This is a genomic window from Citrifermentans bremense R1 (assembly GCF_000426865.1).
GTDB classification, from domain to species: Bacteria; Desulfobacterota; Desulfuromonadia; order Geobacterales; family Geobacteraceae; genus Geomonas; species Geomonas bremensis.
Genome location: NZ_AUGE01000022.1, coordinates 1 through 57,671 on the forward strand (window position 1 = coordinate 1; position 57,671 = coordinate 57,671).

Consider the following 57,671-nt stretch of genomic DNA (forward strand, 5'->3'; position numbering starts at 1 on the left):
GGATCTGCTCAACAAGTTGTCGGTTGCTGCGGATCGAGTAGAGGATCATCAGCAGTTGAGCCTTGAGCAGCTTTTCCGGCGGGATGGACGGCCTACCAGCAGAGGCATAAATGCTGTCAAAGAGCTTGTCCATTCCAGCCAAGGCGTCATCAGCCATCTTCCTGATGGACCGGAGGGGATGATCCTTGGGAACGAAGGATTCGGGGGTCACATATGTGAAAAGAGCTTCTGTCTTATTGTCCTCGCCGCGCATAACATTCCTTTGTGATTGCAATGTGTTACGCGCCGTAGTGTACCATAAAACTGCTCTTTTCTGTACTTAGTTTTTCAACAACCTGTTAGTCTTAATCTTAATCTGCCTCTCAGACTTGATTTATCCCCGACAGGCGCCAGGGGTTGTTTCCTACCGGCCTCGCGAAGGTCCAGAGCTCCTCGAATTTAACCGGCTCGGTCTTGCTTCCGGTTATTACCTGCCCGTTTTCGTCGGTGGTGTAGTCGAGGAGATTGGCGTAGATGCGGGCGGTGACGTAATCCTGCCCCGCTTCCTGCCAGACTTCGGTGATCTCCACGTTCCTCACTGCTATGTTCTCCAGCCTGTTCACCTGCCTGTCGCGCAAAAGCCGGTCGATGTCGTCGCGGAAGATCCCCTTCATCTCCTCGGTCACCAACGGGGCGAGGACAGCAAGGTCACGGTTCATCCATCCACCCTGGATCTTGAAGAAGTTGTCCATGACCTGATCGTTGAAGCGCCCCTCGTCGAAGCCGGGGTCCATCTGACGCAAGTGCGAAAGGCCGGTGGCGACGTCGTTATAGGACGGCTCAATCACCCGATACGGGGCGGCAATGGTGGCGCCCTGCTGCTCGTAACCGCCATAGGAGTAGCTGCCTGCGCCCTGCAGCGCCGCCTCGCTTCTGCGCTTTTTCACCATGCGGTAGATGAGGTAGCCGATGCCGGCCAGGAGCAGGATCTCGAAGATGCCGATGCCGCCTCCAACTCCGCCGACGCCGCCCGCGCCTGCCATGCCGCGAAAGAGCATCCCGCCCAGAAGGCCGCCGGCGATACCGCCAGCCATGGAGCGGAGGAAAGAACCGCCCTGCGGTTGCATCGGGCCTGCTGTCGGGGGGACCTGCCGCCGGTAGGCGCTCCCCTGCGGCTGCGCGTAGGACGGAGCCGCCTGACCGGAATAGCTGCGCGTGCCGCGGCTCCCCATGGAGCGGCCGCCGCCGACCCGTGCCTCGGCGCCCATCTCCAGCACGGTCACGCTCAGGAACAGGACTGCTGCGGCTAGGGTGAATGCTCTTGCTAGATGTCGTTTCATGTTGTTGTGTCTCCTTGTGTGTCTAGTTGTATTAGGGATTGGTCTGCAGGGTGTGCCTGAAGGTCTTGGCCGCGCGCTGCCCCTGGCGCTTGGCGAGCCAGAAGCCGATAGCCTCCCGCACCAGGTCGGATACGTTCTGCGAGGTGGACGCGGTGAGCCGCTCCAGCAGGTCTTTCTCCTGGTCGCTTACCCGGAGCGACACCACGTTTTTCAGAACCTGGTTCACTTTCTTGCGCGGCGATTTTCTTTTGGCGCCAGGCATTTTTCTTTCTGCTGTTTCAGCGTATTTGCTTGATTCGTTGTGCATTTATCCTCCTTTTTGCAACGATGCAATACCCGCATCGGGGCGCGCCGTTAAGGCGCTTGGGAAAGGCCGGGGTAAAAAAAAAGACCTTTATCCACGGCGAATGTCTTCGCTTGGGTAAAGGTCTTGCTGTTAGATGAAATCCGTATCCCTTGGTCCGGGTGTTGCCACCGTCTTGACGAACCAAGGGTCGGCCATTTCTCCGGCCGATAGCTACTCCCCTTTACAGGTGGCCATAATATTAACTGTCCGAAGCTATGTCAACCTTTTCTTCGAAAAAAAGTATACGAACTGGCCATCCCAGTAAAGTGGGCTATTGCGCCGTGGTTGGGTCGATGACGGTGCGGACCTCGGCGACGCTGTTGGCGGGAAAGCCTCCCTGCCGGGCGTGCTCCAGGATCAGTTCCTTATTGGGCGCGAGGTAGATGCAGTAGATCTTGTCGTCGGTCACGTAGCTGTGCAGCCACTGTATCCCCGACCCGAGTCCATCGAGGACCGCACAGGACTTCTGCGAAATGGCCTGCAGGGTGTCGGGGGTGAGGCTCCCTGCGCCGGGGAGTTCGCGTTCGATTACGTATTTGGGCATGTGCTTCTCCTTTGATTCGATGCTGTTGTTGCGGCCGTTATCCCGTGGGAGCACGCGGCCTTGACCAGCCGGCGCTCCTGTCGACCTACCAGTAGATAAAGGTGCCGACTGCGCCGATGTTCGCGTCCTGGGTGGCGCCGTTATACCAGCGGTCCTGGGCCCAGGTGTACTCGCCGATCACCTGTACGAACGGGTTGATGTTGTAGGTGACGGCAACCACTGCCGCCTGCTGTTTCTGGATGTTCAGCTCGGTGTCGTTTCCCGCCAACTCCGCCCTGCTCTGGCCGTAGTTGAGGCCGAGCTTGACCACCGGGGTGACCTGATAGGTGGCCTGATTCAGGAAGCCCCAGTTGATCCTCTCCTTGCCGTCCGCCGAGAGCGCGTCCGCTCCCTGCATCCCCAGCATCCCCAGCGCCTTGCCGCCATAGCACGAAGTGAGCAACTGCACGCCGGCTACGTCCAGTTGCACCCCGCCCGCGCCGCCCAACGAGGTGACTGTGCCGCCGGGACGCACCGCGGGGACCGTGTGCTCGGGAGTGATGCTGCCGTCCGGGTTGAGCGTGACAGGAACGGTGACGGTCTGCGCCGAGGAGAAGCTCGCCTGCTGGTACAGGCCCGAGACCCAGGCCTGGAATTTGCCGCCGGTAAAGGACGCGGCATAGGAGAGTTCGGTCTCCAGCCGGGGGACGTTGCGGATCGGCGCGGCCCCTATGTTGTTGGTGTCGTTGACGCTGAAGGCCGCCTTGAAGCCGCGCAGTTCCGGCGTGGTGTACCTGAACTGCGCGCCGAAGTTGGGGTAGAGGTAGCCGTAGCCGATGTGCCCCATGGTCGGCCCGTTGTCGACCGGCCCGATCACGCCTGCCCCGAAGAGGGTCATGTCGGAGAGGATGTTCTTGGCCTGGTACAGGTTGATGGCGCGGCCGGCGAGGACCTGTCCGAAGTCGCCGGTTGCCGTCATGTAGATCTCGCGGAAATCTATGTTGGGTGCGAGGTCGGTGCGGCTGCCGCCGTTATTCTGGACCTGCGGGAACATGCCCAGGCGCACCGCGTAATCGACCCCGTTGGTGGTGGGGGCCTTGATGTTCAGCCCGAATCCAACTGGCAGCAATCCGGTACGCACCCTGAACTGCTCTTGGCCCTCCCCGGTTCCGGTCTGGTCGCCGCCGATGGAGCCGCCTGTTACCCCCACCGGCCGCTGCCCCACCGATTCATAGGTGGCGAAGACGTTCAGGAAGCCGTCGGTGGAAAACTTCCAGCCGTTGGCTCCGCCGATCTCGAAGGCGTGGGCCGAGGAGGCTGCGGTCGCGACAGCCAAGGCCGCCAGCATGACGATGTTCTTTTTCTGCATGATTCCTCCTGATTGATTGATTCACGTGACGCATTGAAACTTTTCTAAACTCGACATTCGCCTCTGAGTTGTTTCACTGAAGCAAATATCGTTCTTTCAATCATTGATCACGCTGCTATGGGTCCACCGCAACAGTCATCCCTGGGCGACGCTATAGCACAGCTTCTTTCGCTGAATGTTTGCATACAGTGAAATAAAATGCCTTTATAGCAACTGTCGTTCCAAATCCATCTGGAGCTTCGTATTTTACAAAGAGACTGCCGTTACTATCTGTAAACAGAAAGGAGTTGATTGGAAGTGATATTAGAGGTGGGGCGGAATGGCTGTTGTTGTGACATAAAACGGAACAGTGAGTGCGGTACAAGTTGGAACTAATAATGGTTTTGGAACAATGACTGTGTTCCACCTTGGCGCACGGCAATCGTCCGCTGCGGTACTGAAGCAAAATAGAACAAATGGTTAGTGCATATTAACAATTTCCGGCGATGCTATACAATTGTCCGCGGGAATAAGAAGAGGCCTGCGCCTGTGGCTGTCGGGGAAGGCCTCGGAGGAGGCGAGAGATGATCATCAAGCCTGCGACCAGCATCATTCGCTATACCAGATTTTTCCGGCTGACACGGGCGAACCGGGTGCTCGACTACGGCACCGGGTCGCTCAGGAACGCTCTCTATCTGACAGAACAGGGATTCACCGTCTATGCTGCCGACGTCCCCGAGCAGGTGAAGGTCCTGAAGGCTCATACAAGGGCGAAGGCCCTGGAGCGATTGCTTGACGTCTCGGAACTTGCGCAAAGCGATCTGAATGTAGATCTTGTGCTCTCGACCTACGTCTTCAACATCATCGAGACCCGGGCGCAACGTAAGCAATACCTTGAGAACGTGGTGGCGAACCTGCATAAAGGGGGATACTTCCTCATCGAAGTCAACAGCAGGCCCGATGACGTGAGTTGCGGATCCCCCTTGCATCATTACATGAGCTGTGACGATAAAGCCCGCAGTTACACACACGACGATCTTGACCGCTTTCTGGTTCCTTACAATTTCGAGCGCATCTGTCATTACTACAGCACGCATGCATTAGCTGCAGTTTATCGGTTGACAGAGAGGAAATTTTAAGACATAAAACCTGTCGACTTGGTAAATGTGTAGAAGGTAGGGTAGAAGGCGTGTCCAGGTGAGCTGCGGTTTTCCGTGTGGAGGCAGGCATGGCTTTAAAAGATGTAAGGATTCTGGTAGTAGATGACGAGATATTTTTCCGGAAGGTTTTGCGTGATCTGCTGGAGAAGATTGGGTTCACCGTAGTAGGCGAGGCGGCGGATGGCGCAGAAGCGGTAGAGAAGTTCAAGGCCCTGCGCCCCCACATCGTCATCATGGACATCTACATGCCCGACAAGAACGGGATAGATGCGACGAGAGACATGGTGGCCCATGACAAGAATGCGAGGGTGCTGGTTGCCAGCGCCTCCGATTTCGACAGTGACACCCAGGCCGCGCTGGATGCCGGCGCCAAGGCGATACTTATGAAACCGTTCGTTCCCAAGGAAGTCTACGAGACCATAAGGAAGCTCTTGACCGGCAAGTAGTTGATCTGATGAAGTAGCAGGAGAAAACCGTGAGGAAAAAAAGGCTCGAAGCATTCGGGCCTTTTTATTGTCTCGGAATTTTTTCGACATTGATAGCAGCTTTTGTGTTGACTGCCGGAAATCGATTTGCTATAAGACAGGACTCGTTGAGCGGGAATAACTCAGTGGTAGAGTGCAACCTTGCCAAGGTTGAAGTCGCGGGTTCGAATCCCGTTTCCCGCTCCAAAAATTTCAGAAGGGCCACAGTGAAAACTGTGGCCCTTTTTTTTTGCCTGAGGACTATTCTCACTGTTTTGTGTGAAAAAGCGTCAAAGGTATTTCCTCGTGAAAGGGTGTATGAAACTGCGACAGTAGTTTCTCTTTTACCATCAGCTTCTTCCCCCTGCACTGGCCCGTAATCCCGCCGTATTCTTCCCCAAATCACCTACCTTTATTCGCACCCCTTGTATATCTGTCACTGGTGTAACTGACTGCTTTTATTTGCTATAACTGGAGCAGCAACACTGGCATAGGCAGTGCACAACTGTGTCACGAACCAGGTCTGCGCCTACTATAACTAAAGCTTCGAGTCACTACACCCAAAGGAGGAAGAGATGATTTCAAAACTCGTACTGGCGACGCTGTCTCTTATGTTGGTAGCAGCACCGGTAGCTGCGGTGGAACTTTCCCCGCTGGAGAGCCTGGGCAAGAATCTCTTTTTCGACAAGTCTCTTTCCAATCCTCCAGGGCAGTCATGTGCGGATTGCCATAGCCCTGAAACGGGGTGGACCGGGTCGGATTCGGAGGTCAACGCCGCAGGTGCGGCTATTCCGGGAGCGGTGCACACGAGGGCGGGCAACCGCAAACCTCCTACCGCGGCCTATGCCGGATATAACCCGGTCCTGCACAAAGCCGGTTCCATGGGCGGTGGCATGGGCGGCAACATGCAGGATGTTTTCGTGGGTGGGATGTTCTGGGATGGCCGGGCGTCGGGATGGGTGATGGGGGATCCGCTCGCCGAACAGGCGATGGGCCCTTTCCTGAACCCGCTCGAACAGAACAACCCCAACGCGAAGCATGTCTGTCTGAACGTTCTGAGGACCGGCTATGCGACGCAGTTCGAAGAGGTTTGGGGAGCAGGTTCCCTGGACTGCGTGAAGGACGTGGACGGCACCTACCAGAGGATTGGCCGCTCTATCGCGGCCTATGAGCGCTCCGCGGAGGTGAGCGCCTTCAACTCCAAGTTCGATGCCTTCTGGAAGAACTCCGAGGGGAAGATGCCGCCGGTTCCCATGATCAACATGACGAACTGGACCCGGTTCAAAAACCGCGGGCTGACCGACATGGAACTGCAGGGTTTGATGATCTTCAACACCAAGGGGAAGTGCTCCACCTGTCATTTCTTGCAGCCGATGAACGGAAGCCGCTTTCCGCTTTTCACCGATTTCAGATACCACAACCTGGGCGTGCCTGCCAATCCTGAGAACCCATACTACGACATGCCGCGCCAGTGGAACCCGAAAGGGGAGAAGTGGGTCGATCAGGGGCTGGGCGGATTCTTGGCCAAGACGGCGGGGATGACGGCCAGCGCCGGAGCGTCGATGGACTACAGCGCGCTGGCAGACAAGAACATGGGCAAACAGAAGACCCCGACGCTGCGCAACGTGGACAAGCGTCCGAGCCCTGAGTTCGTCAAGGCTTTCGGCCACAACGGCCACTTCAAAAGTCTGCAGGAGGTCGTGCACTTCTATAACTTAAGGGACGTTCTGCCGATTTGCGACACCCCGAACCCGCCCAAGGACGCCATGGGTGGTGCAACCTGCTTCCCTGCACCGGAAGTGGCGGAAAACATCAACAGGACCGACATGGGTAATCTCGGCCTTACCCCCCAGGAGGGAATGGCGCTGATACAGTTCCTGAAGACCCTGACGGACCTGTAACCGCCGACCAGAATGCATAAAGGGGACCGGGCTCCCTGCCCGGTCCTCCCCCTGTCTTTTCCTCATACCACCCTCGGCTGCTCTCACCGGCAACAGTCATGAGTGCAATCAACGGAAACATTCAGCTTCTTACTTTTCACCGTGCAGACCATAAACAGGTACTTTTCAACCGCATTGAGTCGACATTCCGCCATATTCTCTCCTAGCCCCTATGACACAAAAAAATACTCAATCAGTTTGACGCCACCGTGACACCGGTTATATTTTGTAAGTTTTAATTTTTGGAGGTGCCATGGATATTCGACCGGAGTTAATGGAGCGTTGCGGCCGCGCTTTGTTCGTTGATCGAATGGTTACGATGCTCATAGATGTCGGTTCTGTCCTCCTTGGCACCGACCGCCAAATACTCTGTGTCAGAGTAGCTCAAGCGCTCGACGAGGCGGAACAAAGGGGAATAAAGACTGAGAGACTGGCGGGGATGTACGTCATCCTCAAGATATCTGACAAGGTGAATCCATATGAGGTACCGGCGTACGCTCGGGTCCTCCAAGATCCGACGCTAGCGGAAGCGGACAAGGCCCATCTGATCCAGATGATAAGGATTGGCGAGTTATGAACTTTATTGCTTCCTGGGGTGCAGACCTGGCCGGGAAATTGGGTGAGGTGGCGACGCCGAAAGACACGGGCTCGCCGGAGTTCAGGCTGCGGCAGTCGATACGGGAGTACAATGCGCTTCTCGACCGCTCCGATCCTACCGAACCAGCCGGGTCCCCGTCGACGAAGTGCGTGACTTCGAAGAAGGCCGAGCGGAGGAAAAAACGCCGTGAACTTATCAGGAAGACCCAGAACAACGCCGCCCTTGAGAAGAGCCCGGCAAGGAAGAAGCAGCTTCTGGCAACGGCGAACCGGTTCGCGGAAGACATGGACCGGGTGGAAGATGCTAAGCTCTCCCTTCATGCCTACACGGCGAATGAGGATCCGGCGAAGCAGGCATCATTTCTGAAACCTTTGCGTGACCAGCCACCGCCTGGATTCAAGAATGTGTCGCTGGATCAGGTGGCGACAGACTTCGGTGTTGATCGCGAAAAGGTTGAAAAACTAATGCAAAACAAGGACTGCCCGACCCAGAAGATCATGATCTATGAGCGCGACACGGAAGTGCTGGGACCGGGGCCTAAATACACAGTTGCCTTCCGCGGGTCAACATGCGATGAACGTGACTGGAACAATAACGGGCGCAACGAGTTTGGTTTCGAGGCTCCCCATCAAAAGAATGCTGCTCGTCTCGGAAACTTTCTAAAAGCAGGGGCTGATGAGATGGGGATTGCTATAGACGATTTGGTGAGCGTAACCGGTCACTCAAAAGGTGGATCTGAAGCTCAAGCATTTGCCGCTACATCTAAATGCTCAGCCAGAGTCTATAATCCAGCAGGCTTCAACACTAAACAGTATGAGGAAACCGTAGGGGTAGAGCCGGAGCAGATGCGTATAGATCGAACGACGATTGTCAGCAGAAGCGAAGATGGAACCGTCATCCCATCAACGCAAGACGCAGTGAAAACAGATCCGCTTTTTTACGCACAACAACATGGGCTTTCAGCATTTGTTATGAAGACTCCGATAACGAATGGACCACCGCGGGAACTTGCCCCTATAGATCCGAATCTGAGCGTACCATGTACTGAACAAAGCGATTCAGAAGCGCATTCGATGCTTCAGGTGATTGAGGCTCTGGAACGCGACAAAGCATCGGATGAGAAGGCGCTGCAGGAGTACAGCGACTCTCGACCATAGTGAGGAGGTGGCCATGCAAGTAGGCAAAAAGCTAAAGGTGCTCGGTGTTCTCGCTGCTTCTTTACTTGCTGTTATTTTTTCGATTACACCGGCTGGAGGTAAAAACTTGGAACCAGAGAAATATTTCACGGGGAAACAGTTGGAAGCGTACAAGCTGGCTCAGCAAGGTGAGACTGAACAGTTGTTAAACCTCGTCAAGACTGGTGTAAACGTGAATACTCCGGGACAACAGCAACTGACACTGCTTGGTTTGGCTGTCATAACCGCACATCGTCAGGCTATCATCAATTTGATGCGTGCCGGAGCCGACCCGAATCAAGTGATCCCGGATGCAGGCTCGCCGGCAGTGTTCGCCATATCCATGCACTATACCCCTCCCAAAACAGCTGCGTTAGAGGCGCTTCTCGATGCAGGGTACAATCCGAACCAAATACTTAGCCATGGCACGCCGTATATGTTCTTCTTCGCCGATTTCAACCATTGGCCGGGTCTGAAGTTGGCGCTGAGACGCGGCGGTGACGTCAATGTCCGTAGAAGTAACGGAGAGTCACTGCTGACATATGTCATAGAAGGTGGTGACTATGCGCAAGCAAGAGAACTAGTTGACATGGGGGCTGACGTAGCCGCTAGGGGAACGCGTGGAGAAACCCCGCTAAAATCAATCGAATTCAAGATCAAGGAAGGAAGTCCCAATATACGCAGCTTTTGGAAAGAGGTTCTAAGCATGCGGGAGTTGATTCTGAGTAAGCTCACGAACCCTGAAGACCGCCGCAGTTTCTTCACAGATGCAGCTGAAGAGAAGATCAGGCTTCATCCTCTGCAGCCATAGTCACCTTGCCGATGGCAACCCGTCTTGTACCTCCAAGCCAAATAGGTTAAAAAACTCAAAAGGGCCACAGTGGAAACTGTGGCCCTCTTTTCGTCTGCGCGGCAAGTGGAGCAACGAGCGCCGAACTTACGCATACCTGCGGAATCCCGCTTGCTCACTGCCTCACAACTACTGCCGCCCTACTTGCCAGGTTTGTTCAGAGTTTTGAGAGTGGCATTTATGTCCTTCAGTTTTTGGTGGAGAGCCTTCAACTCTTCAGGCGTATAGACCTTGGTACCTTTCTTGATTTCCGCATTGAGCTTTGTAATTTGTTGCTGAATGCTGTCCACTTCGTCTTTGCAGTTCTTCGAAATCGTCAGGCACTCATTCTTGCTCATGTTTTCTATTGCCAGAGCCAAAGAGGTGTTTGTCATAACGAAGGCTGCCATTACTACTAACGCTGCTTTTTTCATCGTACCCTCCTTAGATAGAAGTTCCTTTTAGAAACATAGCATTGGCGCCATCTGTGTCAAGCCGTGCTACGGAATATGCTCAATTAGATATTATTTATTTTATGTGTGCATTAAGAGATAGTTGCGTTATTTAATGTCACACTCGAACTCATCAAACGCCCATTTCTCAGCCCGTCCTGTGAGAACGCTCATACTACCGACTGCAACATCGGTGTCTTTAGGAAAAGAAGTTCCAAGCCGGCAAAAGAAGTAATCGTTACCATACATTTCTGAAACTCTCCCCTCTCATTCGTTTCTGTCTCCTTTTCCCCTCTTTCTTGACGCTCGTCAATTCCGGATGGAGCCCATTCCCGTACCATGGCACGATCCGGATAGCAATGCGCGGGAGGTTGTGTGGAAAATCGCGAAATCGGGGCGGAAATTACCCCGCCCAGATCGCTCAAATATTACGAATGGGGGTTGGCCGCCGGCTGGACGCTGGTGATCGCCGTCCTTTTGATGATAAACCTGCGCCACGAACGGTCGCAGGCTATAGAAACCGCCAGGACCCAGGCGCGGAGCGACTACCAGCGCGACGTGATCTACCGCCATTGGAACGCGACCTTCGGCGCCGTCTACGCTCCCGTATCTCCGAGGGTCCACCCCAACCAGTACCTGGCGCGCTTCCCGGAACGGGATATCGTCACCACCGACGGCAGAAGGCTCACCTGGGTAAATCCGGCCTACATGACCCGGCTGGCCCTGGAGCTTGCGTCGGAGACGTACGGGGTGAAGGGGCATATCACCAGCCTGCGCCCGATTCGGCCGGAGAACTTCCCGGACCCGTGGGAGAGGGACGCGCTTGCGTCTTTCACCAACGGGTCTCGCGAGGCGGATAGCGTCGAGGAGATGGGCGGGGCGAGTTATCTGCGCCTGATGAAGCCGCTCGTAACGGAGAAGGAGTGCCTTAAGTGCCATGGCGATCAGGGGTATCGGATAGGCGACATCCGCGGCGGGCTGAGCGTGGCGGTTCCGATGGAGCCGCTTTGGGCCATCGCCAGGCAAAATTCGCTTCTGAGCGCGATGAGCTTCTCCATCCTGTGGTTATTGGGGCTTGCAGGTATCTGCGTGGGGGCGGGTAGCCTCAGGCGCACCATCGCCGAGCGCAACGAGGCCGAGCGCCGCACGAGGGCTCTGAACGCTGATCTTTTGGCCCGCACTACTGAGCTTGAGGCGGCAAATCGCGAGCTCGACGCCTTCTGCTCCGCCGTTTCGCACGATCTCAGATCGCCACTGACCGTGATCGACGGGTTCTGCAACCTGATCAGGGAAGCGCCGGAGCTAAGCGCTGAAGATTCCAGAAGCTATGCCGGGATCATGCTTTCGTCCACGCAAAAAATGGAGCGGCTCATCACTACGCTCTTGAATTTTTCCCGAATCGTCCGAAACGAGATCAAGTCCACCATGGTGGATATGACCGCATTGTCCAGGGAGATCGAGACGGAGCTCAGGCTTGCCGAGGTGCAGAGAAAGGCGGTCTTCTGTATCGCCGAGGGGCTGGAGGCGCAGGGGGACCCGGACCTGCTCCGGGTGGTCATGCAGAACCTGCTCGGAAACGCCTGGAAATACACCCGGACCCGCCCCGTTGCCGAGATCGAAGTGGGGATGAGGGAGATCGGCGGAGAGTCCCAGATTTTCGTCCGCGACAACGGCATCGGCTTCGACAACGCCGTCGCCGGGGGGATCTTCGAAGCGTTCCAGCGCCTCCCCAATGCCGCGGAATTCGCCGGTACCGGAATCGGCCTGGCGACGGTGAAAAGGATCATCGCCCGACACGGCGGCCGGATCGGCTGTGAGGGTGAAACAGGCAAGGGAGCGACTTTTTTCTTCACGTTGAAAACAGACAGCAGCTAGAGGTAGCTTTTTCCATATGAACAAATTGATCCAGAGGTTCATCCCGCACCACCCCGGCGCCTATTCCCTCATGCTCGTCCTTTGCTGGACCGCGGTGATGGCGCTTTCGCTGGCGGGAAGGCCTGGTGAAGAGGGCCAACCAGGCGATGTACAGCGCGAAGCACGCCGGCAGAAACCGGGTCGAGACCCTCTGCAATTGCCACAGCGTCGCCGCATAGTGATCCAGCAAGGAACTACAGGGAACCAAAAAATATGCATGCCCCTGAAGCCTGAACGGAGTTTTAGCCGCTCAGGCTTCGTTATTTTATGCCTCCGGCACTGGGCAACTCGGCTTTCTTGACCTGTGTCAATTCCCATCGCCAAGCGGGCTTTTACTATCCTGTTACCAAATGGTAACGGGGGGCAAAGATGTCTGAAACGGAAAACGGGCCTGGAGCTGCTGTCTACCAGGCGATACTGACCAGCATGGGCGAAGGGATCATCTTCGCGGACCACGAGAACCGGATCGTGTTCGTGAATGCGGCGGCGGAGCAGGTGCGCGGCATAAAGGCGGAAAAATTCCTGGGGCGCGACCTCCTCTCTATCCATACGCCGCCGGCCCGCGAGCGCATCGCCTCGATACTTGCCAGGCTGCGCGATGGAAGCGTCGCCTCCCACACGCGCCCCCTGGAGACCAAGGGGCGCAGCTTCGAAAACTGCTACTATCCCATCCGCGACCGGAGGGAGCGTTTCGTCGGCACCCTGATGATCAGCAGGGACATCACGGAGCGGGAGCGCCTGAAGGAGGAAAACTCTGTGCTCAGGGAGCAGCTCCTGACCGAGTACGCCTGCGGCGGGATGATCGGCCGCAGCCGGGCCATGCAACCGGTGTTCCAGGTGATCCGCTCCACTGCGCCGCTGGAATCGACCCTTCTGGTCACCGGCGAAAGCGGCACCGGAAAGGAGCTGGTGGCGCGCGAACTGCATCAAAGGAGCCGGCGCAGCGCAGGCCCTCTGGTCAAGGTGAACTGCGCGGCGCTTCCGGAGACCCTGCTGGAATCGGAACTTTTCGGCTTCGAGAAGGGGGCCTTCACCGGCGCGCTGCGGGAGCGCAAGGGGAAGTTCGAACAGGCCGAGCGCGGCACGCTCTTTTTGGACGAGATCGGCGAGATGCCGCTTTCGGCCCAGGCGAAGCTTTTGCGCGTGCTCCAGGAAAAGACCGTGGAGCGGATCGGCGGCAACAGGGAGATCGAGGTCGACGTCCGCATCATCGCCGCCACCAACCGCGACCTGCGCCAGGACGTGGCGGCGGGGCTTTTCCGCGAAGACCTCTTCTACCGCCTCAACGTGATTCCCATCGACCTCCCCCCCTTGCGCGAGCGGCTTGAGGACATCCTCCCCTTGGCGACCGTATTTCTCACCCGGTTCTCCGAAGAGATGAGCCGCCCCCAGCTAAAGCTCTCGCGGGAGGCGAAGCAGGCCCTCCTCAAGCACCCCTATCCCGGAAACGTGAGGGAGCTTAAAAACGCCATGGAACGCGCCACCGCGCTCTGCACCGAAGACACGCTCGGCGTCGACGACCTCCCCCCCGAGTTCGCGCAGCACGCGGCACAACTCCGCCCATCGGCGGCGCCCCTGCAACCGGCGCCGGGGCCGATGCTGTTGGCGGGCCTGGGCAACCGGGAGGCCGAGCTGATCCAGGAGGCGCTGGCGCTTTGCGGCAACCAACGCGGCGAGGCCGCGCGCCTGCTCGGCATCTCCAGAAAGACGCTCTGGAAGAAGATGAAGCGTCTGAGCGGCTAGACTCATCCAATTCCCTTCCTGTTACCTGCCGGTAACAACACGTTACCGGCAGGCCACGCCGGTTCCCGACGTCCTTTAAATCACCGCCCAAATTCCAACCACTTAGGTCATCGTTTCCCCTGGCACGCTACCTGCTCAAGGAATAGGGTGTTAAAGCCCTGAAATCTAAAACGAGAGGAGAATGGAATGAGGATGCTGCGAGGATGCGTTGTGCTGGCGCTGGCGGGCTTGGTGGTCGCAGGCTACGGCTGTACCCCGAAGAAGATCGAACCCGCGTCGACCCAGGTGATCCCGGACGGGACCATCGATCCTGCGAAGTGGGGCGAGGTCTATCCGGAACAGTACCGGCTCTGGCAACAGACGGCTGAACCAACCCCGGCTGGGAAGAGCAGGTACAAGAAGGGGTGGGACGTGGGCGAGGAACTTCCGGACAAGCTCGACGAGTACCCGTTCCTGGCGCTCCTTTACAACGGATGGGCTTTCGGATCGGAATACCGGGAGCCGCGCGGCCACCGCTACATGGTGCAGGATCAGCTCGAAGTGGATCCCGGTAGGTACAAGGCGGGCGGCTCCTGCCTGACCTGCAAGACCCCTTATGCGCCGATCCTGCAGGGGCAGATGGGGAAGGACTATTTCGCCAAACCGTACCAGGAGGTGAGGGCGAAGATACCCAAGGAGCACCAGGAGCTGGGCGTCTCCTGCATCGATTGCCACGATAACCGCGACGCGTCCTCGCTAAAGATCTCCCGCGGCTTTACCCTCGGGAAGGGTTTGAAAGCCCTCGGTGTGGACCAGGCGCATCTGACGCGCCAGGACATGCGCACGCTGGTCTGTGCGCAGTGTCACGTTACCTACAGCATCCCCAAGGACGCGGCGGTCAAGTCCACCGACGTCTTCTTCCCGTGGCAGGGTAGCGCCTGGGGGGATATCAGCATCGAGAACATCATAAAGCAGCTCCGGAACAACCCGCCCAGCGGCGAATGGACCCAGAGCGTCACCGGCTTCAAGCTCGCCTTCATCAGGCACCCTGAGTTCGAGCTCTTCTCCCGGAACAGCCCGCACTGGCAGGCCGGCGCCTCTTGTGCCGACTGCCACATGCCCTCGGCGGAGGTTGCCGGACGCAAGGTCTCCGACCACCGCGTCATGAGCCCCTTGAAGAACGATCTCAAGGCGTGCAAGCAGTGCCACGAGGAGACGCCCGACGCGCTGCGCGACAAGGTATTCGCCATCCAGGACCGGGTCATGTCCCAGTTCATCCGGGCTGGGTATGCCACCGCCACCGCTGCGAAACTCTTCGAGACCGCGCACAAGGCGGGGGCTGCCGGAAGGACGCTGGACCCGACCCTTTACGCCCAGGCCAAGGACCATTACGAGGAGGTGTTCTACCGGGTGGTCTTCATCGGTGCGGAGAATTCCGCCGGTTTCCATAACCCGGCTGAGGCGAGCCGCATCATGACAGACGCGGCGAGCCATGCCGCGCAGGCTCAGGCGCTGCTGCGCCAGCTCCTGGCGAAGGCGGGGATAGAGGCGCCGGCCCAGGTGGATCTTGAATTGGCGAAGTACCTGAACAACCGCGGCGTGAAGAAGCTGATGTTCAAGCCGCAGCACGAGATCAAGGACCCGCTGGCGGGTAAGTAGGCGTAACCTGTAGCACGAAGATGCGGGGAGCCGCTGCAGGCGGCTCCCCGGTTTTTTTTCAGGTTCGTCTGCGAATTTGATCTCGTTCCCAAGGTCCACCTTGGGAACGCAAGGCCTGTCGAAGCTCCAGCTTCCCCCCGGGTGCCAAGCTGGAGCTTGGCTTTGCCTGGGGTTCCCAAGCTGGAGCTTGGGAACCAGGGGGCATGCTGCCTCCCTGCGGCCCCGGATCGGCACCTATCAGCCTTTTTTTGTCATGTAGCATTGGAGGGAGCAACAGATGAAGCGACGCATCAGCATCGTCATGCGCAGGAAGGTCGCGCTCAAGAGAAGGCTTACCCGCCTCCCGCGGAAGTGCCGGGCGCCCATCCGGGGGGTGCGCCCTCCGATGTCTTTCCGTTACGCCTTCTGGAGCCTCGTGAGCGCCGTTGCGGGCATCATGGCGATCTGCCAGACCACCGCCATCTTGGGGCATCCCCTGCTGATCGGCTCTTTCGGAGCCTCGGCCGTGCTCCTTTTCGGCGCAACCGAGTCTCCTTTGGCCCAGCCGCGCAACCTGGTCGGCGGGCACCTGCTATCCGCCATGGTGGCGGTGGTCGTGGTGGCTTTGGCAGGTTCGACGCCGGTGACCATGGCCATCGCCGTGGGTGTCTCGATCTTCGTGATGAATCTCACCCACACCACCCATCCCCCGGGAGGTGCCACAGCGCTCATCGGCGTTCAGGGTGCGGCAGGCCCAGGCTTCGTGCTGCTGCCGGTTCTCGCGGGGGCGCTGATACTCCTTGCCGTCGCCTGCTTTACCAACAACGTCGTCTATCATCGCTCCTATCCGAAGCATTGGCTTTAATGGGGAGTGGAGATTAGTCCGCTGGAATCAAATGGCGCTTGCCTTACTGTGACGGCAATTGTTATCCTGCTTCGTCAGCAACAATTCCATTAATTAACCAGAGGTCTCCCACCTAGATGAAACAGAGCACGCCGGTCAGATCCCCACTGCAGAGTCTTTGCCAAACGAACATCAAGGGGTGCACCAACTGCGGGAAGTGCGTCCGCGAGTGCGCCTTTCTGCGCAAATACGGCACCCCCAAGAAGATAGCCGCAGAGTTCGACCCGGCCGATTCCATGTCCTTGCACCGCGCCTTCGAGTGCAACCTCTGTGGGCTCTGTTCCGCGGTCTGCCCGGAGAAGCTCAACGTGGACGGCATGTTCCTGGAGATGCGGCGGGAGGCGGTGGACCGCGACCTGGTTGCGTATCCGGAGCATAAACCCCTGCTCAATTACGAGAAGGTGGGGACCTCGCGGCGGTTCAGCCTCTACCGGCTCCCCGAGGGGTGCAAGACCATCTTCTTCCCCGGCTGCTCGCTGCCGGGGACGCGCCCGGACGCGGTGCACAACCTCTTGGCGCTCATGCACCAGGCGGACCCGACTGTAGGCGTGGTGTTCGACTGCTGCCTCAAGCCCTCCTATTCGCTGGGGCGCGAGCAGTACGTGAATTCGATGTTCGAGGAGATGAACGACTGGCTCCTGCGGCACGGGGTGCGGGAGGTGCTGGTTGCCTGCCCCAACTGCCAGGTGATGTTCGAGCGCCTGGGGCACGGGATGCGGGTGCGCACGGTATGGGAAGCCTTGGCCGAGTCGGGGCTGCAGCCGGAGCGGGTGGCGGGGACGGTCACGGTGCACGACCCTTGCGTGATCCGCAATTCAGAGCCGGTGCACCAGGCGGTGCGCACGCTTTTGGAGCGCCAGGGACTGGTGGTCGAAGAGATGAAGCATGCGGGGAAGAAGACGGTCTGCTGCGGCAAGGGGGGCGGGGTGAACCTGTTGAACCCCTCGCTGGCGGGGGAGTGGGGTGAGCTGCGCAAGAAGGAGGCGGACGGCAGGAGGGTGATCACCTACTGCGCCGGGTGCGTCCAGGCGCTGGAGCAGCACACCCCGACCAACCACCTGGTGGACCTGCTCTTCGCGCCGGCACAGACCCTGGCGGGCAAGAAGAAGGGGGCCAAAGCCCCCATCACCTACCTGAACCGGCTGCGTCTCAAGATGTCGTTCAAAAAGAAGAAGGGGAATGCGGTGTTGAGGGAGCGGAGCTTCGTCGCACAGCAGGCACTGAAAAAACGCAGGTGGAAGATCCCTTTCACGCAGATCCTTTGCGGGATAGCCGCGGCCGCAGCCGGGATGCATTGGCTATCCCTCTGACCTTAGACACGGCGTCAGCCCCTCACCTTTGACTGCGTCTCCTGCAACTGCCGATGGAACTCCTCCGGGTCGCTGGTGGGGCGGCGGCAACTGCGGCTCTCGCAGAGATAAGCCATGGCGCGTCCGCCGTCCGCCTTTTTCTCCCTTACCAGCGGGAGCAGTTCTCCCGCCTGCTCCAATTCATCCCCCTCGCAAAAGACCACCAGGGCACGGTTGGGCAGAAAGACGCCGCGCAGCTTTTCCAGCATCGGGCCGGCCGCCTCGCGTTTGCCCTGCGGCGCCACTATGACGATCTCGCGCGGAAGGTCCTGCAGGTAATCGAGGGCCATGAGCATCTCCGAGAGTGACGTCGGGGCGGAGGCAAGCTGGGTCGAGAAGGCATCCAGTGCCCGTTGCGCCTGGTCCAGCATCCACTGCTCGCCGGTGAGCGCGTTGAGCCTCAGGAGATTCATGATCATCACCGAGTTGCCGGAGGGGATCACGCCGTCATAGGCGGGCTTCTCCCTGGAGATCAGCTCCTCGTGATGGGGGCCCGTCATGAAGTAGCCGCCCGCCTCGCTGTCCTCGAACTGCTCCTGCACCTGCTGCGCCAGTTCGAGCGCGTGCTTGTGCCAGGGGAGTTCGCCGGTCGCCTCGAAGAGGTCGATGAGCCCCGCGATGAAGAAAGCGTAGTCATCGAGGAAACCCTCTCCCTTCGCCTCCCCTTCCTGATAGCTGTGGCAAAGCCTTTCCTGCGACATCATGCTTTCCAAAATGAAATTCGCCGCCCCGCGTGCCGCGTCCAGAAGCGCCGGGTCGTTCAGCACCAGCCCCCCGCGCGCGAAAGCGGATATGGCGAGGCCGTTCCAGGAGGCGAGGATTTTTTCGTCCCTTAAGGGAAGCGGGCGCCGCTGCCGCGCCAGGTAGAGTTCCTCTCGGGCCTCGTCCAGCAACCGCTCCAGTTCCTCCTTTGGAAGCATCAGTTCTTCAGCCAGGTGCTGCATGCTCTTCTCCCGGTGCAGAATGCTCCGCCCCTCGAAGTTCCCCTCACTTGTGACGCCGTAGCAGGCGGCGACGACCCGGGCGCGCTCCGCGCCTAGCGCCCCATCCAATTCCTCCGGCGTCCAGGTGAAGAAGATCCCTTCTTCCCGGTGACCGCCCTCGGTGAGGCTGTCCGCGTCGGTGGCGGAGTAGAAGGCTCCCTGCGGGCTCATCATGTCGCGCTGCAGGTAGCCCAGAATCTCCCGGGCGACCTTTGCGAACTGCGGATCCCCTGTCGCCTGATACCCCTCCAGGTAGGCTGCCGCGAGTCTGGCGTTGTCGTAGAGCATCTTCTCGAAATGCGGGATGAGCCAGGCCGAGTCGGTAGCGTAACGGTGGAAGCCCCCCCCGGCCTGGTCGTAGATCCCCCCCGCCGCCATGCGCCGCAGGGTGTATTGCGCCATGAAGAGCGAGTTTTTGTCTCCCCGGCGCAGGTGGTCGCGAAGCAGAAGGCCCAAAGGGAGCGAGCTGGGGAACTTGGGAGCGCCCACGACCCCGCCGTTTTTGGCGTCGAAGCGCTCCTGGTACGCCTCGATCACCCGCTCCAGGGAGATCTCATTCTGGGGTGGTTCGCTTCCCATAGGCGCCAGCATGCCGCGAATTGCCTCGGTGAGCTGCACACCCGCGTGGGTCACCCGCTCGGGGGCCTGCCGGTAGGTTTCCCGAATCCTTTGCAAGAGACTCAAAAAGCCAATGCCGCCGGCGTAGTCGCGGGGGGGGAAATAGGTGCCGCCGTAGAAGGGTTTTCGGTCCGGGGTGGCGAAGACGTTGAGCGGCCATCCCCCCTGCATCCCCATGGCGTGGACGGCTGTCATGTAGACGGTGTCGACGTCTGGGCGCTCCTCGCGGTCCACCTTGATGGCTATGAAGTTTGCGTTGAGAAAGCGCGCGACCTCCTCGTCCTCGAAGGACTCCTCTTCCATAACGTGGCACCAGTGGCAGGTAGCGTAGCCTATGCTGACCAGAACCGGCCGGTTCAGCCGCTGCGCCAGCTCGAAGGCCTCGTCCCCCCAGGGGAACCAGTTCACCGGGTTGTGGGCGTGTTGCAAGAGGTAGGGACTTGATTCCAGAAAGAGGCGGTTCAGGTACTTTGCCTCCCCCCCCGGTGCCAGATGCCGCGTGCGCGGCCGGTACGATTCCCCCTTGCGTCGGCGCGCCTGTTCGAACAGCTCGTCGGGGGGAGGGGGGACTTCGTCGCTGCCAGGGAGCTGGGTATAGAGATGTTCGTTTTTCATGGTTGACCTCCGGGTGAAGATGGAGTGTACGGCGGCATTGCGCCGCGTCGTCAAGTGGGAACATCGCAAAGGGGACAGGCACCTGCGGAGCCAGTCCCCTGGCTGCGGTGTAGATCGTAAAGGGGACAGGCACCTTGCGGAGCCAGTCCCCCTGCGGCGGCAAGGATGCCGCGGACGGATTTCGTACGAGGTCTTACTTTAGCAGGTTTGACGTGGTGCGAGGAAGAAACCTTACAGCCGGGAAGGGGAGGAAAGTGGCGCCAATGCTGCTATCCCTGGCGGGAAGAGCGGCCTGCGTCGAGCATGGAGAAGTACAGCTCCGAGTGCTTGTTAGGGGGGGAGGCGAGTATACCTTCCCTCATGTGGACCCTGCGCGGAGGGCGATTATCGGGGGGGGTGCCATAGGAAGCGTCGGCCTGCAGGTACTCGTCGGTGATCAGTTTGAATTCATTGCGTGCCACCGCGAGAGTCACCTCGAAAACGCGGCAAATTAGGGGTTCTTTGAAGGTCCTGAGGAGGGTGGTGTAAAAACCGATGCTCCAGCGCTTATTAAGGAGGGCAAGGCGCAACTGGTCGAACAGCCTGTTTCCCGACGGCCCGTTCAGGTCCCATTCGACCCCAGGCTGGGGCTCTTGCTTTTGCTTGAGATCGCTGCACCAGGTCCCAGGATGCTGCCACAAAAGTGAGTCAATGTGCATGGATTCGTCCTGCGCCAGTTTTTCGAAGATCCGTTTGCCTGTCTGGTCGACTACCTCCAGAGCCGCCTGCCGGTAGATGTCGTAGCTTTTTTTCTCGATGATCACCGCAAAACGCACCGCCTCCGCAATGAAGTCTCGCATCTTACGTTCCTTTAAAGTCGTACCCCTCAAGGTCAGCCGCATGCACCTGTTTTGGTTACAACTTTTTAACATTCGCTATGGTAGCTTCACTGGTAATGGGAGTCAACTTGGTTAATATTAAAGGGGTGGTGGCGGGGCGGTCATGAGGCACATCCACCTGGCCGTTCATGTGCGAAGGCTGCGTCTCCTTCCAATGACAGACAAAATGCCCACTTTCGGCGCCGTGTGTGGTATGGTGGCCCGCTTGCAGCAATTCACGTAACAGAGGAACAGAGTAAATGACAATCAAATGGTATCCGGGGCACATGAGCAAGGCCCTCGAGCAGATCTCCGAGCTGGTCCGCAAGATCGACGTGATCATAGAGGTGCTCGACGCCCGCCTTCCGTTCTCAAGTTCCAACCACCTGCTGGAGCAGGTGCGCCGGAACAAGCCCTGTATCAAGGTTTTGAACAAGAACGATCTGGCCGACCCCGCCGTCACCAGGGCGTGGGTGCAGCATTTCCAGAAGGCGTCCGGTGTGCGCGCCTTGCCGCTGGTGGCGAAGAACATCCCCGAGGTGAAGAACCTCGTGAAGCTCATCAAGCAGGTTTGCCCCAACCGCGGCAACCCCGGCTACCCGATTCGAACCATGGTGGTCGGCATCCCCAACGTGGGGAAGTCGACGCTGATTAACACCCTGGCGGGAAAATCGATCGCCAAGGTGGGGGACAAGCCGGCGGTGACGCTCAAGCCGCAGCAGATCGACTTGAGAAATGGAATACTGCTCTTCGACACCCCGGGGCTTCTTTGGCCAGTGATGGACGACCAGGGGGGTGCCTATCGGCTCGCGGCAAGCGGCGCCATAGGCGCCAATGCGCTCGACTACACCAACGTCGGCGTCTTTGCCGCGGCCTACATGATGCGCCGCTATCCGGAGCTGCTCAAGGAGCGTTACAAGCTGGCGGAATTGCCGGAGTTGCCGTACGAGGTGGTGGAGGCGGTGGGACGCTGCCTCGGCTGCCTCATGACCGGCGGCGTTGTCGACGTGCATCGGGCTGCGGAGACCTTTTTGAGGGAGTTGAGGGCCGGCAAGGCGGGGCGGATCAGCTTCGAGGAGCCCGGGACCGCGGCCGACATCGAGGCCGAACTGCTGAAGATGGCAGGGATCGACGAGCGGCCACAGGAGCAGATTTTCTGATCAGCCGCCAGCCGCCATCCACCAGCTCTCCTCCCTCCGGAGGGGGGAGGTCGGGAGGGGGAAGATCACCACTATGGGAAAACTCCGTCAATCCGTATCCCTCTTCTTTGCCTGCTATATCTTGCCGCGCTGCCGGCGGCGGCCGCCTCTGCTCGTCATAGCCCAACTGCTCCTTTGGGCCCTGCTCGCCGTCCCCGTCTGCGGCGCAGCCGAATCGGCGGCCGGCGTGAAGACGGTCATCGTCGGCGGCGACCGCGACTACCCCCCTTACGAATTCATCGACACATCGGGCCATCCTGCCGGCTACAACGTCGACCTCACCCGGGCCATAGCCGAGGTCATGGGGATGAAGGTCGAGTTCCGCCTAGGCGGCTGGGCCGGGATGCGCAGCGCCCTGCAAAGCGGGCAGGTGGACGTGCTGCAGGGAATGTCGTACTCGATGGAGCGCTCCTCGGAAGTCGACTTCTCCGTCCCCCACACCGTCGTCAACCATGCTGTCTTCGCCCGCAAGGAATCCCCTTACCTCGCCTCCCTCACCGATCTGAAGGGGAAGACGGTGGCGGTGCACCGCGGCGGGATCATGCACGACTACCTGGTCCGGCAAGGGGTGGGGGCTAAGCTGAACCTCACCGACACCCCGGCCGACGCCCTCAGGATGGTCGCTTCCGGCCGGGCCGAGTTCGCCGTGGTCGCCATCGTTCCCGGGATGTACATGATCCGGGAGCTGAAGCTATCCAACCTGGTCCCGGTGCTGCGCAACGTCGCCACCCATCGCTACTGCTATGCGGTCAAGAAGGGGAACGCCGAGCTTTTGTCGCGCTTCAACGAGGGGCTGGCGATACTGAAGAAGACCGGCCAGTACGACGCCATTCACAACCGGTGGCTGGGGGTCGTGGAACCGCAGTTGATAGACTGGTGGACCTTCGCGAAATATGCGGCGGTCGTGGTGGTGCCGCTGGTGCTCCTTCTGGGGGGCTTCGCCCTTTGGTCCCGCACCTTGCACCGGCAGGTCGCCCTGCGCACGGCGGACCTCACCCGGGAGATCGCCGAAAGGCGCCAGGTGGAGGAAGAACTGCGCCTGAACCAGCAGCAACTGGTGCAGGCGGACAAGATGGCGGCCCTGGGGGTGCTGGTTTCCGGCGTCGCCCATGAGATCAACAACCCGACCGGGGTCATCCTGCTGGAGGTCCCGATCCTGAAGCGGTTCCATGGCGACGCCGTGAAGATCCTGGAGCGCTACTACGAGGAAAACGGCGACTTCACCTGCGGCGGGCTCCCCTATTCACGGATGCGCCAGGAGATCCCCCGGTCCCTGGATAAGATCCAGGACGCCGGCAAGCGCATAAAAAGGATCGTCGCCGACCTGAAAGATTTTGCCCGCCGGGATGAAACGGATTGCAACGAGATCCTGGACCTGAACGCGGCGGCTAAGGCCGCGGTACGCCTGGTCGAGCCGACCATACACAAGGCCACCACCCGCTTCAGCGCGGAGTACCGCAAGTCGCTGCCGCGCATCCGGGGGAACCGCCAGCGCATCGAGCAGGTGCTGGTCAACCTGATCCTGAATGCCTGCCAGGCGCTTCCCGACCCGGAGCGGGCCATCGAGCTGACGACCTGGCATGACGCCTTCCGGGATCAGGTGGTCCTACGGCTGCGTGACGAGGGGACCGGCATTGCCCCGGAGCACCTGTCGCGCCTGACCGATCCGTTTTTCACCACGAAGCAGGACCAGGGGGGGACCGGCCTTGGGCTTTCCGTCTCGGCGGGGATAGTCAAGGAGCATGGCGGAACCCTGCAATTCGAGTCCAGCGGGGAGGGGACCACGGTTACCCTCACCCTACCGGTGTACCACGAGGAGAACAACGGATGAGCGAGAACGTCTATCCCGGTTTTGGAATCCTGCTGGTAGACGACGAGCCGGACTGGCTCGGTTCGTTGGCGCTGACCCTGGAGACCTACGGCGGGATCAACAACATCAAGACCTGCAGCGACAGCCGCGAGGTGCTCTCCCTCCTGGAAGAGGGGGGGATCGGGCTGGTGCTGCTCGATATGACCATGCCGCACCTCTCCGGCGAGGAGGTGCTGAAGCAGATAGCGGAGCAGCACCCGGAGATCGCCGTCATCGTGGTGAGCGGGCTGAACCAGGTGGAGACCGCTGTGCGATGCATGAAACTCGGAGCCTTCGACTATTGCGTGAAGACGGACGAGGCGGACCGCATCGTGGGGGGCGTGCTGCGCGCCATACGGATGGTCGAGATGAGAAGCGAGTTCCAGGAGGTTTCCAGCCGCCTCATCTCGCGTGAACTCTCCCATCCCGAAGCGTTTTCCTCCATCGTCACCGCGGACCGCTCGATGCTGGACATCTTCTCCTACGTCGAGGCGGTGGCCAAGAGCCCCCAGCCCCTTTTGATCACGGGGGAGAGCGGAGTGGGAAAGGAATTGATCGCCCAGGCTGCGCACCGCTTGAGCGGCTGCCGAGGCAAGCTCATCACGGTGAACGTGGCGGGACTGGACGACACCGTCTTCGCCGACACCCTCTTTGGGCACGTGCGGGGCGCCTTCACCGGCGCCGACCAGGCCCGGCGCGGGATGGTTGAGGAGGCGGCGGACGGCACCCTGTTCCTGGACGAGATCGGCGACCTTTCCATCCCGTCCCAGGTGAAGCTTTTGCGCCTGTTGCAGGAGCGCGAGTATTTTCCACTGGGGTGCGATCTTCCCAAGCGCCTGAGGGCGAGGGTCATCGTCGCCACCCACCAGAACCTTTCCGCCAAGGAGAGCGCCGGCTCCTTCCGCCGGGATCTCTACTACCGGCTGCGCACCCACCGGGTGCAGATCCCTCCCCTGAGGGAGCGCCGCGGCGACATCGCGCTTTTGCTGGAACATTTTCTGGCGGAGGCCGCCGAGACGCTGGGGAAAAAGAAGCCGACGCCGCCCAAGGGGCTGGCCCAGTTCCTTGGCACCTACAGCTTTCCCGGCAATGTCCGCGAGCTCAAAGCCATGGTCTTCGATGCGGTCAGCGTGCACCGGGATCGCATGCTCTCCATGGACAGCTTCGTCAAGGCAGTGGACTCGGCCCAGGCCGAGGCTGGACCCATGCAAGCCGCAGCACCGAAACAAAACCCATTCTCCGGGTTCGACGAACTACCGACCTTCAGCGACGCCGCCGCGTTCCTGGTCCAGGAGGCGCTGGACCGCGCCAACGGCAACCAGACCCTGGCGGCGAGGCTTCTGGGGATCTCGCAACCCGCCCTCAGCAAGCGGCTGAAGATGCGCCACGGCTAGCTCCTCGTAACAGTCTCCTATTCGGCTCCCATTCGATTGCCGTCGGTTATCTCTGCTCTAGCTCCCACTTTTCCTGTCACCTCCCCCTCCCGCCTTCGCGGCCCGAAGCGCTACGGCGCGCAGGCCCGTCAAGGGAGGGGGGGCTATTGTCCCCGCCATCCGAAATAAGCCCTGCGAAATATTCCATGGATCCTCGCCGCTTTTACTGGCTAATTAACTGCCATAACCTGTGGTTATAATGATAATCCGCGGTTATAGGTATGGATAACTTGCTGGAATCACATCCTTTCGCCTCCGGTGCGCTCTTATTCCATTACTGAAGGTTATAACTGTTCCTAGTGCCACGGAAGCCGGATTTGACTATTAACATCAGGAAACCAGTAAGTTAGTTGAACCGTGGGTTTTGGCATCATGCCTGCTCTAGGAAGGTTAGAAAATGAAGCGAGACGCAGCGGCGCTCGCTAAAGCTAACCCCGAAAGAGGAGGTCGTCATGGCAGCGATGTTTTGGATCCAGTTCGTGCTAGTGCTGGGAGCAGTGTTGATAGGTATCCGCAGAGGCGGAGTGGCCCTGGGGTTAATCGGCGGGCTAGGCGTCACGGTGCTGGTGCTCGGGTTCCGCAGTGTCCCTTCCGAGCCCCCGATAGCCGTGATGCTTATCATCCTCGCGGTGGTGACGGCGTCGGCGACCCTGCAGGTGGCGGGGGGGCTGGACTACCTGGTGCAACTGACCGAGAAGCTTTTGCGCGCCCATCCCAAGTACGTCACCATCCTCGCGCCTTTGTCCACCTTCTTCCTTACCGTATGTTGCGGCACCGGCCATGCCGTGTACGCGCTGCTTCCGGTCATCTCCGACGTGGCCCTGAAGACGAAGATCCGCCCCGAGCGCCCGATGGCGATCTCCAGCGTCGCCTCGCAGATGGGCATCACTGCAAGCCCGGTGGCTGCCGCCGTCACCTTCTTCCTCGGCTTCGCCGCCAAGGCGGGGCACCCCGTCACCCTCATCGACATCATCTCCGTCACCATGCCTGCCGGCATCATCGGCGTGCTGGCAGCCGCCGCCTGGAGCTTCAATCGCGGCAAGGACCTCGACAAGGACCCGGAGTTCCAGGCCCGTCTCGAGGATCCGGAATTCCGCAAGGGGCTTGACGGTGAAGTGACCACACTCGGCATGAAGATCTCCACCACCGCCAAGGTTTCCGTGGCCCTGTTCTTCGCCGGCGTGGGCAGCATCATCCTTATCGCCAGCTGTCCCTGGATTCTCCCCTTGACCGCTGAAGGCAAACCAATCGCCATGACCACCGTGGTCCAGTTCGTCATGCTTGCCTTCGGCGCCTTCATCATGTTCAGCGGCAACGTAAAGGCCAAGGAAATAGCCCACTCCAGCGTCTTCACCGCCGGTATGATCGCGGTTGTCTCCATCTTCGGGATCGCCTGGATGAGCGATACCTTCATCACCGCCAACAAGAAGTTCCTGGTAGACAACATCGGCGTCATGGTGAAGATGGCTCCCTGGACCTTCGCCATCGCCACCTTCTGCATCTCCGCCTTCGTCAAAAGCCAGGCGGCGACCTTGGCCATCACGCTTCCCCTGGGGCTCGCCCTCGGGCTTCCGGTACCGCTGCTGCTCGGTCTGATGCCTGCAAGCTACGCCTACTTCTTCTTCGCCTTCTACCCCAGTGACCTGGCCGCCATCAACATGGACCGCACCGGCACGACCAGGATTGGGAAGTACCTACTGAATCACAGCTTCATGATTCCCGGGCTGATCGGCGTCAGCGTCTCGACCGTCGTCGCCTACGCCATCTCGCAAGTCCTTCTCTAAACCCGCTTCACAGGGATGAAGGGGATGGAAGGGATATAAAAAAAGCTAAAAGATAAACGGAAATGGGAAAAGGGTCCTGGCGGAATATGCCGGGACCCTTTTTGCGTGGGACTTCTGTGAAGTAGAACCTACAGCTTACAACTCAGAACTGGAAGATGACTTTGAACTTTGAACGTAGAACGTAGAACGGCCGTTAAGCGAGTTCGAAGTTGTTCTGGTAGGCCATCAGTGTATTGATCATCAGCGCCGCGACGGTCATGCGCCCAACGCCGCCAGGGACCGGCGTGATCCACTCGCACTTGGGCGCGACGGCAGCAAAATCCACGTCTCCAACCAACTTGCCGTTCTCCAGCCGGTTGATGCCGACGTCTATAAGCGTTACCCCGTCCTTGACCATGTCGGGCGTGACGAAGCCGGGGATGCCGACGGCAACGATGACGATGTCGGCACGGCGGGTCTCGTCGAGCAGCAGCTCACGCGGCGTCTCGATATGGGTCAGTGTGACGGTGGCGTTGCCGATGTCGAAGTCGTTGGAGAGCATTATGGAGATAGGCTTGCCGACGATGTTGGAGCGTCCGATGACCACGCAGTGCTTACCCGCGACCGGCACCTGGTAGAACTGCAGCAGCTTGCAGATGCCGTAGGCGGTCGCCGGGCGGAAGGCCTTTTGCCCGAGCGCCATGCGCCCGAAGTTGGTGGGGTGGAAGCCGTCGATGTCCTTCTCGGGTGCTATCGCGTTGATCACCCGCTGGGCGTTGATCTGCTTGGGGAGCGGGAGCTGGACGATGACCCCGTCGGTGGAGGCGTCGGCGTTGATCTGTTGGATCATCCAGAGCAGCTCCTTCTCGGTCACGGTCTCGGGAAGCCGGATCAGGTTGCTCTCGAAGCCGGAAAGGGTGCAGGTGGTGACCTTCGATTTCACGTACGACTCGCTGGGGGCGTGGTTGCCGACGAGGACCACCGTCATGTGCGGTTTCCTGAGGCGGGAGTCGACGTGGCGCGCGACCTGTTTCGCTATGCCCGCGATCAGGCTGTCGGCGCATTTCTTACCGTCTAAAAGGTTCATGCTGGTTCCTTAGCTTTGGGTTTGCACGCCCGGAAAAGGACTGCCAGGGCGATGCTGAAAATTTGTATCACAAAAAAAGCTACGCCTCAACAGCTACTTAGCCTGGCGCGGTATACAGCATCCGCGATGCCGGCAGGAATATCTCGGCAGCCCGGTACACCAGGTAACAACGGTAAGCCGGCGGGATCTTTCCCTCGCTTTTGACCGCTTTTCGGAGGGGGATTGGGTCTATTAGTAGCAGGATATAAAAAAGGACGTGGAGTGGAAGTCGGCGTAATTGCATTGATTTTATGTGTTTGGCGAATTAATAGTTTTTAATTGATAAACAGGAGGTATACCAATACTAAACTTTTCGTTGACAAAATTTCGGGAAAACAATAGAGTGCCGAAATACAAAAGGTTTACTGATACTAAACCGGGGAGGATTTCTTGAAAATCGGTGAGAGGTTGAAGAGGCTCAGGATGGTCAACTCGCTTACCCAGGAGGAACTGGCCAGCCGCGCCGATCTTACCAAAGGTTTCATCTCGCAGCTGGAGAACGACGCCACTTCGCCGTCGATTGCGACGCTGAAGGACATCGTCGACGTCTTCGGCATCAGCATGCAGGAGTTCTTCAGCGAGGAGACCGACCAGGACATCGTTTTCGGCAAGGAAGCCCGGGTTCAGGCTACCGATGACGGCGACAGCGTCAAGGTGGAGCTCCTGGTGCCGGGCGCGCAGAACCGGGATATGGACCCGGTGCTGGTTACGCTGGACCCCGGCGGCGAGATGGACGAACAGCCGATCCACGAAGGCGAGGAGTTCGGCTACGTGATCTCCGGGAAGGTGCAGCTCAGGCTGGACGACAAGCTGTACACGGTGGACAAGGGTGAGTGTTTTTATTTCGCTTCCGACCGCAAGCACGCGGTGAAGAATGTAGGAAAAAGCGCGGCGAAGCTTCTCTGGGTAGTGACGCCGCCGACGTTTTACTATTGATAAGAGGAGAGTACGTGAAATGAGCAAAGTACTGATTATCGGGGCAGGTGGTGTAGGCGGGGTTGTGGCGCACAAGTGCGCTCAGGCCACTGGTGAGATCACGGCCATCACGCTGGCATCGCGCACGGAGTCGAAATGCCGCGCCATCGCGGAGCAGATCGAGTTCCCGGTCGCCACCGCGCAGGTTAACGCCGACAACGTCCCGGAATTGATAGAGCTGATCGAGCGCGAAAAGCCGACGCTGGTGATCAACGTGGCGCTTCCCTACCAGGATCTGACCATCATGGACGCTTGCCTCGCGACCGGCGTCGATTATCTCGACACGGCCAACTACGAGCCGCTGGACACCGCGAAGTTCGAGTACAGCTGGCAGTGGGCCTATCAGGAGCGCTTCAAGGAGAAGGGGCTTATGGCGCTTCTTGGCTCGGGCTTCGACCCGGGCGTCACCAACGTCTACACCGCCCTCGCCGCCAAGAACTACCTGGACGAGGTGCACGAGATCGACATCATCGACGCGAACGCCGGCAACCACGGCCAGCCCTTCGCCACCAACTTCAACCCGGAGATCAACATCCGCGAGGTCACCGCTCCCTGCCGCCACTGGGAAAACGGCCAGTGGGTGGAGACCGCGCCGCTTGCCACCAAGCAGAGCTTCGATTTCCCGGAAGGCATCGGGCCTATGAACATCTACCGCATGTACCACGAGGAGATGGAGTCGCTGGTCAAGCACATCCCGACCATCAAGAAGGCGCAGTTCTGGATGACCTTCTCGGACAACTACCTGAAGCACCTCGAAGTGCTGCAGAACGTCGGCATGACCCGCATCGACGAGGTCGAGTTCAACGGCCAGAAGATCGTGCCGCTGCAGTTTTTGAAGGCTGTACTCCCTGATCCCGGCAGCCTGGGGCCGCTCACTAAAGGGCGCACCTGCATCGGCGTCATCGCCCGCGGCATCAAGGACGGCAAGAGGAAGCAGGTCTACATCTACAACATCTGCGACCACGAGGCGTGCTACCGCGAGGTCAAATCGCAGGCGATCAGCTACACCACCGGCGTTCCCGCCGTGGTCGGCGCCATCATGATGCTGACCGGCAAGTGGCGCGGCGAGGGCGTCTTCAACATGGAGCAGTTCGATCCGGAACCGTTCCTGGAAAAACTGGGCTCGATGGGGCTGCCGACCGTGGTAGTTGAAGGCGGCGAGTGGGCGGAACTTACGTGACCAAACTGCATGTGGAAGAAATGACGAGGCTTGCCCCATCACCATCCTACGTGGTGGACCTGGGGCGGCTGCGCCATAACCTGGCTATCTTGAACGAGGTGCAGGAAAAAAGCGGGGCGAAGATCCTCCTCGCGCTCAAGGCGTTTTCCATGTGGAGCGTCTTCCCGATCATCGCGAAAACGCTCCATGGCGTCTGCGCCAGTTCCCCTTGGGAGGCGCGCCTGGGGATGGAGGAGTTCGGCGGCGAGGTGCACAGTTTTTCCGCCGCTTTCAAGGAAAGCGACGTGGCCGAGCTCCTCACCACTTCCAATCACCTGGTCTTCAACTCCTTCAACCAGTTGGAGCGCTTCCGGCCGCTTTGGGAGCAGTACGCCGGGAAAGTCTCGGTAGGGCTCAGGGTAAACCCGGGGCACTCCGAGGGGCACACGCCGATCTACGACCCTGCCGCGCCCAAGTCGCGCCTGGGTATCCTCCGTTCCGAGTTCGACGGGAAATCGCTGCAGGGGGTGGAGGGGCTTCACTTCCACACGCTCTGCGAGCAGCTCTTCGAGCCGCTGGAGCGGACCGCGCGCGTCTTCGAGGAGCAGTTCGGGGAGTTCCTGCCGCGGATGAAGTGGCTGAACCTGGGAGGCGGGCACCACATCACCCGGGAAGGGTACGACGTCGACGCGCTCATCAAGCTGGTGCGCTACTTCAGGGAGAAGTACGACCTGGAGGTCTACCTGGAGCCCGGCGAGGCGATAGCCATCGGTACCGGGATACTGGTCTTCGAGGTGCTCGACGTGGTGCACAACGAGGTGGACATCGCCGTCCTCGACGTTTCGGCCACCTGCCACATGCCGGACATCCTGGAGATGCCCTACCGCCCCGAGATCCTGGGCGGGTACGATGCCGGGGAAAAGGCGCACGACTACCGCCTGGGGGGACCTTCGTGTCTCGCGGGCGACGTGATCGGCGACTGGTCCTTCGACCACCCGCTAGCCGTGGGGGAGAAACTCGCCTTTCTCGACATGTCGCACTACACCATGGTGAAGACCACAACCTTTAATGGGATACAACATCCCCATATCTGCACCTTTGAGCCGCAGACCGGCGAGCTGAAAGTCGTAAGGAGCTTCGGCTACCAGGACTTCAAAAGCCGCCTGTCCTGATGACGCAACATCCCCATTTCATGAAGCACACGGTGAACTGAATTATGGCCAAATGGACTATCAACGATTCCTCGAAGATCTACAACATCGACAACTGGGGCGCGGAGCTCTTCTCCATCAACAAGAAGGGGAACGTCTGCGTGCATCCGTCCCCCAACTCCAAGTACTCCATCGATCTCAAGGTGCTGGTTGACGACTTGATCAAGAGGAAGATCAAGCCCCCGATCCTCCTGCGCTTCATGAACATCCTGGAGGGGCGCATCGCCTCCATCAGCCGGGTGTTCAAAAACGCGATCAGCGACAACAACTACCCGGCCAAGTACCAGACCTTCTACCCCATCAAGGTGAACCAGCAGCGCCAGGTGGTGGAGGCGATCGCGAACTTCGGCAAGAAGTACAACATCGGCCTCGAGGTCGGCTCCAAGCCGGAGCTGGTGGCGGCGATCTCCATGTCGACCGGGAACAACCTACCCATCCTCTGCAACGGCTACAAGGACACCGAATTCATCGAGACGGTGCTCTTCGCGACCCGTGTCGGTTACGACATCACCATCGTCGTGGAGAAACTCTTCGAGCTGGAGAAGATCGTCGAGGTCTCCAAGCGCACCGGAATCGTGCCGAAGCTCGGCATCCGGGTGAAGCTCTCCTCCAAGGGGATCGGCAAGTGGTCCACCTCCGGCGGCGACGACGCCAAGTTCGGCCTGCGTATCTCCGAACTCATCGCCGCCATCGACATGCTCAAGCAAAACGACATGCTCGACAGCGTGAAGCTCCTGCATTTCCACGTGGGGAGCCAGATCACCAAGATCGACAAGATCAAGAACGCCCTCATCGAGGGGACCAGGATCTACGCCGAAATGAGGAAGCTCGGGGTGAACCTGGAATTCCTCGATATTGGCGGAGGGCTTGGGGTCGACTACGACGGTTCCAAGTCGAGCTACTTCTCCAGCGTCAACTACTCGCTCGAAGAGTACGCCAACGACGTCATCTACCAGGTGAAGAACATCTGCGACGACGCAGGTGTCCCTTGCCCGAACATCATCTCCGAGTCCGGGCGCGCCACCGTCGCCCACTACTCGGTATTGGTCACCGACGTCCTGAACAACAACACCCAGACGCTGATGCCGGACTTCGAGTCGATCCTGACCGAGCCGGAGAAGCTCTCGCCGACCGTTAAAAAGCTGGTCGACATCTACAAGAGCATCGACAAGCACTCGCTGCGCGAGGACTACCACGACACCATCCAGCTGATCCAGGAGTCGGTGAGCCTGTTCAACCTGGGGTACCTTAACATGGCGGAGCGCGCCAACGCGGAATGGATCTGCTCCAAGATCATCAGGAAGATCAACTCGATCGTGGAAAAGATGAAGCCGATCCCGGACGAGCTGCAGAACTTCCAGCTGAGCCTTAGGCAGACCTATTTCGCCAACTTCTCGCTCTTCCAGTCCATCCCGGACTCCTGGGCCATCGACCAGCTCTTCCCGATCGTTCCGATCCAGCGGCTGGACGAAAAGCCGGACGTGCTCACCTCCATCGCCGACATCACCTGCGATTCAGACGGCGAGATCACCAGCTTCGTCGGCGAGAACGGCAGGACCAAGGCGCTGCCGCTGCACAAGATCAAGGTGGACGAGCAGTACTACATCGGGTTCTTCCTGATCGGTGCCTACCAGGAGATCCTGGGGGACATGCACAACCTCTTCGGCGACACCAACGCGGTGCATATCACCTTCAACAAGAAGACCAATTACAAGATCGACACGGTGATATCCGGCGACGCCACCTGGGAAAGTCTCAAGTACGTGCAGTACGACAGCCAGGAGATTCTCAAGAGGGTGCGCAACAACCTGGAGAAGGATGTCTCGCTGCAGAAGGTCTCCATCGAGGAGAGCAGCCACTTCCTCGAACTGCTGGATAAGACGCTGCAGTCATACACATATCTGGGGGAGTAGATCCCCCGCTACTGACACAGACGTGAATGAAGGAGAGGCAGCTACAAGCCTCTCCTTTTTTTATGTCTGCCGGATATGGCTGTGTCGGCATTTCTTACACTTCTTATGTTGGAAAATTTTACAAGATGAACGGTAGAGAGAATAAATTTTTTAGGTAAGATTGTCACTGACAGCACTTACCGCACTGGCACTGAATATGCTGATATTTTACGTTTGGTACTGACTATGGAGGTTACCCATGCTCATTCAAGTGGCTTACGACGACGAGAAATATGACTACGTGAAGGACTTCATGCTGGAGAAGTTGATTGACACCGGAGCCATTTCCAAGTTCAGGCGCAGTTCCGGGTGGGTGCATGTTGGCGTGGACCCCATCCGCAAGCGCACCACCCAGAGCAGGGCGGTGGAACAAGGAAGCGGGAGCGACGCAGAGATGATGGGCGAGGCAGAGAAGAGAAGCGAGCCCTATACCGGAATCGAGAGAAGGGCTGTGAACGCCTGAGCTCAGTTGATCGCAATGAGAATCACTCGCTCCCCTTGGATTCCCGCCACGGCACGCACTCGTTGGGCCTCTTCGCGAGCTCGCAGAGGTTGTCCAGAATGTTGTAGTGGCTTTTTTCTTCGTTGGCCAGTGTGAGGTAAAGCCGCACCAGCACCGGATCTTCCTCCTTCTTGGCCATTTGTTCGTAGAGCCTGACGCTCTCAGCCTCCATCTTCAGCGCCAGCTGGTACGCGCCCAGCGCGTCCTGCATCTCCCGCGGGGCCTCCGGCCTGTCGATCAGATCGGTGAAGACGCTCCTTGCCTGCAGGAGCATGGTCGAATCCGCCATTCCCCACTCTTTTTCCTCCTTCAGACTTTTGAACAGGTCGTAATGCTTCTGTTCGTCGGCTGCCAGGCCGGTGAAGATCCCTTTCAGCTCCGGAATCCGGGCCGACTCGGCCAGTGTTTCGTAATACGCCTTCCCTTGCAGCTCGATCTTCATAGCAAAGTCAAAAACGTTCATGGCGTTCCTCCATGCACTTAACCGGTTGATGTTCTGAGGCTGTCGACCCTGCTGAGTATGGGGAGCAAAGGGTCGACGCCCTTTTGTATGTGAGGATTCTCATGGCAGCTTCTCTCTTTGTCAAGAGAAGGGTGCCTGAGCCTCTTTTGACTATGCAATGGCTAAAAAGCTGGTAGACAAATAAGACCAAAATGGTATTTTTAGAGTAAGCCCTTGCTCTCAAGCAGTGGGGCGCAGATTTCTAAGGCGATGAATCAATAAAGCAGTAGGGGAGGATAGTATGAACAGAACCATCAAGCGTTTTGCTGCCATCTTCGCGGCGGTTTTTCTCGTCACGGTCCCGGCCTTTGCCATTGCATCGACCTGGAACATAGATCCGGAACACTCAAGCGCGCAGTTCAAGGTACGCCACCTGATGGTTTCGCACGTTAAGGGAGGCTTCGGGAAGGTTTCCGGTGTGGTTACGGTGGACGACAAGGACATCTTGAAATCGCACGTCGCTGCCAGCATCGACACAGCCTCGCTCGATTCGGGTGTTGCCAAGAGGGACGCGCATCTAAAGAGCGCCGATTTCTTGGACGTCGAGAAGTACCCGACCATGACCTTTACCTCGACGAAGATCGATAAAAAAGGGGACGGCAAGCTCAGGATGACGGGCAACCTGACCCTGCATGGCGTGACCAGGCCTGTCGTGCTGGAGGTCGACGGACCGTCTGCGGAGGTGAAGGACCCGATGGGAAATATCCGGCGCGGCGCCTCAGCTACCACCAAGATCAGCAGGAAGGAGTTTGGGGTTGTCTGGAACAAGGCCCTTGAGGCTGGTGGGGTGGCGGTCGGCGATGACGTCGATATCAGTATCGAGGTGGAAATGATCTTGGCTAAGTGACCCGCCGGATGAAGCTGAATGCAGGGCAGGGCCATCAACTCTCAACTGGCTGATGGCCCTGCTGTTTTTCTGCAAAGGATCCGATACTTAGGCGCATGACGCAGTTATACACCCACGCGTGCGGGTGTAGCCTTAATGAATACAGTGACTTGGAAGTTTTATCAGGACGTGGGACGCCTCTTGGACTGTCCGAGGTGTATGAAAAAAAGATACTATCGGCTGCGGCCGGAGGAGCGCCTCGAATGGGTGATTGGTGTGATTTCAATAACTTGAGGATAAAATCGTCTCGCGTGCAGCTCTGGCATGCTTGATGCTCTTCATGAGTCAAGCAGACTAAAGAACTGATTCCAAAAAGGAGGATGTCATGAGAGCGAGAGCACCTATTACCGCGATTCTTGCAACGGCCGCTTCTGCGACCACGGCTTTTGCAGCAAACGGTGCGCAGGTCGACGAGCCTGGCATCCTTGTCTGGGCCTTCATGGGATTTGCCGCCGTCATCGTAGCGGGGCAGATGGTCCCGGCGGCGCTCCTGGTATTCGGCGCGCTGAAGGCGCTCCTCGGCAAGCCCGAGGAAGCGAAGATGAAGGCTTAAAGGGGCAGGGAGGCTGCTGCAAAACGGCAAAAGCCGCTCGAATTTTCGAGCGGCTTTTCCTTTTTCCAGATTGCGTAATCTTCCGCCAAGCTAGCCTTTCAACCGCTCCGCCAAAAGCTCGGCGGTGTGCTTCACCTTCACCCCTCCGCCCTGCTGGTCGAACCCGCCGCGGATCTGCATCACGCACCCCGGGCAGTCCATGGCCACTACCGGCGCCCCGGTTTCCTTGATGTTCTGCAGTTTCCGCTTGAGTATCGGCGCCGAGATCTCGGGAAGCTTCATGGAGTAGGAGCCCCCCATGCCGCAGCACATGTCGCACTCGAACATCTCCTCCAACTGGTAACCCGCTTTTTTCAGCAGTTCGCGCGGCTCTTCCGATACCTTGAGCGTCCGCTTGAGATGGCAGGAGTCGTGGTAGGTGATTTTCGGAAGCCTTTCCCCTTCCTCAAAGCTCAGCCTTCCTCCATCAGTCAACCGCTTCACGAGCGTCGAGAGATCCACCGTCTTCGCGGCCAGCTCCTGCGCCTTCTCCATCCACTCGGTCTGCCCCAGGCTTTCCAGGGTCTTGCCGAACTCGTGCGCCAGCGCCACGGTGCAGGTGGGGCAGGCGGAGACCACGTACTGCGCCTCGTGCTGCAAGAGCACCTCGATGTTGTCGATCGCGTTTTGCGCCGCGACCTCGTAGGCCCCGTTGTAGAGTGCGGGGGCTCCGCAGCAGGTCTGCTCCTCGGGGAAGACCACCTCGATCCCCGCCTTATTCAGCAGCTTGACCAGCGCGACCCCAGTCTCGGGGTAGGCGAAGTCGATCAGGCAGCCGGCGTAGAAGACGGCCTTTTCCTTTCCCTGCGGCTGCTCGATTTCAGGGAAGATGTCCCTGAACGGCTTCTCCGCGATGGCCGGGAGGCTGCGTCCGTCGGTCAAGTCGGCCAGAAACAGCGGCAGGTGGCGGATGAACCCGGCGGAGCTGAAGGGCTTTGCGGCGACGGAGGCGGCGCGCAGCATGCCGTGGAAAAGCCTTCTGTTGTTCACCACGCCGAAGATCGCCTTCTGCAGCAGCGGCTGCCCCTTTTCCAGCACCAGCCTGCGCCGGATCTCCATGATCATCTCGGGTATGTCGAGCTTCCCTGGGCAGACCTCCTTGCAGTTGCCGCACTGGATGCAAAGCCCCTGTATATCCTCGGACTTCTTCAGCTCGTCGAACCAGGCGGTGAGGATGGTGCCGATCCCCCCGGTGTAGATGCTGCCGAAGACGTGCCCCCCCACCAGCCGGAAGATCGGGCAGACGTTCAGGCAGGAGCCGCAGCGGATGCATTGCAGAGCCTGCTTGAACTTTGGGTCCTGCGCCATCTCGGTGCGCCTGTTGTCCATCAGGATGATGTGCAGCTCCTTTTGGCTCCCGTCGTCGTTAGGTGTGGGGCCGGTGATGATGGAGACGTAGCTGGTGAGAAGCTGCGCCGTGGCGCTCCTGGGTAGCGCGTCCAGGATGGGGGCGACACTCTCGAACTTCTCCACCAGCTTCTCGACGCCGATCAGCGCTACGTGGATCTTGGGAAGGGAGGTGACGAGCCTCGCGTTCCCCTCGTTGGTCACGAGCACGATGCTTCCGGTCTCGGCAACGGCGATGTTGCCGCCGGAGATACCCATGTCCGCGGCCAGGAACTTAGGACGCAGTTCGTTGCGGGCCACCTTCACCAGCCTCGGGATGTCGGTGGTAAGCCGCTCGTCGACCTCCTTGCTGAAGATCTCCGCCACCTCCTCCTTGGTCATGTGGATGGCCGGCATGACCATGTGCGAAGGGGTCTGGCCGGCGAGCTGGATGATCCACTCGCCAAGGTCGGTCTCGGCGACCGAGATTCCCTCCTCCTGCAGGGCACGGTTCAGGTGGATCTCCTCCGTCGCCATGGACTTCGACTTCACCACGCTCCTGACCCCTTTATCCTTGGCCAGTTGCAGGATGTAGCGTTTCACCTCTTGGGGGTCGCGGGTGCGGAACACCTTGGCGCCGAGTGCTTCGGCGTTCGCCTTGAAGACATCGGCTACCTCGTCCAGGTGGCAGGCGGCCTTCGACTTCGCCTCGGCGACGGTGGAGCGGAGCGCCTCGAAGTCCATCCCCTCGTAGGCCTTGGCGCGGTTCACCTTGTAGGCTTCAGAAAACTTGCCGAGCGCGCCGGTCAGGTTGGCGTCGTTGAGGGCCCGGTTGATCGATGCTTTGAACTCTTTTTTCATCCCCTCTCCCCCTCAAGCTCGTCCACGAAGATGATGACCAGACGCTGGGGGCCGTGCACCCCGATGGTGAGGACCCGCTCGATGTCGGCGGTGCGGCTGGGACCGGTGATGAATGCTATGTAGCGGCTGGTCCTGGGGGAGATCCTGCTGAAAAGGGAGACCTTGTCCGGGACGATGTTGGCGCTCGGGACGAGGGCTATGTGGATGTCGGTGAGCGAGGAGGCGAGCCGGTCGGCGGCGGCGCTTTGATCCTGCACCAGCGAGCCGGTGTCGGCGACGGCGAAAGACATCTCGCTGATTCCCACCTTCGCCTGGGCCGCACGCTCCCGGGTCACCTCGAAAGAAAGTCCCGGCAGCTCCTTAAGTGCCCCCGGGTCGATCCCGTTCAGAAAGGTCCCTCCCGCCCATACCGCTCGGCAGCCGGGAAGATCGGTGACGTTCTCACCCTTCAGCAAGGAGACGATCAGCTCGAGCGCCTCTGTCTTGCCGCCGACCCGATGCACCTCCGCCCCGACGGCGGTTGCCTTGGTCTTGAATAGCTCGTACATGCTCTGGTTCCTCCATCCAGCTCTCGCGCCGGTTTCGCCGCCTGCGGGATCGGCCCGCCATAGCTGCAGGAAAGCTGTTTTAAACGGTGACGTTCCGGCTGTTTCGACCCACATGCGCCCCACTTCTCGGGTCTCTCGGCGCATATGCGGGAAAATAGATATTACCAAATCGCTAAGGCATCGTAGTTTAAAAACACACGTATGTAAAGCCGTTTAGTGGTTGCAGGCAAAAAAACTTGACACCGTATTCAAAAGGTGGTTAATTGGCCTGACCAAAACGTATAACCCGGTTTGATTGGCCTGTTCTCCTGCCCGGTAGGCGCCGGGTGGCTCAGGCCCAAGACGACGATTGATCCGTTTTACGGTTTAGCTGCACCGAAAAGGCACCGACGCCCCACATTACTGCATCAAGAGCAAAGGAGAACACAAGTCATGCCATGGATTCAGAGCTACACACCTGTAGCGGGTAGTCTCGCGATGTCGGCTTTGGTCGCCGCCATCCCCCTCGTCGTCATCTTCATCTGTCTGGCCGTCTTCAAGATGAAGGCGCACAAGGCGGGCCCCTTGGCGGTCGCCTCCGCCATCGCCATCGCGATCTTCGTCTGGCAGATGCCGGCGAAACTTGCCGGGCTCGCCACCATCCACGGTGCGGCCTTCGGTCTCTTCCCGGTCTTTTACATCGTGGTGACCACCATTCTCCTTTACAACATCACCGTGAAGGGGGGGCAGTTCGAGATCATCCGCGCCTCCCTGGCTGGGCTCACCGGTGACCGCCGACTGCAGGCGCTTCTGATCGCCTTCTGCTTCGGCGCCTTCATCGAGGGGGCCGCGGGCTTCGGCACCCCGGTCGCCATCGCCGGCGCCACCCTGGTGGGCCTCGGTTTCCGTCCCTTCTACGCCGCGGGGGTCTGCCTCATCGCCAACACCGCGCCGGTCGCCTTCGGCGCCATCGGCATTCCTGTGGTTGCGCTGGCAGGCGTCATGGGTTACGACGACGGCGGCCTGATGAAGCTCTCCACCATGGTGGGGAGGCAGCTTCCCTTCATCTCCGTGTTCATACCGTTCTACGTCATCATGATCATGGTGGGCTGGAAGAAGACCATCGAAGTCCTCCCCGCCATCATCGTTTGCGGCGTCACCTTCGCCTTTGCCCAGTGGGGCACCGCCAGCTACCTCGGTCCCTACCTTCCCGACGTTACCGCCTCGCTTCTCACCCTGGCCGCCCTCGTCATCCTGCTCAAGTTCTGGCAGCCCAAAACCGTCTGGACCTTCGATCACGAGCCCGAGTTCTCCGGGAAGGAGAGCCACGAATACACCGGCGGTCAGATGTTCCGCGCCTGGGCTCCCTACCTGGTCCTCACCATCATGGTGCTGGTGTGGGGCATCCCCTCTGTTAAGACCTCCCTGGATAAGAGCAAGGTGGTGATCCCGGTTACAGGCCTCGACAACGCCATCGTGAAAAAGGTCTCCAAGCCGGAAGACGGCGTCAAGAAGGTCGCCGCGGTCAAGGCCGAAGCTGCCAAGCAGGCGGCGCTCCTCGCGCCGGCCGACGCCAAGCAGGCAGCAGTTGCGGCTGGCCTTGCCGAACTGCAGGGGCTGGAAGACAAGCTCCTCGTCGTCGAGCAGAGCCTGCCGGCAGGAAAGCCCGTGGTTACCGCCGAGCGCCTGGCCGCCTACGACGCGGTCGACAAGAAGCAGAAGGACCTGCAGAAGATAGAGAAGGAACTGGTCGAGGCGAAGCTGGTGGACAAGGCGCAGTTCAAAGCGCTGGATAAGGCGGTAGCCGACCAGCTCCCGGCCAAGATTGCCGCCAAGTTCACCTTCAACTTCATGTCCGCTGCCGGTACCGCCATCCTCATCGCCGCCATCATCTCGGCACTTATCTGCGGCGTCGGCATCGGCGCATTCTTCCAGGTGCTGGGCAAGACCCTGTTCGACATGCGCTGGCCGGCTGTGACCGTCGCCTCCGTGGTCGGCCTCGCCTTCGTCATGAACGCTTCGGGCATGACTACCAGCATGGGGATGTCCTTCACCAAGGCGGGCGCGTTCTTCCCGTTCCTCTCTCCCTTCCTGGGGATGCTCGGGGTCTTCCTGACCGGCTCCGATACCTCCAGCAACGTCCTCTTCGGCGGGCTGCAGAAGGTGACCGCCGAGCAGCTCGGCATGAACCCGCTTCTGACCGGCGCAGCCAACACCAGCGGCGGCGTCATGGGCAAGATGATCTCGCCGCAGTCCATCGCGGTTGCCTGCGCTGCCACCGGGCTGGTAGGGGAGGAGGGGAACCTGTTCCGCTTCACCCTTAAGCACGCGCTTTTCCTGACCACGGTCATGGGCATCATCGTGGCGCTGCAGGCCTACGTCTTCCCCTGGATGATCCCCTGATGAAACCCGCGCCCCGGGAGGCTCGTCCTCCCGGGGAAGCGGTCGTCTCGCCGTTTCCGCGCCCCGTTCGTTTCTGGGCAACCGCTAGGCACCGCCTCCTGCCGCCAGAGGGAAAAACAGCAAGCTGGTAGCGATCATGACAAAAACCGCATTCAACATATCCTGGCAGGTACTGCTCCTGTGGCTGGTATTTCGGCTGGGGACCTTTCTGGTCGCCTTGCTGCACCTCTCTCTCCCGGGCAACGTGGCAGGGATGCTGATCATGTTCCTCCTTTTGGCGAGCGGCGCGGTGAAGCCGTCGCTCATCGAAGAGGGGGGCGGCTTCCTCCTCAAGCACTTCGCCTTCTTCTTCATCCCGATCTCGGTGGGACTCATGACCTTCGGGGATCTGATGCGTCAAAGCGGCGCGGCCCTCCTCCTCGTCCTCACCGTGAGCGCCCTGGTGGGGGTGGCGGCTACCGGGATCTCGGTGGAACTGCTGCAGGGGAGATCGTCACGATGAACCTGCTCTTGAGCGCCTCCCTTATCCTGCTGACCCTTGGGGCTTATCTCGCGACCCGCCGCATCTTCCTTGCTTACCGGCACCCGCTGCTGAACCCGGTCTTCCTGAGCACCGTCGTCATCATCTCCCTCATGAAGCTCACGGGGTACTCCTGGGACGACTACCAGCCGGCCAAAGAGGTGATGACCTTCCTGCTCGGCCCCGCCACGGTGGCGCTCGCCCTGCCGCTCTACCACAACCGGTCGCTCTTGCGCCGGCACGCTCCGACAGTTCTGGCAGGGGTTGCCGCTGGTTCACTGACCACCATGGCCGCAGCGCTCGTAGCGGGGAGGCTTTTCTCCTTGGGCGACACCCTGCTCCTCTCTCTGGGGCCGAAATCCGTGACCGTCCCCATAGCCGTGGAGATCTCGCGGCTATGCGGCGGGGAAGCCCCGCTTACCGCCGCTTTCGTAGTGGCGACCGGAATGCTCGGTTCCATCCTCGGGCCCGGAGCGCTCTCGCTCCTCAGGGTGAAGCACCCGATGGCGCGGGGGCTCGCGCTCGGCACCGTTTCCCACGGCCAGGGAACCGCGGTGGCGCTAATGGAGAGCGAGACCGCAGGCGCCATGAGCGGCGTTGCCATGGCGCTTGCCGCAGTATTTACCGCATTCATAGCACCGTATTACCTCCCGCTTTTCCTGCGCTAGCGGGGGCGGGACGTAAAGCATCGACACTTCATAGAAGCCAAAAAAGGAACAGATGCCATGGAAAACAGTTTCATAAAGGCGCTGGCCGGAATCGTCGGAGCACCGAATACCCTGATCGATCCCGAATCGCTCGCCTGCTACGGATACGATTCCACCCCCGAACTGCAGAGCAGGCCGGGTGCTGTGCTGCTCCCGGGGAGCGCGGAGGAGATTTCGAAGGTCATGGCGCTTTGCCACGAGGCAGGCGTGCGGGTCACCCCCCGCGGTTCCGGCACCAACCTTTCCGGCGGCTCCATCTCCTTCGATGCCGGGGTGGTGCTGCAGACCAGCCGCCTGAACCGGATCCTGGAGATCGATGAGGAGAACCTGACGGCTACCGTGGAGACCGGCGTGATCACCTCGGCGCTGCACCGCGAGGTGGAGGCGAAGGGGCTTTTCTACCCACCCGACCCGGGGAGCATGAACATCTCCACCATGGGGGGGAACGTGGCCGAGAACTCCGGGGGGTTGCGCGGTCTCAAGTACGGCGTTACCGACGACTACGTGATGGGGCTTAAGACGGTCCTCGCCGACGGCGACCTGTTGAAGACCGGCGGCAAGGTGGTGAAGGACGTGGCGGGCTACAACCTGAACCAGCTCCTCGTCTCCTCCGAGGGGACACTAGGCATCTTCACGGAGATCACCGTGAAGCTGATCCCGAAGCCCGTGGCCAAGAAGACCATGCTGGTGCACTTCCCGCAGCTGGAGCAGGCCGCCCTCACCGTCTCGCACATCATCGCCGCGCGCATCATCCCGGCCACCTTGGAATTCCTGGACCGGGTCACCATCAAGTGCGTAGAGGATTACGCCCACGTGGGACTGCCGCTCGACGTCGACGCGGTGCTCCTCATCGAGGTGGACGGCCACCCCGCCCAGGTGGAGGAGGACGCCGCCGGCATCAGACAGATCTGCGAGCGGCACCACTGCTCCTTCTTCCAGACCGCCGCGGGTCCCGAAGAGGCGCTGAAGCTCGCCACGGCGCGCCGGGTGGCCCTCTCGGCCTTGGCCCGCATGAGGCCCACCACCATCTTGGAGGACGCAACAGTCCCCAGAAGCTGCATAGCGCCCATGGTGAAGCTGATCCAGGACACGGCCAGGAAGTACGACCTCTTGATCGGCACCTTCGGCCATGCCGGCGACGGCAACCTCCACCCCACCTGCCTCACCGACGAGAGGAACTCCGACGAGATCGCCCGCGCCCACCAGGCGTTCGGCGAGATCTTCGAGGCCACCATAGCCATGGGGGGGACCATCACCGGCGAGCACGGGGTAGGGGTGGCCAAGAAGAAGTACCTACCTAAGCTGGTGGGAGAGTCGGGTCTGCGCGTTATGCGCGGCATCAAGGGCGCGCTCGATCCCAAGGGGATACTGAACCCTGGGAAAATCTTTAGTCTGACTTCGGACTAGTCCGACCCGTCTGACCCGTCTGACCTGTCCGACGCCGTTTCTTCAACAAGAGGATGCACCATGGATTACGTCAAGCTGATCAACTGCATGCGCTGCGGCATGTGCCTGCCGCACTGCCCGACCTATAAGGAGACCTTCCTGGAAACCGCCTCGCCGCGCGGACGCGTGGCGCTGGTGCGCAAGCTCCAGGAAGGGGAGCTGGTGGAAAGCGAGAAGTTCCTGGAGTACGTCTCGCTCTGCCTCGACTGCCAGGCCTGCGCCTCCGCCTGCCCCTGCGGCGTCAACGCAGGCGAACTGGTGGCCGAGTTCCGCTGCGAGAGCAAGAAGGAGAAGGGGCTCTCCATGATGGAGGACCTGGTCCTGAGAAAGCTGGTGCCGCACCCGGACCGCCTGGAGGCCGCTACGGCGCCGCTTCGGCTCTACCAGAAAACCGGCCTGCAGCAGGTGGTCCGCTCGCTGGGGCTCTTGAAACTGTTCCCTGAGGCGCTGGGACGCATGAAAGGGCTTTTGCCTAAGCTCCCCGACGCGCCGCTGCGCCAGACCATCAGCGAGGTGACGCCGGCGGCTGGAAAAGAGAAGGGGACCGCGGGCTTTTTCCTCGGCTGCGTCATGAGCCTCATCTTCAGCGAGGCGAGCCTTGCCACGGTGCAACTGCTCTCGACTTTGGGGTACCGGGTGGTGACACCCAAGGCGCAGAAGTGCTGCGGCGCTCCTAACATGCTGGGGCACGATCTGGACGGGCTCAAGGAGGCGGCTAGCTTCAACACCGACCTCTTCGACTCCTTCGACCTCGACTTCGTGGTCACCGACTGCGGCGGCTGCGGGGCCGAGCTGAAGAAGTACGGCCAGCACCTGGACGGCGAGCGCAAAGCGGTGGATTTCAGCGCCAGCGTGCGCGACATCTCCGAGGTGCTCTTCGCCGAATCGGAGGCTTTGGCTGCAAAATTGAGACCCCTGCCGCTCAAGGTCACCTACCACGACCCCTGCCACATCGCCCACTGCCAGGGGATCCGCAGCCAGCCCCGGGCGCTGATCAAGCTGATACCCGGAATCGACTTCCGCGAACTCCCCGAGGCGGATGCCTGCTGCGGGTCGGCGGGTACCTACAACATCGAGAAGCCGGAGATGGCGGACCGGGTGCTGTCGCGCAAGGTGCAAAACGTGCAGAAGACTGGGGCCGAATACCTCGTGACCAGCAACCCGGGTTGCCTCTTGCAGCTCAAGAAGGCGCTCTCGGAGGCCGAGCCTCAGGTAAGGGTGATTCATCTCACCGAACTGCTTCAGATGAGCATGAATGCGTGAGGGTAGGGGAGGTTACCTCTACATGCCGTATACGGAATCTTCCCGGCTGCCAGATTGGTCAAAAATATTTACCAGAAAACCTATTGCCTTCCTCTTACATATGTAGTATCGGTGCCTTATGAAATTTACGCCGATAAAACCGAAAAAAGTATCGACCCAGATCGCGGAGCAGATCCGCAGTTCCATACTGGCCGGCGAGTTCAACCCGGGGGAGAAGCTTCCCCCCGAGCGGGAGCTTGCCGAGCTTTTCGGCGTATCCCGTCCTTCGGTGCGCGAGGCGCTCAATATCCTCACTTCCTCGGGTCTTGTCGAAACCTATCAAGGGGGAGGGACCCTGGTCCGTTCCCTGGTGGAGAACTCCGCGGGGATGCCGCTCTCCGAGCTGATCCGCATCGACGGCGACCGTGCCCTCGACGTGATCGAAGTGCGCAAGGGGATGGAGTCCTGGACCGCCTGGTACGCCGCTACCCGGGCGCTCCCCGAGGACGTTCGGCGCCTGCAGGTTGTTGTCGACGGCATGGCCAAAAACCTGGAGCAGCTGAAGGCTTCGGAGGATTTCGACGCCCACTTCCACATGCTGGTCGCCCGCGCCACCCACAACGTGGTCTGGAGCCACATGATGCAGAGCATCTTCGAGGCGATGCAGGAGTTTCAGCGCGACGTCTGGCGCGCCGTCTATCTGACCGAGGAAGACCAGCGCCTGCTCTTCAGCCACCACCTGAAGATCTACGAGATGATCCGGGACCGCGACGCCGACGGCGCGAGAGGGGCCATGCTCGAGCACCTGGACTTCGCGCAGAAAAGATGCTCCGCCTACGTCTCCATGCGCGGCACCGAATAACGCTGCACCAAACTAACGATAAAGGCCCGGCAGCGATTCTCTGCCGGGCCTTTGCGTTTTCTGATCGGCGACAAGCTCTCGCGGCGCCCAAGTCCCCCGTTTTTGGTTGAAGCTCACTTTCTTTTTGGGTATAGTGACCCGTTATTTCTTGCAGATTAATTCCAAGGAGGAGTTCGATGATAGATTTTCTGGGCGGTTGGAAGAGAACCAGTTACTGCGGCGAGTTGAGGGGGGGCCACATAGGGCAGGAAGTCACCCTCATGGGTTGGGTCTCCAAGAGGCGCGACCACGGCGGGCTCATCTTCGTCGACCTGCGCGACAGGGACGGCATCTCCCAGATCGTCTTCGACCCGGAGCGCTGCGCCGAGGCCCACGCCAAGGCCGAATCCGCCAGGAACGAATACGTCCTCGCCATCAAGGGGACGGTTGCCGCCCGCCCGGAAGGGACCGTCAACCCGAAGATGAAGACCGGCGAGATAGAGGTGCTGGTGACCGAGTGCAAGCTTTTGAACCCCTCCAAGGCGCTCCCCTTCACCCTCGACGGCTTCGTGGACGTCAACGAGAACATCAGGCTCAAGTACCGCTATCTCGACCTTCGCACCGGGACGCTGCAGCAGAACCTGATGCTCCGCTCCAAGGTCGCCCAGCTGACCCGCTCCTACCTGAGCGACAACGGCTTCATCGAACTGGAGACCCCTTTCCTCACCAAGTCCACCCCGGAAGGGGCGCGCGACTTCCTGGTCCCCTCCCGCATCAACAAGGGCGAATTCTACGCGCTGCCGCAGTCCCCGCAGCTCTTCAAGCAGATCCTCATGGTCTCCGGCTTTGACCGCTACTTCCAGATCGTGCGCTGCTTCCGCGACGAGGACCTGCGCGCCGACCGCCAGCCCGAGTTCACCCAGATCGACTGCGAGATGTCCTTCATCGACCGCGAGGACATCATCACCGTGATGGAAGGGCTCATGGCCCGCATCTTCACCGAGGCCAGAGGGGTCAAGGTGGAACTCCCGATCGAGAGGATGACCTACCAGGAGGCGATTCGCCGCTTCGGCGTGGACAACCCGGACCTCCGCTTCGGGCTCGAACTGGTAGAGCTCTCCGAGATCGTCAAGAACTCCGGGTTCAAGGTCTTCGCCGACGTGGTGAACGGCGGCGGGATCGTCAAGGGGATGAACGTGAAGGGCGCCGGCGCCATGAGCCGCAAGGAGATCGACGATCTCACCGAGTTCGCCAAGATCTACGGCGCCAAGGGGCTCGCCTACGTGAAGATGACCGCCGAAGGGTGGCAGTCCCCCATCGCCAAGTTCTTCACCCCCGAAGAGATCGCCACCATGGATAAGGCGTTCGACGCCAAGGAAGGGGACCTGCTCCTCTTCGTCGCCGACAAGCCGAAGGTGGTCAACGATTCGCTGGGCAAACTCAGGAACCACCTCGCCGCCAAGATGGGGCTCACCGATCCCAACGTCTTCCGCTTCGTCTGGATCACCGACTTCCCGCTTCTCGAGTGGGACGAGGACGCGAAGCGCTGGGCGGCGGTGCACCACCCCTTCACCGCTCCCATGGACGAGGACCTGCAGTACGTCGAGAGCGATCCCGGCCGCTGCCGCGCCAAGGCCTACGACCTGGTCCTCAACGGCAACGAGATCGGCGGCGGCTCCATCAGGATCCACCAGGAGGAAGTGCAGTCCCTCATGTTCAAGATGCTGGGGCTCTCCGAGGAGAACGCCCGCTCCAAGTTCGGCTTCCTGCTCGACGCGCTCGAGTACGGCACCCCGCCGCACGGCGGCATCGCCTTCGGCCTGGACCGCCTGATGATGCTGATCACAGGTAGCGACTCGATCCGCGACGTCATCGCTTTCCCGAAGACCCAGAAGGGGGCCTGCCTCATGTCGGAAGCCCCCTCCGGCGTCGATGCACTTCAGCTGCGCGAGCTCGGCATCCGTCTCGCCGCCAAGTAGGGGGGCTGTTGAAGCTCGCCGTCCGGTTCATAACTCTTTTGCTCGTCATTATAGCGGCGGCCTGCGCAACGCAGCCGCCGCGTTTTCGCGATGAGGCGAGCGCAAGGCTCGAACAGCTGAAACTCCGAGGGGGCGAGCGGCTCCACCCGAACGAGTACGCCGGCACGCTGCAGGCCTTTTTCAAAGGGGACGCGCTGCTTTTGGCCAGCGAGCGCGAGGAGGCGGATCGCTACTTCGAGCTGACCCTTTTGAAAGCCGAGCTGCTGGAAAAGACCCTCGACGAGGAAAAGGCGCGTGAGCAGGCCGCGCGCGAGCGGGCCGAAGAGGAAAAGCGGCGGACCGAACGCGAGAAAAAGGCGCGGGAGGAAGCGGAGCGGCGGGCCCAGGCGAAAGCCGCCGCCGAAGAGAGGGCGAAACGGGAGGCGGCCGAGGCCGAGCGCAGGAAACCCAAGCCCCAGAAGGAGCCGCAGCTCGTCGCTTCCTACACGGTGAGAAGGGGTGAATCCCTCCCCCTCATTGCCTCGCGTCCCGAGGTCTACGGCGACCGCGTCCTATGGCCGCTTCTCTACCGCGCCAACCGGGACCAGATCCGGGACCCAAGGCACATCTGGCCCGGCCAGGTGCTGCGCATCCCCCGCAACCAGGGGCGCGACGACATCTCCGAGGCCAGGCGCTACGCCCAGGAACACCCGCTGCACTGATCGCTGTTGACGGTTTATTTAAACAGTATTTTGCCGTCGCCAAATCCGTCCCGGCACCCTTCGCACCGATGCAGATCGAGTGATTATAACCGCTTGAACTGCTTCCCCCGCACCCCTTCCGACTAATTGCAGATGCACCGTATCCCGCCCCGATTTTCCCTTGACAGTGAAAAACGTTTTGTATACTGTATACAAAATTTGTAAACCAGAACAATCCTGCTAACATCCCATAATCCCTTGTATATAGTAAGTCGCATTGTAGGAAGGCCGTCCACGGCCGAGCGGCCGACGGCCGACATGTTTCCGCAAGCGAATAAAACAGCATATCGGGCACACCGTAGCCGCACAGTTGCCCCTTGAAAACGACTTTAGTGCAATTGGCATGAAACCCAAGGAGAGACAATGACAACAGACAAAGCAAAGATCGTTTGGACCAAGATCGACGAGGCCCCCGCACTGGCAACCTACTCCCTGCTCCCCATCGTCAACGCCTTCACCAAGGCCGCCGGCGTTGTCGTTGAAACCAGGGACATCTCCCTGGCAGGCAGGATCATCGCCAACTTCCCGGACTACCTGACCGAGAGCCAGAAGATCCCGGACGAGCTGGCGTACCTGGGCGAACTGACCCAGAAGCCCGAAGCGAACATCATCAAGCTTCCGAACGTCTCCGCCTCGATCCCGCAGCTGAAAGCAGCCATCGCCGAGCTCCAGAGCCAGGGTTACAAGCTCCCGGAATACCCGGAAGAGCCGAAGACCGACGAGGAGAAGGCGCTCCACGCACGTTACGCCAAGGTGCTCGGTTCCGCCGTCAACCCGGTCTTGAGGGAAGGCAACTCCGACCGCCGCGTTGCCAAGGCAGTTAAGGAATACGCCAAGAAGCACCCGCACAAGATGGGCGCCTGGGCCTCCGACTCCAAGAGCCACGTCTCCAACATGAGCGCCGGCGACTTCTACCACAGCGAGAAGTCGGTGACCCTGAAAGACGCCACCGTCGCCCGCATCGAGTTCGTCGACAACTTCGGCAACGTCACCGTGATGAAGGACAAACTCCCGCTGCAGGCAGGCGAGGTGCTGGACGGCTCCTTCATGAACGTGCGCGCCTTGAGGAAGTTCATCCAGGAGCAGATCGACGACGCCAAAGCCAAGGGCGTGCTCTTCTCCGTGCACCTCAAGGCCACCATGATGAAGATCTCCGACCCGGTCATCTTCGGCCACTTCGTCTCCGTCTACTTCAAGGACGTCTTCGAGAAGCACGCAGCCACCTTCAAGGAAATCGGCGTCAACGCCGACCTCGGCCTGGGCGATCTCTACAAGAAACTCGAGAAGGTTCCGGCAGGGAAGAAGGCCGAGATCGAGGCCGACATCCAGGCCACCTACGCGAAGCAGCCGCCGCTGGCGATGGTCGACTCCGACAAAGGGATCACCAACCTGCACGCGTCCAACGACATCATCATCGACGCCTCCATGCCGGTCGTTATCCGCGACTCCGGCAAGATGTGGGCCCCGGACGGCAAACTCGCCGACACCAAGTGCGTGATTCCGGATACCTGCTACTCCGAGTGGTACCAGGAGTGCATCCAGTTCTGCAAGGAAAACGGCCAGTTCGACCCGACCACCATGGGCGCCACCTCCAACGTCGGCCTCATGGCTCAGAAGGCTGAAGAGTACGGCTCACACGACAAGACCTTCAAGGCTCCGCTGAACGGCACCATGCGCGTAGTCGACGCTGCCGGCGAAGTGCTGATCCAGCACCAGGTCGAAGAGGGGGACATCTGGCGCGGCTGCCAGGCGAAAGATCTCCCGATCCGCGACTGGGTCAAGCTCGCCGTCAACCGTGCCCGCGCCACCGGCGCTCCGGCCGTCTTCTGGCTCGACAAGAACAGGGCTCACGACGCCCAGATGATCAAGAAGGTGGAGACCTACCTGAAGGACCACGACACCAAAGGGCTCGAGCTGCACATCATGTCCCCGGTCGAGGCGATGAAATTCACCCTCCCCAGGGCCAAGAAGGGTCTCGACACCATCACCGTGACCGGCAACGCACTCAGGGATTACCTGACCGACCTGTTCCCGATCCTCGAGCTCGGCACTTCCGCGAAGATGCTCTCCATCGTTCCGCTTCTGGCGGGCGGCGGCCTCTTCGAAACCGGTGCGGGCGGTTCCGCTCCGAAGCACGTGCAGCAGTTCCAGCAGGAAGGCTACCTCCGTTGGGACTCCCTGGGCGAGTTCCTGGCCCTGGCAGTCTCCCTGGAGCACCTGGCAGCAACCTTCAAAAACGAGAAGGCGGCACTCCTCGCCGAGACCCTCGACGCAGCCAACACCAAGTTCCTGGATCAGAACAAGAACCCGGCGCGTAAGGTAGGCCAGATCGACAACCGCGGCAGCCACTTCTACCTCGCCATGTACTGGGCCGAGGCGGTCGCCGCCCAGACCAAGGACGCGGACCTCGCAGCCCGCTTCGCCAAGGTGGCCAAGGAGCTCCAGGCCAACGAAGAGAAGATCAACGCCGAGCTGATCGGCGCACAGGGCAAGCCGGTCGACATGGGCGGTTACTACCACGCCGACGACGCCAAGACCGAAGCGGCTATGCGCCCGAGCGCAACGCTGAACGCCATCATCAACTCGATCGTATAAAGCTTTCGCTGCACCAGGTAGATAATCTCAATTTAATTACGGAGGAAGAAAACATGGCACGTAAGAAAATCGCACTTATCGGTGGTGGACAGATTGGCGGCGTACTTGCTCAGCTTGCAGCTCTGCGCGAACTGGGTGACGTAGTGATGTTCGACATCGTCGAAGGCCTGCCGCAGGGCAAGATGCTCGACATCGCCGAGGTCGGCTCTGTCGACGGCTTCGACTGCAACCTGAAAGGGACCAACAGCTACGAGGACATCAAAGGCGCCGACGTGGTCATCGTCACCGCAGGCCTTCCCCGCAAACCGGGCATGAGCCGCGACGACCTGATCGAGGTCAACTCCAAGATCATGACCTCCGTGGCTGAGGGGATCAAGGCCAACGCACCCAACGCGTTCGTCATCGTCATTTCCAACCCGCTCGACGCCATGGTTACCCTCTGCCAGAAGATCACCGGCTTCCCCTACAACCGCGTCATCGGCCAGGCCGGCGTGCTCGACTCCGCACGCTTCAAAACCTTCATCGCTTGGGAACTGGGCGTTTCCGTGAAAGACGTCAACGCCATGACCCTGGGCGGCCACGGCGACGACATGGTGCCGCTGGTACGTTACGCCTCCGTGAACGGGATCCCCGTCATGGAACTCCTCGAGAAGAAATACAAGGACAAAGCCAAGGCTAAAGAAGTCATGGAAGCCATGGTCAAGAGGACCCGCGGTGCAGGCGGCGAGGTTGTCGCTCTCCTGAAAACCGGTTCCGCATTCTACTCCCCGGCTTCCTCCGCCATCCAGATGGCTGAATCGATCCTCAAGGATCAAAAGCGCGTCCTCCCGACCTGCGCTCACCTGAACGGCGAGTTCGGCGTGAAAGGCTTCTACGTCGGCGTTCCCTGCGTGCTGGGCGAGAACGGCGTCGAGCAGATCCTCGAGTTCGAACTGGACGCAGAAGAGCAGGCGATGATGGACAAGTCCGTCGCAGCCGTCAAGGAACTCGTAGGTTCCATGAAGTAATCGCAGGCTGAACATGCTTTGCCAGGGGGTAAGGAGGTGTCCCCTCCTTACCCTTTTTTTTCGAGGCGGAGCCAAGGTGCCGGTCAGCGTCGCTTGCATTTTGTTTACAGCATGTGTTATAAACCCATTTTTGCACAGCCCGAAAGGGCCTTTAAGTCAAAGGAGCTACGTGGATGGAGAAAAAACTGCCGACAATCGAGATAATCGAGAAGTACTGCAAAGGGTGCCACATCTGTGTGGAATTTTGCCCTACCAAAGTCTTGGAAATGAAGGGTTTCGTGGCAAGCGTCAAGAACCTTGAGGCTTGCATCAAGTGCATGCAGTGCGAGCTTAGGTGCCCTGATTTTGCAATCAAAGTAACGGCTTAATTATTCTTAGGAGGTATTGAAAGTGGCTAAAAAAGTTGCATTCCTTCAGGGGAACGAAGCTGCCGCACAGGGTGCATTGTATGCCGGGTGCACTTTCTTCGGCGGTTATCCGATTACACCCTCCACCGAAGTTGCAGAAGTTCTCTCCATAGAGCTTCCGAAAATCGGCGGCAAATTCATCCAGATGGAAGACGAGATCGGCGCGATGGCTTCCGTCATCGGCGCGTCCCTTACCGGTGCGAAAGTTCTCACCGCTACCTCGGGCCCCGGCCTCTCCCTCAAGCAGGAGCTCATCGGTTACGCCTGCATCGCCGAGACCCCGGTTGTCATCGTCAACGTCATGAGGGGCGGCCCGTCCACCGGCATGCCGACCGGCCCTTCCCAGTCCGACGTGATGTGCGCCAAGTGGGGCACCCACGGTGACCACCCCGCCATCTGCCTGGTTCCGGCTTCCGTTCAGGAGCTGTTCGAGGAGACGGTCCGCGCCTTCAACCTGGCCGAGAAATATCGCACCCCGGTAATGGTCATGCCCGACGAGATCGTCGCCCACATGCGCGAGCGCATCGTGTTCCCGGAGCCGGGCGAGATGGAAGTCATCAACCGCACCGCTCCGAGCGTCTCTCCCGCTGAGTACAAGCCGTACGACACCAAATTCGGCGACGTACCCCCGCTGGCCGCTTTCGGCACCGATTACCGCTTCCACGTAACCGGCCTCAACAAGGCCGAGGACGGATTCCCGACCACCAAGGCAGCACTGGTACAGGCCGAGGAAGAGCGTCAGGTCCGTAAAGTCGAAGCTAATGTCGACGACATCGTGACCTTCGAAGAGTACGAACTGGCCGACGCCGAGGTCGTGGTCGTAGCCTACGGCTCCACCTCGCGCTCCGCAAGGTTCGCGGTCAACGAGGCCAGGAAGCAGGGGATCAAGGCCGGCCTCTTCAGGATCAAGACCTTCTGGCCCTTCCCGGACAAGCAGATTGCCGCCATCGCCGGGAAGGCGAAAGCGATCATCACCCCCGAAATGAACCTCGGCATGTGCACCCAGGAAGTACAGCGTTGCGCACAGGGCAAGGCGTCGGTTTCCGGCATCTTCCGCGTCGACGGCGAGCCGATCAACCCGGGGCAGATCCTCGAAAAGATCAAGGAGGTCAAGTAACATGTCTTTTGATTACGATAAGTACATCCGTCCTGGCAAGCTGCCGCACATCTGGTGCCCCGGTTGCGGTCACGGCATCGTCATGAAGGGTCTGATCCGCGCCATCGACACCCTGGGCCTCGAGAAGAACAACACCGCTATCGTTTCCGGTATCGGCTGCGCTTCCCGTCTTCCCGGCTACCTCGACTTCTGCACCCTGCACACCGCGCACGGCCGTGCAGCTGCTTTCGCCACCGGCGTCAAGATGGCGAAGCCCGAGATGAACGTGATCCTGGTCGGCGGCGACGGCGACGGTACCGCCATCGGCGGTAACCACTTCATCCACGCCTGCCGCAGAAACATCGACATGACCTACATCATCATGAACAACAACATCTACGGCATGACCGGCGGCCAGTTCTCCCCGTGCACCCCGACCGGCGCCAAGGCGTCGACCACCGTGTACGGCAACCCTGACCCGGCATTCGACGTCGCCAAGCTTGCCATCGGCGCCGGCGCAACCTTCGTTGCCCGCGGCACCGCATACCACGCGACCCAGATCGACAAGCTGATCGTCGAGGCCGTGCAGCACAAAGGGTTCTCGGTAGTCGAGATCCTGGACGACTGCCCGACCACCTACGGCCGCCGCAACAAGTTCAAGTCGGTCATCGAGATGATGAACCGCCTGAAGGACGTAGCTGTTCCCGTCAAGGCTGCCGAGAAGATGACTGCCGAGCAACTCGAAGGCAAGATCCTCACCGGCGTTCTGTACAAGGAAGAAAGGCCCAACTACACTGACGAGTACGCGAAGGTCATCGAGCGCGCCAAGAAATAACCAAAGGAGGAGAACCTCAGATGTCTCAGAGATATGAAATCAGATTTTCCGGGGCTGGCGGGCAGGGTCTCATCCTTGCCGGTGTCATCATGGCCGAAGCCGCTTCCATCTACGACGGCAAGCAGGCAGTACAGTCCCAGAGCTACGGCCCCGAGGCAAGGGGTGGTGCATCCAAGTCGGAGGTTATCATCTCCGATACCCTTATCGACTACCCGAAGGCAACCGTGGTTGACGCGCTCTTGGCGCTGACCCAGGAAGCCGCCGACAAGTACTCCCACGACCTGAAGGAAGGCGGGGTACTGCTGATCGATTCCGACCTGGTGAAGAAAGTGCCGGCGGGGAAATTCAAGACCGTCGCATTCCCGATCATCAACACCGCGAAGAACGAAGTCGGCCGCGAGATCGTCGCGAACATCGTGGCGCTGGGCGCCATGGTGGCACTGACCGAAGTCGTTACCAAGGAAGGCGCCGAGAAAGCAGTTCTCGCCCGCGTTCCGGAGGCCTTCGTCGAGCTGAACAAGAAGGCGTTCCAGATGGGTTACGAGAAGGCGATCGCAGCACGCGCCTAATCCAGCTCACACAGGCAGCATCGAAGGGCCCGGCGGAAACGCCGGGCCTTTCTTTGTCTCTTGTCTTTTCCTCAGACGTCCTCCGTGGCAGACAGTTTTCGGGTTTGAACTTTACCTCTGATTCGATATAACAATAAAGCCTTCATCCTCAGACAGAACCAGGAGTAACCGTGTCACTTGAACTTTGCCACATGGCGCTCAGACAGACACTTGATCTGGTCGCACTGACAGACGAAACGCTGCAGGGATTGACACGCCGCAAGTTCACCAGCGACGAACTCTACGGCGAAATCCTCGGCAAGCTCCTCGGCGGCAACGGCGTGCGCGGCCCTTCCGGCATCCTCATCGCCAGCGAGAGCGCAGACACCGCCTGCTGCAACGGTCGCGTATTTCACCTGCGCCACGAGCGGTTGGTGGAGCGCTCCGACGTCATTTGCATCGAAACCGGTTCAAGCTATGCCAGCAGTCTGGTTCTTCTGGAGGGAGGGACCGAGGTGGTGGCCATCAACTGGAAAGACGTCTGCTCCAGCGTAGAGGATTTCCAGGCCTTCTTTCATCCCAAGGTGCTGGCGGCGATGGCCGAGCCGATCCTGAACTTCGTGAGCTGCCGGATCAGCGGCAAGCCCGCCGGCGTCATCGAGGCCTTCAACTACCCGGGCCACGCAACCGAATACGACGCAGACGTGCTGCGGAGCGCGGCCGTGGTAATGGGGTCGCTTTTGGCGGTGTCGAACGGGATGCGCGAGACCGAGCAGGCCTTCAACTACACCATCGAGGCCTTGGCCCGTGCCTGCGAGGCCGCGGAAGAGGATACCGGCAGACACATAGTCCGCGTCAACCGTTATTCAGGCGCCCTTGCCGCCAACATGGGTTTCAACATCGAGTTCATACAGGACATCTCGATATCGGCGCAGATGCACGACGTCGGGAAAATCAGGATACCGTCGGAGATCCTGCTCAAGAAGGGATTGCTTAACGTCAAGGAGATGCAACTGATGCGGCAGCATCCCGCGTTTGGCGCCGAGATAATCGGGGATTCACCGAGGCTCAGGCTCGCCCACGAGATTGCCTTGGCTCACCACGAGAACTGGGATGGCACGGGGTATCCGAAACGACTGCGTGGGGAGAGGATTCCTTTAGGGGGGCGCATCGTGAAGGTGGCGGATGTGTACGACGCGCTGCGCTCGAAGAGAAGTTACAAGGGGGCCATGACGCACCAGGAAGCAGTGGCTGTTTTCAGAGATGGGGATGAGAGGATCAATCCTGTCGCGCATTTTGACCCCGCGGTCTTGGCTGCATTCTTCAGGATAGAGCACATGTTCGACATGATCTACGATAGCTCCGTTCCGAAGATCGGGCTGAACCACACCAAAAAGAGCAAAGCCAAAACCCTCGGCCACGGAGACACGGAGAAAACCTGAGGATACACGCTGCCCTTGCGTCCCCTCGCCCAGCGGGAGAGGGACAGGGTGAGGGAAGATTCAAATCATCTACTTCTTCTCAACTCCTCCACCCGTCGCTGCATGATTATCTGCTGCAGCTTCTCCGGCGGGACTTCTTTGTTATCCAGCACCTCCGCCCCGATCCCCAGCTGAGCCGCGTTCAGCGCCGCCACCCTGAGCGCCTCATCCCACCCCGGCATCTTCCCGCCGCAGTCCGCCGCAACCTGAAGCGGCAGAAATTCCGCTATCCCCCCCTTGACGGCGTCGACAGCCAGCCGGATCTGCGTCGAGTCCCTCAACTCTTCCCACTTGTTCGCCGTGTCATGCAGCTTGCTGGTCGCTTTCAGCGCGCGCTGCAGCACCGACGGCAGCCGCAGCCTCTTGCAGAAAGCGTCCGCCGCTGAGGCACCGAGCGCGTCGTGGCCGTGGTGCTTCGGGTGCTGGTCTTTGGGGGTATAGAGCTTGCCTAAGTCGTGGAAAAGCGCGCAGAACCGGCCGGTCACGTCATAGGTCAGGGCAGCCATCCGCTCCAGCGTCTGCATCGAGTGGGTGAACAGATCCCCCTCGGGGTGGTGCTGCGGCGGTCCGGCAATGACCTGCTGCATTTCGAAGATTTCCGGCAGATAGTTCCTCCCCGCCTGAAACTCCAACATGCGCCTGAAGAAACGTGCGGGGTCGGGCTTCGCCAAAGCCTTGAGCATTTCCTGTGAGAAGCGCTCCACGGGAATCGCTGCGAACGCGTCGGACCAGTCGCGCGATACCAAGAGCGCCTCGGTTTCGCTGTCCAGGCGCCACCCCTCGCACTCGAAGCGCAAAGCGCGGAAGATCCTCAATGGGTCGTCGGTGATGCTGGTCGGAGTGCAGGCGCGCAGGATGCGCTTTTCCAGGTCCGCCTTCCCGTGAAGCGGGTCGATCAGCGCGCCGTCCAGGCTCATCGCCATGGCGTTCACCCGAAAATCGCGGCGGTAAAGGTCGGCGTTCAGCTCCTCCACCGACTCCAGGCGGGTGACCTCGATCTTTCCGAATTCCTGGCGATAACTGAAGTAGATGTTGGGGGTGCTCTTGGACTCGACCAGGCGGAAACCGAGAGAGGCGAGTTCCGCGGCGGTAACCGCGGCGGCAAGATCGATGTCCTGGCAGGCGACCCCCAGCAGGAAGTCGCGCACCATGCCGCCGGTGAGGAAGATACGGGAGTGCAGGGACGCAGGGAAGAACTTCTTCAGTC

Annotated in this window: 50 protein-coding genes and 1 tRNA gene (1 of these 51 running past the window's edge); 38 read left to right on the plus strand and 13 right to left on the minus strand. The window is 59.9% G+C overall.

Annotated features, from left to right (window positions below; translation table 11 throughout):
- The 5 genes from K419_RS0113295 to K419_RS0113315 form a co-directional block, all read right to left on the minus strand.
- Positions 1–253 (minus strand): transposase (locus K419_RS0113295; RefSeq protein WP_026842030.1); only part of this gene is annotated, 253 nt, incomplete at its 3' end.
- Between the two features lie 109 nt (positions 254–362).
- Positions 363–1,319 (minus strand): Tim44 domain-containing protein, encoded by a 957-nt coding sequence (locus K419_RS0113300; protein ID WP_026842031.1) that lies wholly within the window; start codon positions 1,317–1,319, stop codon positions 363–365.
- A 31-nt stretch (positions 1,320–1,350) separates the two neighbouring features.
- Positions 1,351–1,626: a ribbon-helix-helix domain-containing protein gene (locus K419_RS22060; protein WP_026842032.1), complete on the minus strand. Its 276-nt coding sequence runs from the start codon at positions 1,624–1,626 to the stop codon at positions 1,351–1,353.
- Positions 1,627–1,936: 310 nt separating this feature from the next.
- Positions 1,937–2,209, minus strand: a complete 273-nt coding sequence (locus K419_RS0113310; RefSeq protein WP_026842033.1) for a DUF4242 domain-containing protein — start codon at positions 2,207–2,209, stop codon at positions 1,937–1,939.
- 85 nt (positions 2,210–2,294) lie between these two features.
- Complete coding sequence (locus tag K419_RS0113315) at positions 2,295–3,557, minus strand: hypothetical protein (RefSeq protein WP_026842034.1); 1,263 nt, start codon at positions 3,555–3,557, stop codon at positions 2,295–2,297.
- A gap of 563 nt (positions 3,558–4,120) precedes the next feature.
- On the opposite strand from K419_RS0113315, the gene K419_RS0113320 reads away from it, so the two are divergent.
- The 7 genes from K419_RS0113320 to K419_RS0113350 all read left to right on the plus strand — a co-directional run bounded on the left by K419_RS0113320 (position 4,121) and on the right by K419_RS0113350 (position 9,684).
- Positions 4,121–4,675: a class I SAM-dependent methyltransferase gene (locus K419_RS0113320; protein ID WP_035497237.1), complete on the plus strand. Its 555-nt coding sequence runs from the start codon at positions 4,121–4,123 to the stop codon at positions 4,673–4,675.
- An 89-nt stretch (positions 4,676–4,764) separates the two neighbouring features.
- Complete coding sequence (locus K419_RS0113325) at positions 4,765–5,142, plus strand: response regulator (RefSeq protein WP_026842036.1); 378 nt, start codon at positions 4,765–4,767, stop codon at positions 5,140–5,142.
- 150 nt (positions 5,143–5,292) lie between these two features.
- Positions 5,293–5,367 (plus strand) — tRNA-Gly (locus K419_RS0113330).
- A gap of 368 nt (positions 5,368–5,735) precedes the next feature.
- Positions 5,736–7,061 carry a cytochrome-c peroxidase gene (locus K419_RS0113335; protein WP_026842037.1) on the plus strand — a complete coding sequence of 442 codons (1,326 nt, stop codon included), beginning with the start codon at positions 5,736–5,738 and terminating at the stop codon, positions 7,059–7,061.
- A 292-nt stretch (positions 7,062–7,353) separates the two neighbouring features.
- On the plus strand, positions 7,354–7,677 hold the full coding sequence (locus K419_RS0113340; RefSeq protein ID WP_026842038.1) for a hypothetical protein: 324 nt from the start codon (positions 7,354–7,356) through the stop codon (positions 7,675–7,677).
- On the plus strand, positions 7,674–8,855 hold the full coding sequence (locus K419_RS0113345; RefSeq protein ID WP_026842039.1) for a DUF2974 domain-containing protein: 1,182 nt from the start codon (positions 7,674–7,676) through the stop codon (positions 8,853–8,855). The genes K419_RS0113340 and K419_RS0113345 overlap by 4 nt, the downstream gene beginning before the upstream one ends.
- Before the next feature lie 13 nt (positions 8,856–8,868).
- Positions 8,869–9,684 (plus strand): ankyrin repeat domain-containing protein, encoded by an 816-nt coding sequence (locus tag K419_RS0113350; protein WP_026842040.1) that lies wholly within the window; start codon positions 8,869–8,871, stop codon positions 9,682–9,684.
- A 179-nt stretch (positions 9,685–9,863) separates the two neighbouring features.
- Here the strand turns inward: K419_RS0113350 and K419_RS0113355 are convergent, their stop codons facing one another.
- A complete protein-coding gene (locus K419_RS0113355) occupies positions 9,864–10,136 on the minus strand; it encodes a hypothetical protein (RefSeq protein ID WP_026842041.1) in 273 nt (90 codons plus the stop codon).
- Between the two features lie 393 nt (positions 10,137–10,529).
- On the opposite strand from K419_RS0113355, the gene K419_RS0113365 reads away from it, so the two are divergent.
- The 5 genes from K419_RS0113365 (at position 10,530) to K419_RS0113385 (ending at position 17,642) form a co-directional block, all read left to right on the plus strand.
- A complete protein-coding gene (locus K419_RS0113365; RefSeq protein ID WP_026842042.1) occupies positions 10,530–12,029 on the plus strand; it encodes a sensor histidine kinase in 1,500 nt (499 codons plus the stop codon).
- A 408-nt stretch (positions 12,030–12,437) separates the two neighbouring features.
- On the plus strand, positions 12,438–13,811 hold the full coding sequence (locus K419_RS0113370) for a sigma-54 interaction domain-containing protein (RefSeq protein ID WP_026842043.1): 1,374 nt from the start codon (positions 12,438–12,440) through the stop codon (positions 13,809–13,811).
- A gap of 186 nt (positions 13,812–13,997) precedes the next feature.
- The gene (locus K419_RS0113375) at positions 13,998–15,449 is read left to right on the plus strand and encodes an ammonia-forming cytochrome c nitrite reductase subunit c552 (RefSeq protein WP_026842044.1); all 1,452 of its coding nucleotides are present in this window, start codon (positions 13,998–14,000) and stop codon (positions 15,447–15,449) included.
- 277 nt (positions 15,450–15,726) lie between these two features.
- Entirely contained in the window at positions 15,727–16,293 is a 567-nt protein-coding gene (locus tag K419_RS0113380) for an HPP family protein (protein WP_051293027.1), read from the plus strand.
- 116 nt (positions 16,294–16,409) lie between these two features.
- Positions 16,410–17,642, plus strand: a complete 1,233-nt coding sequence (locus K419_RS0113385) for a (Fe-S)-binding protein (protein ID WP_026842046.1) — start codon at positions 16,410–16,412, stop codon at positions 17,640–17,642.
- A 14-nt stretch (positions 17,643–17,656) separates the two neighbouring features.
- On the opposite strand, the gene K419_RS0113390 is transcribed toward K419_RS0113385, so the two are convergent.
- Positions 17,657–19,897, minus strand: a complete 2,241-nt coding sequence (locus tag K419_RS0113390) for a thioredoxin domain-containing protein (RefSeq protein WP_026842047.1) — start codon at positions 19,895–19,897, stop codon at positions 17,657–17,659.
- Between the two features lie 269 nt (positions 19,898–20,166).
- Positions 20,167–20,736, minus strand: a complete 570-nt coding sequence (locus tag K419_RS0113395; RefSeq protein ID WP_026842048.1) for a ferritin family protein — start codon at positions 20,734–20,736, stop codon at positions 20,167–20,169.
- 278 nt (positions 20,737–21,014) lie between these two features.
- Between K419_RS0113395 and ylqF the strand changes: the two genes are divergently transcribed.
- From ylqF to K419_RS0113415, 4 genes are all read left to right on the plus strand, one after another.
- Positions 21,015–21,914: a ribosome biogenesis GTPase YlqF gene (gene ylqF, locus K419_RS0113400; RefSeq protein WP_026842049.1), complete on the plus strand. Its 900-nt coding sequence runs from the start codon at positions 21,015–21,017 to the stop codon at positions 21,912–21,914.
- Between the two features lie 73 nt (positions 21,915–21,987).
- Positions 21,988–23,784, plus strand: a complete 1,797-nt coding sequence (locus K419_RS0113405) for a transporter substrate-binding domain-containing protein (RefSeq protein WP_026842050.1) — start codon at positions 21,988–21,990, stop codon at positions 23,782–23,784.
- Positions 23,781–25,196, plus strand: a complete 1,416-nt coding sequence (locus tag K419_RS0113410) for a sigma-54-dependent transcriptional regulator (RefSeq protein WP_026842051.1) — start codon at positions 23,781–23,783, stop codon at positions 25,194–25,196. Before K419_RS0113405 ends, K419_RS0113410 begins: the two co-directional genes overlap by 4 nt.
- A 491-nt stretch (positions 25,197–25,687) precedes the next feature.
- Positions 25,688–27,019 carry an anaerobic C4-dicarboxylate transporter gene (locus K419_RS0113415; RefSeq protein ID WP_026842052.1) on the plus strand — a complete coding sequence of 444 codons (1,332 nt, stop codon included), beginning with the start codon at positions 25,688–25,690 and terminating at the stop codon, positions 27,017–27,019.
- A gap of 193 nt (positions 27,020–27,212) precedes the next feature.
- Here K419_RS0113415 and K419_RS0113420 read toward each other — a convergent pair whose 3' ends face one another.
- Positions 27,213–28,085: a bifunctional 5,10-methylenetetrahydrofolate dehydrogenase/5,10-methenyltetrahydrofolate cyclohydrolase gene (locus tag K419_RS0113420; protein WP_026842053.1), complete on the minus strand. Its 873-nt coding sequence runs from the start codon at positions 28,083–28,085 to the stop codon at positions 27,213–27,215.
- Positions 28,086–28,514: 429 nt separating this feature from the next.
- On the opposite strand from K419_RS0113420, the gene K419_RS0113425 reads away from it, so the two are divergent.
- From K419_RS0113425 to K419_RS0113445, 5 genes are all read left to right on the plus strand, one after another.
- A complete protein-coding gene (locus tag K419_RS0113425) occupies positions 28,515–29,060 on the plus strand; it encodes a helix-turn-helix domain-containing protein (RefSeq protein WP_012531347.1) in 546 nt (181 codons plus the stop codon).
- A gap of 19 nt (positions 29,061–29,079) precedes the next feature.
- Positions 29,080–30,279 carry a saccharopine dehydrogenase family protein gene (locus K419_RS0113430; protein ID WP_026842054.1) on the plus strand — a complete coding sequence of 400 codons (1,200 nt, stop codon included), beginning with the start codon at positions 29,080–29,082 and terminating at the stop codon, positions 30,277–30,279.
- Positions 30,280–30,299: 20 nt separating this feature from the next.
- Positions 30,300–31,430 carry a carboxynorspermidine decarboxylase gene (gene nspC / locus K419_RS0113435; RefSeq protein WP_404813199.1) on the plus strand — a complete coding sequence of 377 codons (1,131 nt, stop codon included), beginning with the start codon at positions 30,300–30,302 and terminating at the stop codon, positions 31,428–31,430.
- 44 nt (positions 31,431–31,474) lie between these two features.
- Positions 31,475–33,382 (plus strand): biosynthetic arginine decarboxylase, encoded by a 1,908-nt coding sequence (speA, locus tag K419_RS0113440; protein ID WP_012531344.1) that lies wholly within the window; start codon positions 31,475–31,477, stop codon positions 33,380–33,382.
- Between the two features lie 238 nt (positions 33,383–33,620).
- Positions 33,621–33,884, plus strand: coding sequence for a GSU3473 family protein (locus K419_RS0113445; RefSeq protein ID WP_026842056.1), 264 nt, complete (start codon positions 33,621–33,623; stop codon positions 33,882–33,884).
- 22 nt (positions 33,885–33,906) lie between these two features.
- Here the strand turns inward: K419_RS0113445 and K419_RS0113450 are convergent, their stop codons facing one another.
- Positions 33,907–34,386 carry a ferritin-like domain-containing protein gene (locus tag K419_RS0113450; RefSeq protein WP_026842057.1) on the minus strand — a complete coding sequence of 160 codons (480 nt, stop codon included), beginning with the start codon at positions 34,384–34,386 and terminating at the stop codon, positions 33,907–33,909.
- Between the two features lie 280 nt (positions 34,387–34,666).
- Between K419_RS0113450 and K419_RS0113455 the strand changes: the two genes are divergently transcribed.
- Both K419_RS0113455 and K419_RS0113460 read left to right on the plus strand, forming a co-directional pair.
- Positions 34,667–35,272, plus strand: coding sequence for a YceI family protein (locus K419_RS0113455; protein WP_084154229.1), 606 nt, complete (start codon positions 34,667–34,669; stop codon positions 35,270–35,272).
- A 364-nt stretch (positions 35,273–35,636) separates the two neighbouring features.
- On the plus strand, positions 35,637–35,864 hold the full coding sequence (locus K419_RS0113460) for a hypothetical protein (protein WP_012531340.1): 228 nt from the start codon (positions 35,637–35,639) through the stop codon (positions 35,862–35,864).
- 90 nt (positions 35,865–35,954) lie between these two features.
- Here the strand turns inward: K419_RS0113460 and ldhH are convergent, their stop codons facing one another.
- Both ldhH and K419_RS0113470 read right to left on the minus strand, forming a co-directional pair.
- Entirely contained in the window at positions 35,955–38,090 is a 2,136-nt protein-coding gene (gene ldhH / locus K419_RS0113465; protein WP_026842059.1) for an L-lactate dehydrogenase (quinone) large subunit LdhH, read from the minus strand.
- Positions 38,087–38,638, minus strand: coding sequence for a lactate utilization protein (locus K419_RS0113470; RefSeq protein WP_026842060.1), 552 nt, complete (start codon positions 38,636–38,638; stop codon positions 38,087–38,089). The genes ldhH and K419_RS0113470 overlap by 4 nt, the downstream gene beginning before the upstream one ends.
- A 432-nt stretch (positions 38,639–39,070) precedes the next feature.
- Here K419_RS0113470 and K419_RS0113475 point away from each other — a divergent pair, with 432 nt between their 5' ends.
- The 15 genes from K419_RS0113475 (at position 39,071) to K419_RS0113545 (ending at position 56,425) form a co-directional block, all read left to right on the plus strand.
- Entirely contained in the window at positions 39,071–41,020 is a 1,950-nt protein-coding gene (locus K419_RS0113475) for an L-lactate permease (protein WP_026842061.1), read from the plus strand.
- 136 nt (positions 41,021–41,156) lie between these two features.
- Complete coding sequence (locus K419_RS0113480) at positions 41,157–41,522, plus strand: CidA/LrgA family protein (RefSeq protein ID WP_026842062.1); 366 nt, start codon at positions 41,157–41,159, stop codon at positions 41,520–41,522.
- Positions 41,519–42,208: an LrgB family protein gene (locus tag K419_RS0113485; RefSeq protein ID WP_026842063.1), complete on the plus strand. Its 690-nt coding sequence runs from the start codon at positions 41,519–41,521 to the stop codon at positions 42,206–42,208. Before K419_RS0113480 ends, K419_RS0113485 begins: the two co-directional genes overlap by 4 nt.
- A gap of 57 nt (positions 42,209–42,265) precedes the next feature.
- Entirely contained in the window at positions 42,266–43,654 is a 1,389-nt protein-coding gene (locus tag K419_RS0113490) for an FAD-binding oxidoreductase (RefSeq protein ID WP_026842064.1), read from the plus strand.
- 60 nt (positions 43,655–43,714) lie between these two features.
- Positions 43,715–44,956: a (Fe-S)-binding protein gene (locus K419_RS0113495; RefSeq protein WP_026842065.1), complete on the plus strand. Its 1,242-nt coding sequence runs from the start codon at positions 43,715–43,717 to the stop codon at positions 44,954–44,956.
- Positions 44,957–45,074: 118 nt separating this feature from the next.
- Positions 45,075–45,797, plus strand: coding sequence for a FadR/GntR family transcriptional regulator (locus K419_RS0113500; protein ID WP_026842066.1), 723 nt, complete (start codon positions 45,075–45,077; stop codon positions 45,795–45,797).
- Positions 45,798–45,973: 176 nt separating this feature from the next.
- Complete coding sequence (gene aspS, locus K419_RS0113505; protein ID WP_026842067.1) at positions 45,974–47,755, plus strand: aspartate--tRNA ligase; 1,782 nt, start codon at positions 45,974–45,976, stop codon at positions 47,753–47,755.
- Positions 47,756–47,763: 8 nt separating this feature from the next.
- Positions 47,764–48,456, plus strand: coding sequence for a LysM peptidoglycan-binding domain-containing protein (locus tag K419_RS0113510; RefSeq protein WP_035497239.1), 693 nt, complete (start codon positions 47,764–47,766; stop codon positions 48,454–48,456).
- Positions 48,457–48,858: 402 nt separating this feature from the next.
- Positions 48,859–51,090 (plus strand): NADP-dependent isocitrate dehydrogenase, encoded by a 2,232-nt coding sequence (locus K419_RS0113515; protein WP_026842069.1) that lies wholly within the window; start codon positions 48,859–48,861, stop codon positions 51,088–51,090.
- Positions 51,091–51,143: 53 nt separating this feature from the next.
- On the plus strand, positions 51,144–52,097 hold the full coding sequence (gene mdh / locus K419_RS0113520; protein ID WP_012531328.1) for a malate dehydrogenase: 954 nt from the start codon (positions 51,144–51,146) through the stop codon (positions 52,095–52,097).
- A 173-nt stretch (positions 52,098–52,270) separates the two neighbouring features.
- The gene (locus K419_RS0113525) at positions 52,271–52,465 is read left to right on the plus strand and encodes a 4Fe-4S binding protein (RefSeq protein ID WP_012531327.1); all 195 of its coding nucleotides are present in this window, start codon (positions 52,271–52,273) and stop codon (positions 52,463–52,465) included.
- A gap of 22 nt (positions 52,466–52,487) precedes the next feature.
- On the plus strand, positions 52,488–53,621 hold the full coding sequence (locus K419_RS0113530; RefSeq protein WP_026842070.1) for a 2-oxoacid:acceptor oxidoreductase subunit alpha: 1,134 nt from the start codon (positions 52,488–52,490) through the stop codon (positions 53,619–53,621).
- 1 nt (position 53,622) lies between these two features.
- Positions 53,623–54,435, plus strand: a complete 813-nt coding sequence (locus tag K419_RS0113535; protein WP_012531325.1) for a 2-oxoacid:ferredoxin oxidoreductase subunit beta — start codon at positions 53,623–53,625, stop codon at positions 54,433–54,435.
- A 20-nt stretch (positions 54,436–54,455) separates the two neighbouring features.
- Positions 54,456–55,004, plus strand: coding sequence for a 2-oxoacid:acceptor oxidoreductase family protein (locus K419_RS0113540; protein ID WP_026842071.1), 549 nt, complete (start codon positions 54,456–54,458; stop codon positions 55,002–55,004).
- Between the two features lie 170 nt (positions 55,005–55,174).
- The gene (locus tag K419_RS0113545) at positions 55,175–56,425 is read left to right on the plus strand and encodes an HD-GYP domain-containing protein (RefSeq protein WP_026842072.1); all 1,251 of its coding nucleotides are present in this window, start codon (positions 55,175–55,177) and stop codon (positions 56,423–56,425) included.
- 65 nt (positions 56,426–56,490) lie between these two features.
- Here K419_RS0113545 and K419_RS0113550 read toward each other — a convergent pair whose 3' ends face one another.
- Positions 56,491–57,671 carry the 3' portion of an HD domain-containing protein gene (locus K419_RS0113550; RefSeq protein ID WP_026842073.1) on the minus strand. Its footprint extends 19 nt past the window's final position, so 1,181 of the gene's 1,200 nt are visible here — the last part of the coding sequence; its start codon lies beyond the right edge, outside the window — the gene reads right to left on this strand; its stop codon occupies positions 56,491–56,493.

Coding starts and splice junctions, on each gene's coding strand:
- K419_RS0113535 (WP_012531325.1), top strand. CDS start 53,623: ATGTCTTTTGATTACGATAAGTACATCCGTCCTGGCAAGCTGCCGCAC.
- K419_RS0113390 (WP_026842047.1), bottom strand. CDS start 19,897: ATGAAAAACGAACATCTCTATACCCAGCTCCCTGGCAGCGACGAAGTC.
- aspS (WP_026842067.1), top strand. CDS start 45,974: ATGATAGATTTTCTGGGCGGTTGGAAGAGAACCAGTTACTGCGGCGAG.
- K419_RS0113300 (WP_026842031.1), bottom strand. CDS start 1,319: ATGAAACGACATCTAGCAAGAGCATTCACCCTAGCCGCAGCAGTCCTG.
- K419_RS0113370 (WP_026842043.1), top strand. CDS start 12,438: ATGTCTGAAACGGAAAACGGGCCTGGAGCTGCTGTCTACCAGGCGATA.
- K419_RS0113445 (WP_026842056.1), top strand. CDS start 33,621: ATGCTCATTCAAGTGGCTTACGACGACGAGAAATATGACTACGTGAAG.
- K419_RS0113410 (WP_026842051.1), top strand. CDS start 23,781: ATGAGCGAGAACGTCTATCCCGGTTTTGGAATCCTGCTGGTAGACGAC.
- K419_RS0113420 (WP_026842053.1), bottom strand. CDS start 28,085: ATGAACCTTTTAGACGGTAAGAAATGCGCCGACAGCCTGATCGCGGGC.
- K419_RS0113350 (WP_026842040.1), top strand. CDS start 8,869: ATGCAAGTAGGCAAAAAGCTAAAGGTGCTCGGTGTTCTCGCTGCTTCT.
- K419_RS0113375 (WP_026842044.1), top strand. CDS start 13,998: ATGAGGATGCTGCGAGGATGCGTTGTGCTGGCGCTGGCGGGCTTGGTG.
- K419_RS0113315 (WP_026842034.1), bottom strand. CDS start 3,557: ATGCAGAAAAAGAACATCGTCATGCTGGCGGCCTTGGCTGTCGCGACC.
- K419_RS0113430 (WP_026842054.1), top strand. CDS start 29,080: ATGAGCAAAGTACTGATTATCGGGGCAGGTGGTGTAGGCGGGGTTGTG.
- K419_RS0113380 (WP_051293027.1), top strand. CDS start 15,727: ATGAAGCGACGCATCAGCATCGTCATGCGCAGGAAGGTCGCGCTCAAG.
- K419_RS0113525 (WP_012531327.1), top strand. CDS start 52,271: ATGGAGAAAAAACTGCCGACAATCGAGATAATCGAGAAGTACTGCAAA.
- K419_RS0113320 (WP_035497237.1), top strand. CDS start 4,121: ATGATCATCAAGCCTGCGACCAGCATCATTCGCTATACCAGATTTTTC.
- K419_RS0113405 (WP_026842050.1), top strand. CDS start 21,988: ATGGGAAAACTCCGTCAATCCGTATCCCTCTTCTTTGCCTGCTATATC.
- K419_RS0113325 (WP_026842036.1), top strand. CDS start 4,765: ATGGCTTTAAAAGATGTAAGGATTCTGGTAGTAGATGACGAGATATTT.
- nspC (WP_404813199.1), top strand. CDS start 30,300: ATGACGAGGCTTGCCCCATCACCATCCTACGTGGTGGACCTGGGGCGG.
- K419_RS0113335 (WP_026842037.1), top strand. CDS start 5,736: ATGATTTCAAAACTCGTACTGGCGACGCTGTCTCTTATGTTGGTAGCA.
- K419_RS0113480 (WP_026842062.1), top strand. CDS start 41,157: ATGACAAAAACCGCATTCAACATATCCTGGCAGGTACTGCTCCTGTGG.
- K419_RS0113455 (WP_084154229.1), top strand. CDS start 34,667: ATGAACAGAACCATCAAGCGTTTTGCTGCCATCTTCGCGGCGGTTTTT.
- K419_RS0113500 (WP_026842066.1), top strand. CDS start 45,075: ATGAAATTTACGCCGATAAAACCGAAAAAAGTATCGACCCAGATCGCG.
- K419_RS0113460 (WP_012531340.1), top strand. CDS start 35,637: ATGAGAGCGAGAGCACCTATTACCGCGATTCTTGCAACGGCCGCTTCT.
- K419_RS0113490 (WP_026842064.1), top strand. CDS start 42,266: ATGGAAAACAGTTTCATAAAGGCGCTGGCCGGAATCGTCGGAGCACCG.
- ldhH (WP_026842059.1), bottom strand. CDS start 38,090: ATGAAAAAAGAGTTCAAAGCATCGATCAACCGGGCCCTCAACGACGCC.
- K419_RS0113515 (WP_026842069.1), top strand. CDS start 48,859: ATGACAACAGACAAAGCAAAGATCGTTTGGACCAAGATCGACGAGGCC.
- ylqF (WP_026842049.1), top strand. CDS start 21,015: ATGACAATCAAATGGTATCCGGGGCACATGAGCAAGGCCCTCGAGCAG.
- K419_RS0113395 (WP_026842048.1), bottom strand. CDS start 20,736: ATGCGAGACTTCATTGCGGAGGCGGTGCGTTTTGCGGTGATCATCGAG.
- K419_RS0113495 (WP_026842065.1), top strand. CDS start 43,715: ATGGATTACGTCAAGCTGATCAACTGCATGCGCTGCGGCATGTGCCTG.
- K419_RS0113475 (WP_026842061.1), top strand. CDS start 39,071: ATGCCATGGATTCAGAGCTACACACCTGTAGCGGGTAGTCTCGCGATG.
- K419_RS0113340 (WP_026842038.1), top strand. CDS start 7,354: ATGGATATTCGACCGGAGTTAATGGAGCGTTGCGGCCGCGCTTTGTTC.
- K419_RS0113345 (WP_026842039.1), top strand. CDS start 7,674: ATGAACTTTATTGCTTCCTGGGGTGCAGACCTGGCCGGGAAATTGGGT.
- K419_RS0113385 (WP_026842046.1), top strand. CDS start 16,410: ATGAAACAGAGCACGCCGGTCAGATCCCCACTGCAGAGTCTTTGCCAA.
- K419_RS0113355 (WP_026842041.1), bottom strand. CDS start 10,136: ATGAAAAAAGCAGCGTTAGTAGTAATGGCAGCCTTCGTTATGACAAAC.
- mdh (WP_012531328.1), top strand. CDS start 51,144: ATGGCACGTAAGAAAATCGCACTTATCGGTGGTGGACAGATTGGCGGC.
- K419_RS0113485 (WP_026842063.1), top strand. CDS start 41,519: ATGAACCTGCTCTTGAGCGCCTCCCTTATCCTGCTGACCCTTGGGGCT.
- K419_RS22060 (WP_026842032.1), bottom strand. CDS start 1,626: ATGCACAACGAATCAAGCAAATACGCTGAAACAGCAGAAAGAAAAATG.
- K419_RS0113470 (WP_026842060.1), bottom strand. CDS start 38,638: ATGTACGAGCTATTCAAGACCAAGGCAACCGCCGTCGGGGCGGAGGTG.
- K419_RS0113310 (WP_026842033.1), bottom strand. CDS start 2,209: ATGCCCAAATACGTAATCGAACGCGAACTCCCCGGCGCAGGGAGCCTC.
- K419_RS0113415 (WP_026842052.1), top strand. CDS start 25,688: ATGGCAGCGATGTTTTGGATCCAGTTCGTGCTAGTGCTGGGAGCAGTG.
- speA (WP_012531344.1), top strand. CDS start 31,475: ATGGCCAAATGGACTATCAACGATTCCTCGAAGATCTACAACATCGAC.
- K419_RS0113450 (WP_026842057.1), bottom strand. CDS start 34,386: ATGAACGTTTTTGACTTTGCTATGAAGATCGAGCTGCAAGGGAAGGCG.
- K419_RS0113540 (WP_026842071.1), top strand. CDS start 54,456: ATGTCTCAGAGATATGAAATCAGATTTTCCGGGGCTGGCGGGCAGGGT.